The sequence below is a fragment of the Clostridium sp. KLE 1755 genome, assembly GCF_000466465.2.
Taxonomy (GTDB): Bacteria; Bacillota; Clostridia; order Lachnospirales; family Lachnospiraceae; genus Eisenbergiella; species Eisenbergiella porci.
The window spans coordinates 1-57,671 of the sequence record NZ_KE992667.1; the positions used below are offsets into that span (position 1 = coordinate 1).

Annotated in this window: 48 protein-coding genes (1 of these 48 running past the window's edge); 12 read left to right on the forward strand and 36 right to left on the reverse strand. The window is 49.8% G+C overall.

Annotated features, from left to right (window positions below; genetic code table 11):
• Positions 1–121: 121 nt before the first annotated feature.
• From thiI to HMPREF1548_RS04485, 7 genes are all read right to left on the reverse strand, one after another.
• Positions 122–1,312, reverse strand: a complete 1,191-nt coding sequence (thiI, locus tag HMPREF1548_RS04455; protein WP_021634592.1) for a tRNA uracil 4-sulfurtransferase ThiI — start codon at positions 1,310–1,312, stop codon at positions 122–124.
• Positions 1,313–1,414: 102 nt separating this feature from the next.
• The gene (locus tag HMPREF1548_RS04460; protein WP_021634593.1) at positions 1,415–2,575 is read right to left on the reverse strand and encodes a cysteine desulfurase family protein; all 1,161 of its coding nucleotides are present in this window, start codon (positions 2,573–2,575) and stop codon (positions 1,415–1,417) included.
• A 105-nt stretch (positions 2,576–2,680) separates the two neighbouring features.
• Complete coding sequence (locus HMPREF1548_RS04465) at positions 2,681–3,433, reverse strand: 16S rRNA (uracil(1498)-N(3))-methyltransferase (protein WP_021634594.1); 753 nt, start codon at positions 3,431–3,433, stop codon at positions 2,681–2,683.
• Between the two features lie 37 nt (positions 3,434–3,470).
• Complete coding sequence (prmA, locus tag HMPREF1548_RS04470; protein WP_021634595.1) at positions 3,471–4,460, reverse strand: 50S ribosomal protein L11 methyltransferase; 990 nt, start codon at positions 4,458–4,460, stop codon at positions 3,471–3,473.
• 39 nt (positions 4,461–4,499) lie between these two features.
• Entirely contained in the window at positions 4,500–4,688 is a 189-nt protein-coding gene (locus tag HMPREF1548_RS04475) for a hypothetical protein (protein WP_021634596.1), read from the reverse strand.
• A gap of 179 nt (positions 4,689–4,867) precedes the next feature.
• Positions 4,868–6,547: an AAA family ATPase gene (locus HMPREF1548_RS04480; protein ID WP_021634597.1), complete on the reverse strand. Its 1,680-nt coding sequence runs from the start codon at positions 6,545–6,547 to the stop codon at positions 4,868–4,870.
• 124 nt (positions 6,548–6,671) lie between these two features.
• Complete coding sequence (locus tag HMPREF1548_RS04485; RefSeq protein ID WP_021634598.1) at positions 6,672–7,304, reverse strand: NUDIX domain-containing protein; 633 nt, start codon at positions 7,302–7,304, stop codon at positions 6,672–6,674.
• A 505-nt stretch (positions 7,305–7,809) separates the two neighbouring features.
• Between HMPREF1548_RS04485 and HMPREF1548_RS04490 the strand changes: the two genes are divergently transcribed.
• The gene (locus HMPREF1548_RS04490) at positions 7,810–8,262 is read left to right on the forward strand and encodes a GNAT family N-acetyltransferase (protein WP_051358316.1); all 453 of its coding nucleotides are present in this window, start codon (positions 7,810–7,812) and stop codon (positions 8,260–8,262) included.
• A gap of 152 nt (positions 8,263–8,414) precedes the next feature.
• Here the strand turns inward: HMPREF1548_RS04490 and dnaJ are convergent, their stop codons facing one another.
• From dnaJ to HMPREF1548_RS04530, 8 genes are all read right to left on the reverse strand, one after another.
• Positions 8,415–9,590, reverse strand: coding sequence for a molecular chaperone DnaJ (gene dnaJ, locus HMPREF1548_RS04495; protein WP_021634601.1), 1,176 nt, complete (start codon positions 9,588–9,590; stop codon positions 8,415–8,417).
• A gap of 101 nt (positions 9,591–9,691) precedes the next feature.
• The gene (dnaK, locus tag HMPREF1548_RS04500; protein WP_021634602.1) at positions 9,692–11,563 is read right to left on the reverse strand and encodes a molecular chaperone DnaK; all 1,872 of its coding nucleotides are present in this window, start codon (positions 11,561–11,563) and stop codon (positions 9,692–9,694) included.
• A gap of 58 nt (positions 11,564–11,621) precedes the next feature.
• Positions 11,622–12,314 (reverse strand): nucleotide exchange factor GrpE, encoded by a 693-nt coding sequence (grpE, locus tag HMPREF1548_RS04505; protein ID WP_025488381.1) that lies wholly within the window; start codon positions 12,312–12,314, stop codon positions 11,622–11,624.
• Between the two features lie 35 nt (positions 12,315–12,349).
• Positions 12,350–13,384: a heat-inducible transcriptional repressor HrcA gene (gene hrcA, locus HMPREF1548_RS04510; RefSeq protein ID WP_021634604.1), complete on the reverse strand. Its 1,035-nt coding sequence runs from the start codon at positions 13,382–13,384 to the stop codon at positions 12,350–12,352.
• Positions 13,385–13,730: 346 nt separating this feature from the next.
• Complete coding sequence (locus HMPREF1548_RS04515; RefSeq protein ID WP_025488380.1) at positions 13,731–14,270, reverse strand: DUF6465 family protein; 540 nt, start codon at positions 14,268–14,270, stop codon at positions 13,731–13,733.
• A gap of 105 nt (positions 14,271–14,375) precedes the next feature.
• On the reverse strand, positions 14,376–15,779 hold the full coding sequence (locus HMPREF1548_RS04520; RefSeq protein WP_021634607.1) for a sensor histidine kinase: 1,404 nt from the start codon (positions 15,777–15,779) through the stop codon (positions 14,376–14,378).
• A 3-nt stretch (positions 15,780–15,782) separates the two neighbouring features.
• The gene (locus HMPREF1548_RS04525) at positions 15,783–16,499 is read right to left on the reverse strand and encodes a response regulator transcription factor (protein ID WP_025488379.1); all 717 of its coding nucleotides are present in this window, start codon (positions 16,497–16,499) and stop codon (positions 15,783–15,785) included.
• A 125-nt stretch (positions 16,500–16,624) separates the two neighbouring features.
• A complete protein-coding gene (locus HMPREF1548_RS04530) occupies positions 16,625–18,316 on the reverse strand; it encodes a Na/Pi cotransporter family protein (RefSeq protein ID WP_021634609.1) in 1,692 nt (563 codons plus the stop codon).
• Between the two features lie 497 nt (positions 18,317–18,813).
• Here HMPREF1548_RS04530 and HMPREF1548_RS04535 point away from each other — a divergent pair, with 497 nt between their 5' ends.
• From HMPREF1548_RS04535 to HMPREF1548_RS04545, 3 genes are read left to right on the forward strand one after another with little or no spacing between them, the layout of a single operon-like run.
• Positions 18,814–19,137 (forward strand): hypothetical protein, encoded by a 324-nt coding sequence (locus HMPREF1548_RS04535; RefSeq protein ID WP_035321038.1) that lies wholly within the window; start codon positions 18,814–18,816, stop codon positions 19,135–19,137.
• Positions 19,100–19,546: a LytTR family DNA-binding domain-containing protein gene (locus tag HMPREF1548_RS04540; protein ID WP_035321040.1), complete on the forward strand. Its 447-nt coding sequence runs from the start codon at positions 19,100–19,102 to the stop codon at positions 19,544–19,546. Before HMPREF1548_RS04535 ends, HMPREF1548_RS04540 begins: the two co-directional genes overlap by 38 nt.
• The gene (locus tag HMPREF1548_RS04545; protein WP_021634612.1) at positions 19,543–19,968 is read left to right on the forward strand and encodes a hypothetical protein; all 426 of its coding nucleotides are present in this window, start codon (positions 19,543–19,545) and stop codon (positions 19,966–19,968) included. The genes HMPREF1548_RS04540 and HMPREF1548_RS04545 overlap by 4 nt, the downstream gene beginning before the upstream one ends.
• 118 nt (positions 19,969–20,086) lie before the next feature.
• On the opposite strand, the gene HMPREF1548_RS04550 is transcribed toward HMPREF1548_RS04545, so the two are convergent.
• The 12 genes from HMPREF1548_RS04550 to HMPREF1548_RS04605 form a co-directional block, all read right to left on the reverse strand.
• Positions 20,087–21,019 (reverse strand): alpha/beta hydrolase, encoded by a 933-nt coding sequence (locus HMPREF1548_RS04550; protein ID WP_021634613.1) that lies wholly within the window; start codon positions 21,017–21,019, stop codon positions 20,087–20,089.
• Between the two features lie 268 nt (positions 21,020–21,287).
• Positions 21,288–21,818 carry an HAD family hydrolase gene (locus tag HMPREF1548_RS04555; protein ID WP_442876713.1) on the reverse strand — a complete coding sequence of 177 codons (531 nt, stop codon included), beginning with the start codon at positions 21,816–21,818 and terminating at the stop codon, positions 21,288–21,290.
• A 4-nt stretch (positions 21,819–21,822) separates the two neighbouring features.
• Positions 21,823–22,659: an undecaprenyl-diphosphate phosphatase gene (locus tag HMPREF1548_RS04560; protein ID WP_021634615.1), complete on the reverse strand. Its 837-nt coding sequence runs from the start codon at positions 22,657–22,659 to the stop codon at positions 21,823–21,825.
• A gap of 88 nt (positions 22,660–22,747) precedes the next feature.
• Positions 22,748–23,614 (reverse strand): patatin-like phospholipase family protein, encoded by an 867-nt coding sequence (locus tag HMPREF1548_RS04565; RefSeq protein WP_021634616.1) that lies wholly within the window; start codon positions 23,612–23,614, stop codon positions 22,748–22,750.
• A 52-nt stretch (positions 23,615–23,666) separates the two neighbouring features.
• Positions 23,667–24,863 carry a pyridoxal phosphate-dependent aminotransferase gene (locus tag HMPREF1548_RS04570; RefSeq protein WP_035321042.1) on the reverse strand — a complete coding sequence of 399 codons (1,197 nt, stop codon included), beginning with the start codon at positions 24,861–24,863 and terminating at the stop codon, positions 23,667–23,669.
• A 308-nt stretch (positions 24,864–25,171) separates the two neighbouring features.
• Positions 25,172–25,957, reverse strand: a complete 786-nt coding sequence (locus tag HMPREF1548_RS04575; protein ID WP_021634618.1) for an adenosylcobinamide-GDP ribazoletransferase — start codon at positions 25,955–25,957, stop codon at positions 25,172–25,174.
• 41 nt (positions 25,958–25,998) lie between these two features.
• Complete coding sequence (locus HMPREF1548_RS04580) at positions 25,999–27,192, reverse strand: DUF3048 domain-containing protein (RefSeq protein WP_051358317.1); 1,194 nt, start codon at positions 27,190–27,192, stop codon at positions 25,999–26,001.
• A gap of 223 nt (positions 27,193–27,415) precedes the next feature.
• Positions 27,416–29,047: a putative polysaccharide biosynthesis protein gene (locus tag HMPREF1548_RS04585; RefSeq protein WP_021634620.1), complete on the reverse strand. Its 1,632-nt coding sequence runs from the start codon at positions 29,045–29,047 to the stop codon at positions 27,416–27,418.
• A 26-nt stretch (positions 29,048–29,073) separates the two neighbouring features.
• Positions 29,074–30,174 carry an alginate O-acetyltransferase AlgX-related protein gene (locus HMPREF1548_RS04590; protein WP_021634621.1) on the reverse strand — a complete coding sequence of 367 codons (1,101 nt, stop codon included), beginning with the start codon at positions 30,172–30,174 and terminating at the stop codon, positions 29,074–29,076.
• Positions 30,175–30,318: 144 nt separating this feature from the next.
• A complete protein-coding gene (locus tag HMPREF1548_RS04595) occupies positions 30,319–31,731 on the reverse strand; it encodes an MBOAT family O-acyltransferase (RefSeq protein WP_035321046.1) in 1,413 nt (470 codons plus the stop codon).
• Between the two features lie 204 nt (positions 31,732–31,935).
• Positions 31,936–32,658: a tRNA threonylcarbamoyladenosine dehydratase gene (locus HMPREF1548_RS04600; RefSeq protein ID WP_021634623.1), complete on the reverse strand. Its 723-nt coding sequence runs from the start codon at positions 32,656–32,658 to the stop codon at positions 31,936–31,938.
• A 365-nt stretch (positions 32,659–33,023) separates the two neighbouring features.
• Positions 33,024–33,263: an HPr family phosphocarrier protein gene (locus HMPREF1548_RS04605; RefSeq protein ID WP_021634625.1), complete on the reverse strand. Its 240-nt coding sequence runs from the start codon at positions 33,261–33,263 to the stop codon at positions 33,024–33,026.
• A 362-nt stretch (positions 33,264–33,625) separates the two neighbouring features.
• Here HMPREF1548_RS04605 and HMPREF1548_RS04610 point away from each other — a divergent pair, with 362 nt between their 5' ends.
• Both HMPREF1548_RS04610 and HMPREF1548_RS04615 read left to right on the forward strand, forming a co-directional pair.
• Positions 33,626–34,525, forward strand: coding sequence for a helix-turn-helix domain-containing protein (locus tag HMPREF1548_RS04610; RefSeq protein ID WP_021634627.1), 900 nt, complete (start codon positions 33,626–33,628; stop codon positions 34,523–34,525).
• A gap of 92 nt (positions 34,526–34,617) precedes the next feature.
• On the forward strand, positions 34,618–35,781 hold the full coding sequence (locus HMPREF1548_RS04615) for a M28 family metallopeptidase (protein ID WP_021634628.1): 1,164 nt from the start codon (positions 34,618–34,620) through the stop codon (positions 35,779–35,781).
• Between the two features lie 164 nt (positions 35,782–35,945).
• Here the strand turns inward: HMPREF1548_RS04615 and HMPREF1548_RS04620 are convergent, their stop codons facing one another.
• The 4 genes from HMPREF1548_RS04620 to HMPREF1548_RS04635 all read right to left on the reverse strand — a co-directional run bounded on the left by HMPREF1548_RS04620 (position 35,946) and on the right by HMPREF1548_RS04635 (position 41,167).
• On the reverse strand, positions 35,946–36,545 hold the full coding sequence (locus HMPREF1548_RS04620; protein WP_021634629.1) for a cytidylate kinase-like family protein: 600 nt from the start codon (positions 36,543–36,545) through the stop codon (positions 35,946–35,948).
• Between the two features lie 72 nt (positions 36,546–36,617).
• Positions 36,618–38,456 carry an ABC transporter ATP-binding protein gene (locus tag HMPREF1548_RS04625; protein WP_021634630.1) on the reverse strand — a complete coding sequence of 613 codons (1,839 nt, stop codon included), beginning with the start codon at positions 38,454–38,456 and terminating at the stop codon, positions 36,618–36,620.
• Positions 38,453–40,603, reverse strand: coding sequence for an ABC transporter ATP-binding protein (locus HMPREF1548_RS04630; protein ID WP_021634631.1), 2,151 nt, complete (start codon positions 40,601–40,603; stop codon positions 38,453–38,455). The genes HMPREF1548_RS04625 and HMPREF1548_RS04630 overlap by 4 nt, the downstream gene beginning before the upstream one ends.
• A gap of 90 nt (positions 40,604–40,693) precedes the next feature.
• On the reverse strand, positions 40,694–41,167 hold the full coding sequence (locus tag HMPREF1548_RS04635) for a MarR family winged helix-turn-helix transcriptional regulator (protein ID WP_021634632.1): 474 nt from the start codon (positions 41,165–41,167) through the stop codon (positions 40,694–40,696).
• A gap of 262 nt (positions 41,168–41,429) precedes the next feature.
• Here HMPREF1548_RS04635 and HMPREF1548_RS04640 point away from each other — a divergent pair, with 262 nt between their 5' ends.
• The 3 genes from HMPREF1548_RS04640 to ilvN all read left to right on the forward strand — a co-directional run bounded on the left by HMPREF1548_RS04640 (position 41,430) and on the right by ilvN (position 44,601).
• The gene (locus HMPREF1548_RS04640) at positions 41,430–42,008 is read left to right on the forward strand and encodes a TetR/AcrR family transcriptional regulator (RefSeq protein ID WP_025488347.1); all 579 of its coding nucleotides are present in this window, start codon (positions 41,430–41,432) and stop codon (positions 42,006–42,008) included.
• Between the two features lie 360 nt (positions 42,009–42,368).
• Positions 42,369–44,138: a biosynthetic-type acetolactate synthase large subunit gene (gene ilvB, locus HMPREF1548_RS04645; RefSeq protein ID WP_021634634.1), complete on the forward strand. Its 1,770-nt coding sequence runs from the start codon at positions 42,369–42,371 to the stop codon at positions 44,136–44,138.
• On the forward strand, positions 44,101–44,601 hold the full coding sequence (gene ilvN / locus HMPREF1548_RS04650; protein WP_021634635.1) for an acetolactate synthase small subunit: 501 nt from the start codon (positions 44,101–44,103) through the stop codon (positions 44,599–44,601). The genes ilvB and ilvN overlap by 38 nt, the downstream gene beginning before the upstream one ends.
• Positions 44,602–44,695: 94 nt before the next feature.
• On the opposite strand, the gene HMPREF1548_RS04655 is transcribed toward ilvN, so the two are convergent.
• The 3 genes from HMPREF1548_RS04655 to HMPREF1548_RS04665 form a co-directional block, all read right to left on the reverse strand.
• Positions 44,696–45,478 carry an HAD family hydrolase gene (locus tag HMPREF1548_RS04655; RefSeq protein ID WP_021634636.1) on the reverse strand — a complete coding sequence of 261 codons (783 nt, stop codon included), beginning with the start codon at positions 45,476–45,478 and terminating at the stop codon, positions 44,696–44,698.
• Between the two features lie 66 nt (positions 45,479–45,544).
• Positions 45,545–47,491, reverse strand: coding sequence for an alpha-L-arabinofuranosidase family protein (locus HMPREF1548_RS04660; RefSeq protein WP_021634637.1), 1,947 nt, complete (start codon positions 47,489–47,491; stop codon positions 45,545–45,547).
• The gene (locus HMPREF1548_RS04665) at positions 47,469–48,836 is read right to left on the reverse strand and encodes a hemolysin family protein (protein ID WP_025488345.1); all 1,368 of its coding nucleotides are present in this window, start codon (positions 48,834–48,836) and stop codon (positions 47,469–47,471) included. The genes HMPREF1548_RS04660 and HMPREF1548_RS04665 overlap by 23 nt, the downstream gene beginning before the upstream one ends.
• A 651-nt stretch (positions 48,837–49,487) precedes the next feature.
• On the opposite strand from HMPREF1548_RS04665, the gene HMPREF1548_RS04670 reads away from it, so the two are divergent.
• On the forward strand, positions 49,488–51,947 hold the full coding sequence (locus HMPREF1548_RS04670) for a cation-translocating P-type ATPase (protein ID WP_021634642.1): 2,460 nt from the start codon (positions 49,488–49,490) through the stop codon (positions 51,945–51,947).
• Positions 51,948–52,145: 198 nt separating this feature from the next.
• The gene (locus tag HMPREF1548_RS04675; RefSeq protein WP_035321050.1) at positions 52,146–52,640 is read left to right on the forward strand and encodes an HD domain-containing protein; all 495 of its coding nucleotides are present in this window, start codon (positions 52,146–52,148) and stop codon (positions 52,638–52,640) included.
• A gap of 259 nt (positions 52,641–52,899) precedes the next feature.
• On the opposite strand, the gene HMPREF1548_RS04680 is transcribed toward HMPREF1548_RS04675, so the two are convergent.
• A complete protein-coding gene (locus HMPREF1548_RS04680; protein ID WP_021634645.1) occupies positions 52,900–55,440 on the reverse strand; it encodes a glycoside hydrolase family 95 protein in 2,541 nt (846 codons plus the stop codon).
• Between the two features lie 122 nt (positions 55,441–55,562).
• Positions 55,563–56,975, reverse strand: coding sequence for an MATE family efflux transporter (locus tag HMPREF1548_RS04685; protein ID WP_035321053.1), 1,413 nt, complete (start codon positions 56,973–56,975; stop codon positions 55,563–55,565).
• Positions 56,976–57,321: 346 nt separating this feature from the next.
• Between HMPREF1548_RS04685 and HMPREF1548_RS04690 the strand changes: the two genes are divergently transcribed.
• Positions 57,322–57,671, forward strand: partial view of a LysR family transcriptional regulator gene (locus tag HMPREF1548_RS04690; protein ID WP_021634648.1) — the start only. Its footprint extends 589 nt past the window's final position; the window shows 350 of its 939 coding nt (coding positions 1–350); the start codon lies at positions 57,322–57,324; its stop codon lies beyond the right edge, outside the window.

Sequence of the window (57,671 nt, forward strand, 5' to 3'; positions counted from 1 at the left end):
CTCCCTCTCCTCCCATAAGCGATGGGACCCCCGGTCCCGAGCCTACCTCCTCCCCCCATTAGCGATGGGGACAGCGCAGCGCCTCCCCGAGCCCGCCCCTCACTCCTCTCCCCAAACCATCTCAATCCTTCCCCACAACCACCAATTCCTTCGACTCCACAGCCGTCTTCACCAATTCATCGATCTTATCATCCAAAAACCTCTCATGCTTCCGGATCACATTCAAATTCGGCTTCGTCACCGGATGCTTTGCCACAAAGATCGTACAACAATCCTCAAACGGCAAAATCGACGTCTCATACGTCCCAATCCTCTCAGAAATATCAATAATCTCCTGCTTATCCATCCCAATCAGCGGCCTGTACACCGGCATCTCACACGCATCATCCGTAGCCGCCAGCGAATGCATCGTCTGAGAAGCCACCTGCCCGATACTCTCGCCCGTAATCAGCCCCAGACACTCCGTATCCCTTGCGATCATCTCCGCAATCCGCATCATATACCTTCTCATAATTATCGTCAGCTCATCATGCGGACACTTCTCATAAATATACAGCTGAATATCCGTAAAATTCACCACATGCAGGTAAATCGGCCCGCTGTACCTTGACACCAGCTTTGCCAGATCCACCACCTTCTGCTTCGCCCTCTCGCTCGTATACGGAGGCGCATGAAAATAAACCGCATCAATCTTCACACCGCGCTTTGCGATCATATACCCCGCCACAGGAGAATCAATCCCTCCCGAAAGCAGCAGCATCCCCTTACCATTCGTCCCCACCGGCATTCCTCCTGGCCCGGGAATCTCTATGGAATAAATATAAATCTTCTCCCGGATCTCAATATACAGCATCACATCCGGCTTATGCACATCCACCTTCATATCCGGGAACGCATCCAGCAGGACGCCGCCCACCTCTGAATTGATCGTCATAGAATCCAGCGGATAATTCTTCCTTGCCCTTCTCGCACTCACCTTGAACGTAATATGCTTGTCCGCATACACATCGTCCATATATTCCACAAGCGTACCGCACAGCTTGTCAAACCCTTCGTCCTCCACCTGCACCATCGGACAGATTTCCGCGATACCGAACACCCTCTGCAGATGCTCCACCGTCTCATCATAATCATACTCCTCAGACAGCACGTCCACATAGATCCTGCCCCGGGTACGATGAACCGCGAAATCTCCCTCACACCGCTTCAGCGCATACTTAATCTGCTGCACAAGCGCATCCTCGAAAATCCCCCGGTTCTTTCCCTTTACGCCGATTTCCGCGTACTTTATCAAAAACGCCTTAAAAACCATACATCCTCCTATCCTGCCCTGCCCGGCTGCTTTTCACATGCCGCCCGACAGCCCAACGACTCCTGCCGGTTTTCCGTCCGGCCAAAAGGCCGGACGCCGACTCTATCTTCTTGTAAACCTGCGCAGCATGGGCACCATCTCATACAACGCATTCAACGCATAACGGATCTCTTCCTCCGTGGTAAACACCGACAGGCTGAAACGAAGCGTAGAGCCCATCAGCTCCTTATCCAGACCAATCGCCCGCAGCGTAGCCGATGCCGCCGTTCCCGGCTTATTGGAAGAACAGGCGCTTCCCGAAGAAACATAAATTCCCCGCTCCTCCAGCGCATGCAGCAGAACCTCGCTCCGGATTCCCCGGAAAGATACACTGATAACATGAGGCGCGCTCTCACGCCCGGTCAGCCCGTTAATCTGCACGCCGTCCAGCTGTGTCACACCGTCAATAAACATCTGCTTCAAAGCATACAGCCTGTTCACATCCTCATCCAGATTTCCATACATCTCCTCGGCGGCCTTCGCCAGCCCTGCAATTGCCGGTACATTTTCCGTCCCGGAACGCATGCCGCGCTGCTGGCCCCCGCCGAAAATAATCGGCTGGATTTTTACCGCTTCATTGATATAAAGAAATCCCACGCCCTTGGGCCCGTGAATCTTGTGTCCGCTCACAGACAGCATATCGATTCCCATTTTTTTCGGCAGAATCCTGTATTTACCAAATCCCTGCACCGCATCCACATGAAAAAGCGTTCCCGGATTCATCTGTTTAATCAGCCTGCCCGCCTCAGCGACAGGCTGCAGGGAACCGAGCTCATTATTCGTATGCATAATGGATACCAGAATCGTATCCTGCCTCATTGCATACTCCAAATCCTCCAGCCGGATCCGCCCATAGCAGTCCACCGGCAGATAAGTCACTTCAAAGCCCTGTCCTTCCAGATACTGCATCGTCTGCAGGATTGCCGGGTGTTCAATAGAGGTTGTTATCAGATGCCTTCCTGCCCGGCAGTTTGCATAAGCGCTTCCGATGAGGGCAAGATTATCCGATTCCGTACCTCCCGAGGTGAAGAAAATCTCTTTTTCATTCACCTTCAGGATTCTTGCAATCACATCTTTGGCATAGCGCAGATACTGCTCTGCCTGCACTCCTTTCATGTGCATACTGGATGGATTGCCATAGTCCTGACACATGACCTGGGTCATGATAGCCGCTACGCTGTCAAAGCATTTTGTCGTAGCAGAGTTATCCAGATAGCATTCCATAATTTTTCCCAACTTTCTGTATTTGATTTGCCGGTAAAGAAGCGCGGACTCCCCAATCGGAATCCGCCTAACTTATTATATGTCTGCTTTCGACAATTGGTACTCCTAAACGCCCTGATCCGCCTCCAGCTGATACATAATCCAGGCAAGCACAGTAAAGCCTGCCGTTTCCGTCCGCAGAATGCGCCGCCCCAGTGTCACCGGCACGAAACCGCACTCCGAAGCAGCCTCCACCTCACCATCCTCAAAACCGCCCTCCGGTCCGATGAAAACCGCGATGGACTGGCCGGGGCGGATTCCTGCGATCAGCTCCTTTGTCTTTCCCATCCCTTCAGCCAGCTCGTAAGGAAAAAGCTTCACATCCATATCCTTTGCAAAATGCAGCGCCTCCTGCATGGACATCACCGGCATTACCTCCGGTACGATGCGGCGTTTGCTCTGCTTGGCCGCAGACTCGGCAATTCCCTGCCACCTTGCCAGCTTGCTCTTTTCCTTTTTCGCATCCAGCTTTACCACACAGCGCTTAGCCGCCACAGGCACCACCGCAAAGGCCCCCAGCTCCACCGCCTTCTGGATGACAAGCTCCATTTTATCCGCCTTGGGCAGACACTGGAACAGGTAAATCCTGGAAGGCAGCTCCAGCCCATCCTCTTTGATGAAACGAAGCGTGCAAACCACCTCGTCTTCCCGGATTTCCTCAATCCCGCATCTGTACTCCCGTCCATCGACGCCGTTGCTTACCGCGATTTCCTCTCCCGGCTTCATACGCAGTACATTCTTAATATGATTCACATCACTTCCCGTGATGATAACCGTCTTTCCCTGAATCTGCCCGGGCTCCACAAAAAACTGATACATTCCGATTCCCGCTTTCCTGTCAAACTGGCTGTTACTGTCACACTGGCTTTCTCGCCGTCACGCCAACCCATTCACCCTGATAATTGACCTCCAGAAGCTCCAGTCCGGCAGCCTTTACCGCATCTACCACCGTTGTTTCCTTATCATCTATAATTCCTGAGGTAATATAGATTCCTCCCGGCTTCAGCTGGCTGCAGATCACCGGCGTCAGATTTACCAGTACATCAGCCAGGATATTTGCCGCCACAATATCATAACAGCCATACCCCACCCGATCCTGAACTTCTTTTTCCGTAATGATATTGCCAATCATCATTTCGAATTTATCCGGGTCAATATGATTGGATTCCAGATTTTCACGTACCGCTTCCACTGCGCAGGGATCCAAATCAGTTCCCACCACGCTCCTTGCTCCGAACATCAGCGCAAGAATCCCCAGGATTCCGCTGCCGGTGCCCACATCCAGAAGCACGGTTTCCGGCGTCACAAACTTTTTCAGCTGCCTGATGCAAAGCTGTGTTGTCTCATGCATCCCCGTCCCGAAGGCCGTACCAGGATCAATATGAAGGACCATCTTGTCCTTATCCGTTTCCTCCACCTCTTCCCAGGAAGGGATAACAAGGAGATCATCAATATAAAACTGGTGAAAATACTGCTTCCAGTTATTGATCCAGTCGATATCCTCCGTCTCGTCCACGGAAATGCTTCCTTCTCCGATGTCGCAGAATACCCGCAGCTCCTCCAGCTCCCTGCGCACATTTTCCATGACGGACTCCTCGTCCGTCTCTTCGCCGTCTACCAGAAGATGCCCGTCCTCTGTTTCCTCCACGAAAAAGCTGAGCCACGCAATCCCGTCATCCTCCGGCCCATCGGGCAGGATGTCCACGAACATCTGCTCCTTTTCCGCGGCTGTCAGCGGCACCTTATCCTCGATCTGCGCCCCTTCCAGGCCAATATCATAAAGGGTGCTGATAATTATGTCCTCCGCATCCGTTATTGTTTTTATCCTGAATTTTTTCCATTTCATATTATATGCTCCTTACAGGTATTCTTTATCCATAATTTTTCACAGCCCGGAAATCAGCCTTACAGCTTCATCCATAATGATAATTCCCGTCTCCTCAATGACAGGAATTGCCTTTAACGATCCGCAGGACTCCGACATAAAATGAAGATAGCCAAAAGAAGCCGACGCCTCTTCTGGCCTTTCCCAAAAACCCAAATAAAATAAGGCTTTAATTTCGGCTCTTCCCAAAACGCTCCTTCCGCTCCTTTATGCAGGCAGGACAGATGCCTTTGTTTTATCCGGCCGAAAGGTATCTGCTGTAAAGATAAAACTCAAAGAAACCTTCTGTATTCCATCTTTTTTCAAGTTCATACTTCGGCATATTATACCATTAACCAACTGTTGTTTCAATAAGTTAAAACGCAAGATTAAATTTTTAGGACCATACATTCTTTTTTATAGAAACAGATTCCATATTTTATAATATCTTTATATCCCTCCATCTCTAATTCCATTGAATATTTTCGCGTCTCAATCTGGTTAAGCGCCTGGATACACCCTGCTTCCATTTCCGAAAAATCGTCTGCCACCTTTAGCTCCATAATAATTGCAAGCCCGCGAATACTTGCGGACTTCATAATAATATCCGGCCTTCCCAGTCCCGACTCCTGATTGGATATCACCCGGTATTTATTTTGTGTTTTCAGCAATCCTGTTAAAAATCCATGATAATAATTTTCCGCATAGTCATAAAAGCTTATCGTCTCCTGCAAACAGGCTGAGAGTTCTTCTTCCATATATCGCACATTTCCCCGCTCAATCGCAGTAAAAAACTTTCCCAGATCTTTCTTTTCAATTTCCTCAGTAAACCAGTTCCGTATGGTACCCTTAAAAATATGCTTAACCTCAATATTGGGAATGGCCATTAAGATATATTCCGTTTCAGCCTGCAGCCGTCTGTCCACCAGCTTCAGATATCCGGTAAAGAACAAAAAGTTCCATAGATTATCATCTGAACCGTATATACTGTCATAAGTTATATCTTCATGTACAGGTTTTTCAATCGCCCCGCCATCGATTAAATGCTCCAGTTCTCCCTTGACTGAGATATCCGCCCGCTCTACAAGGCTTTTAACAATATCATTCGAGCTTGTATTCGCCCAATATGGCATCGGCAAGGCTCCTGCATTTTCCCGAAGCGCATCAAGAAAATTAAGTACACTCCAGGGATTATAGACCTCGGCATTACCAAACCGATAGCCATTATACCATTCCTTCATTATTTCCATCTTATCTGCCCGATCGTATTCATCTAACAACGCCTCGGTTTCCTTTTGAGTAAAACCAAAGTACTCATCATATATATTGCTGAGGATGGATACCATTTTCAGATTATTCAACCCTGTAAAAATCGACTCTTTTGTTATTCTCAGGCATCCTGTGATCACTCCAAACTCAAGATAAGGGTTTGACTTTAAGGCAGATTCAAAAAGCGAACGGATAAAATCCGACATTTCTTCATAGAAACCATTGAAATAAGCATTTTCCAGCGGAACATCATATTCATCTATTAATATGATCGATTTTTGGCCTGTACTCTCCCAAAGTGCCTCGCTTAAAAACTGAAGGGCTCCTGAAAAATCATCTTCGGAAGCGGTTTCCTCCAGAATTTTTTGATATCTGACCGCTTTTTCTGGAGAAAGCCTCTCTTTTATTTTCCTATGCCTGTCGAATTCATTGGCCAGTTCTCTTCGCAGCTTATGATAGGCCGATTGATAAGTACGCTGTTTACCGGATTTCAAGGTCAGACAGATAACAGGATACCTTCCCATCTCCCCTCTATACCGTTCTCCTGCTTCCATGATGCCCAGACCATCAAACAGCTTTTTATTTTCCTCCAATTCGGGCTGAGAATCTTTCTTCTCAAAAAAATATCTCAGCATACTCATATTAAGTGTTTTCCCAAATCTCCTGGGCCTTGTAAATAAATTTACATCTCCTTTTTTATCTAACAGTTCCTTTATAAACAACGTTTTATCAACATAATAATATCCGCTTGTAATAAGCTTTTTAAAATCATCAACACCTATTGGTAATGGCTTTTTCATGCTTTACCTCCGTTGAGTTACAGCTTTACAATTCTATCAGCTTCCAGTCTATCATAGGCATGTCGGCTTAGCAAGGATTACCCGGGTTCAACAGCAGTTAAGTATAAACTGTCATTTACAGCCGTTACAAACGTTGCAGCCCCATACGGACCGCCTCGATATGATCGAAGGCCAGTCCCCGTTCCGCTTCCGCATCAAATATCGGCCTGCACCTCCGTTCGCCTTCACCCTTCGCTTCCTTTTCCACCGCATAGGCAAAACGAACTCCTGCTTCTGCTGATTCCAGGAAAATACATTCCCCGTTTTCCCCTTCCTCCTTCCAAACCCGGAACCAGACAGCTTCCGCTGCATCGTCCCCGGCCCAGACTGAAAGCTCTTCATCATCCACAACAGCCATATAGGCCACTGAAATTATCCGTGTACGGGGATCACGCTCCACCTCTCCAAATGTGTAAAGCTGCTCCAGACGCATTCCCTTTACGCCTGTTTCCTCCTCCAACTCCCTGGCGGCCGCCTCCCGCAGAGACTCCTTCATCTCCACAAAGCCTCCCGGCAGCGCCCAACAGCCCAAATACGGATGATTTTTCCGCTTTATCAACAGAAGCCTCTTGTTTTCGCCTGACTTATCCACAGCAAAAATGAGCATGTCCACCGTAACCGACGGACGTTCATAATCCCGGGGCTGATATTGGCTGAGAAACTCCTCCTCCGTCAGACCATTTTCATCCACAAGCTTTCCTTCTTCATTTTTCCGCATTCTGTTCCCTCCTTTCTTATTACATTTTTTATTTATAATTAATATACATTTGTTCTTCCATACATAATTTCTGCGGATTATATAGTATCCGCCTGCCTGTTTTTCTTTATTCTAACACATAGCACACCCCTACACCAGACATCCCGCATCGGGAGAAATCTGATTTTTATTACCCTGCTCAGTTATTCAGCCGACTGAAATGCTGCTTTTTGTCTGTTGCTTTTTATCTGTTGCTTCTTACTTATTGCTTCTTATCTGTTATTTCTGTCTGCCATTCATCAAATCATACTGCAATTACACCTGTCCTTTTGGTTTCCAGGCTGATATAATTAAGTCAATTATTTTTCCGCAGACACTTGAGCAACAGATAACGGTGCCAAAGACATACCGGAATGAGGTTTACTATCCTTAACCGCCGCGTCGGCTGCCGTCCGTATACGCGCGCACAGAATACCGGATGACACAGGTCCATGTGGGGAAAAAATCATTTTCAAGGAGGCCCTTTATGCAGATAATCGAATATTTTGAAGATGGGAAAAAAGAATGCTGGATAGAAAAAATCGGGAGCTGCGACTGGGGCGCAGCAAAATATCTGGCAGTGCTGCTCAGGGACGGCCGGTTTGAAACGGTGCTGGGAACAGGCGGCAAGCTGTTTCTTCTGTGCGATGAGGATGAACTTATTTCCTTTGTTACCCTGACACATCAGGACTGTATCGATGATATCCGGCTGTTTCCCTGGCTGGGGTTTGTATTTACAGCGCCTGAGTACCGGGGACACAGATACAGTGAGCAAATCATCAGTCATGCTTGTGAAGAAGCCAGGAGGCAGGGACATGAAAAAGTATATCTGGCTACGGATCATATTGGGTTCTATGAAAAATACGGATTTGTTTATATGGGAAACCGGCCGGATACGGGCGGTGAGGACAGCCGGATTTATTTTAAGCCGCTCTCCTGACAGCTGTACTCCATTCATACAGCGTTCTCTTATGCAAAGCGCTCCTAAGGCGCTCGCCTGTTATCTACCCGTTCCCTCCGAGGAAATGCCGCTATATGCAAAAGGCAGCCCCGCGGGCTGCCTTTTGTTATCTGTCAGGAATCCGGAAATCCCTATTTCCAGAATCCTTTTTTCTTCTTTTCTTTCCCTTCCGCAGCTCCGCCATCGCCCATTCTCTTCGCCGCATTCAGGCTGTCGCCGGAAACTTCGTCGAATTTTCTGAGCAGTTCCTTGGCTTCGCCAGAAAGCTTATCGGGTACCTGGACTACAAGAGTTACGTAGTGGTCACCGCGCACCTCTTTGTTCCGCAGGTTGGGAACGCCTTTTCCCTTCAGGCGGATTTTGGTGTCCGTCTGGGTTCCGGGCTTCACATCATAAATAACCTTGCCGTCCACCGTATCAATAACTACCTCGCCGCCAAGAGCCGCTACGGCAAAGGATACAGGGACCGTGGAATAGATATTGTAATCCTGGCGCTGGAATATGGGATGACGCCCTACAATGACTTCTACAAGCACATCTCCCCTGGGGCCGCCGTTGACGCCCGGCTCTCCCATGCCAGCCAGACGCTTGCACTGGCCGTTGTCGATTCCCGCAGGGATATCCACCTCAAACCGTTTCTTCATGGGTACATAACCGCTTCCATGGCAGTCAGTACATTTATCTTTAATTACCTTGCCGGTGCCGTTACAGTCCGGACAGGTCTGTACATTGCGGACCGTGCCGAAGAAGGACTGCTGGGTAAATACCACCTGGCCCTTACCGCCGCACTTGGGACAGGTAATGGGCTGTGTGCCCTCCTTGGCTCCCGTTCCGTGACAGGTCTTACATTCTTCCTTTACATTCAGTTCTATGGTCTTAGATGTACCGAATACCGCTTCTTCGAAGGTTATGTGCACACTGGTACGAAGATTGGCGCCCTTCATGGGTGCATTGCTCGCCCTGCCGCTTCTGCGGGATCCGCCGCCGAAGAAATCACCAAATATATCACCGAAAATATCGCCAAAATCTGCGCTGTTGAAATCAAAGCCGCCGAAGCCGCCGCCACCTGCGCCGTTGTCAAAGGCTGCATGGCCGAACTGGTCGTACTGGCGCCGTTTCTCAGGATCACTCAGTATCGCATATGCCTCCGATGCTTCCTTAAATTTCTTTTCCGCCTCCGCATCTCCCGGGTTCATATCAGGATGGTATTTTTTGGCGAGGACTCTGTATGCTTTCTTAATGGCTGCGTCGTCAGCATTCTTCTCAACGCCTAGGACCTCATAATAATCTCTCTTTTGTTCCGCCATAAATATGCCTCCCTTGGTTCTGCATTCACCGCAGAATCATCTTTTTCTGAACGCAACACTAAGGGACACGGCAGTGCCCCCTAGTGTTGTATTTTTTAAGCTTAAACCTCTCTGAAATCACCGTCAATTACATCATCATCCGGTGCGGAGCCTGCGTTTCCGGCTGCACCGCCCATGTCGGGGCCTGCGCCTGCTGCGCCGCCGGCTGCCTGCGCCTGCTCATAAACCTTGGAGAACAGGGTCTGTGCGCTCTGCATCAGTTTTTCCTGGGCAGCCTTCATATCTGCAACCTGGGATTCTGTCATTTCCTGATCCTTGGTCTGATCCAGCAGAGTCTTCAGAGCAGCCAGATCTGCCTGTACGCTTGCCTTGTCAGCTTCCGGAATCTTGTCACCTACATCTTCCAGCGCTTTTTCTGTCTGGAATACGAAGGAATCAGCTTCATTTCTTGTATCAATTGCTTCTTTTCTCTTCTTATCCTGAGCTTCGTACTCAGCAGCTTCCTTTACCGCTTTCTCGATATCACCTTCAGACATATTGGAGCCTGCGGTAATGGTGATGTGCTGTTCTTTTCCTGTGCCCAGATCCTTTGCGGATACATTTACGATACCGTTGGCATCAATATCAAAGGTAACTTCAATCTGAGGAACACCGCGTCTTGCCGGCGGGATACCATCCAGTCTGAACTGGCCGAGAGATTTGTTATCCTTTGCAAACTGTCTTTCACCCTGCAGTACGTTGATATCAACTGCAGTCTGGTTATCTGCCGCTGTGGAGAAAATCTGGCTCTTCTTTGTAGGAATGGTAGTATTTCTCTCAATCAGCCTTGTAGCAACACCGCCCATGGTTTCAATGGACAGGGACAGCGGAGTAACATCCAGAAGAAGGATATCGCCTGCGCCTGCGTCGCCTGCCAGCTTGCCGCCCTGGATGGAAGCGCCGATAGCAACACATTCATCCGGATTCAGGGTCTTGCTGGGCTCATGGCCTGTCATCAGTTTTACCTTATCCTGTACGGCAGGAATACGTGTGGAACCACCTACCAGCAGTACCTTGCCAAGCTCAGATGCTGTGATTCCCGCATCTCTCAGGGCGTTCTGCACGGGGATTGCTGTTCTTTCCACCAGGTCATGGGTAAGTTCGTCAAATTTGGCTCTTGTCAGATCCATATCAAAGTGCTTCGGTCCATCTGCAGTTGCTGTGATGAAAGGAAGGTTGATGTTGGTTGTTGTTGCGCTGGAAAGCTCTTTCTTGGCTTTTTCAGCAGCTTCTCTCAGTCTCTGCATAGCCATCTTGTCGCCGGAAAGGTCGATGCCTTCCTGCTTCTTGAATTCGCTTACCATCCAGTCGATTACTTTATTATCAAAATCATCACCGCCCAGACGTGTATCACCGTTGGTTGCAAGTACTTCGATTACGCCGTCACCGATTTCGATGATGGAAACATCGAAGGTACCGCCGCCCAGGTCGTATACCATGATTTTCTGTTCTTTTTCATTATCAAGGCCATAGGCAAGCGCTGCTGCCGTAGGCTCGTTGATGATACGCTTAACATCCAGGCCTGCGATCTTTCCTGCATCCTTGGTTGCCTGACGCTGTGCGTCATTGAAGTAAGCGGGAACTGTGATAACAGCTTCGTTTACTTTTTCTCCCAGATAGTTCTCCGCATCTGCTTTCAGCTTCTGCAGAATCATTGCGGAAATTTCCTGCGGGGAGTATTTCTTACTGTCAATGTCTACCTTGTAGTCGCTTCCCATATGTCTCTTGATGGAAGCAACTGTTCTGTCCGCGTTGGTTACTGCCTGACGCTTTGCAGGCTCTCCTACCAGTCTTTCCCCTGTCTTGGTGAATGCGACAACACTGGGTGTTGTTCTTGCGCCTTCCGCATTGGCGATAACGGTGGGCTTTCCACCTTCCATTACTGCCACACAGCTATTTGTTGTACCTAAGTCGATACCAATAATTTTGCTCATGATTCTCCTCCATTCTACCGCTTAATACGGCTATTTCATCAGGCCATGCCTGAAATACTTAATTTGCCACCTTAACCATACTGTGTCTTACCACAGCGTCATGATATGTGTAACCCTTCTGGAATTCCTCCACTACGATGTTCTCACCGTATTCCTCATCCTCCACATGCATCACTGCATTGTGGAAATTAGGATCGAATTCCTGACCTGCAGCTTCGATGGGCTTTACTCCCATGTTGTCCAGCTCGGTCATCAGCTGTTTATATACCTTGTTCATGCCTTCCACAAAAGCGGAATCCTTTTCATTCTCCGGTACGGCTGCCAGACCTCTTTCAAAGTTGTCAACCACCGGGAGGATTTTCTCTATCACACTTTTTGCTCCGGTTTCGAACATTGCTGCCTTTTCTTTGTCGGTACGTTTTCTGAAGTTTTCAAATTCGGCCATCTGACGTTTTACCCTGTCTTCCAGTTCGTCTATTTTCACTTTGAAGGCCTCTTCTTTTTTATCTTTCTTTTTCTTTTTGAAGAATCCCTCTTTTTCTACAGAGGAATTATCCTCCGCCTGTTCGGAATCCTCCTGGGTATCCTCCGATGCCCCGGCTTCACCGCCTTCTCCGTTTCCTTCGGAAGAATCAGTATCCGCATCTGCCGTTTCCTCTGTCCTGGGAGCTTCTGCTGTCTCTTCTCCGGCCTTCGCCTCAGAAGCAGTGTCCATCTCTTCTTCCAGATTACGGTTATCTTTATTTTCCATTTTCTGCTTCACTCCATTCTGTGTACCTGACACTTCTATTTTTTCTTATACAGCGTATCCAGCTGGCTCATGAGATTCTTCAGAATGCCCACGACTCTGTCGTAATCCATTCTCTTCGGTCCGATGATTCCCACCGTCCCTTTCATTCCTTCTCCCAGTTCATAGGTTGCTGTAACAATACTGCAGTCCTTCATTGTCTGTACCGGGGTCTCATCACCGATATATACCTGTATGCCTGTGCTGTTCTCATCAGCAAGTGTTTCCTGAACTATCTGGTTTAATGCCTGTTTTTCTTCAAATGTGGTAATAAGCTGTCCGGCCAGCTCCTTATCCGCCAGCTCCGGATATTTAAGGATGTTGTTGGTGCCGCTGGTATAAATCTCCAGGTCTTCATCCGCCTGAATGGCTTCCGCCACCGCATCGATAATTTCTCCCACCATGCTGCTGTGTATTCCTGCCTGCTGCTTCAGGTTGGCTATTGTCCCCAGATTGATCTCATCCATGGATTTGCCGTTTAAATGCGTATTCAGCAGGATGTTGAGCTTAAGCATGGTTTCTTGATCCGGCGCCTCGTCCACGTGGAGCATTGTGTTCTTAATCACATTGCCTTCCACAACGATAACCGCCAGCACCTGATGTTCATCCACTCTTGAAAGCTGAATGAACTTCAGCTTGTTTCCATGATAAAGCGGCGATGAAATCATTGCCGCATAATTGGTATTTACCGCAAGAACCTTCGCTACCTGCTGGAGAAGATGTTCCATCTTATCTTCCTTCTCCACGAGAAGCTCCTTCAAATCAGCGACTTCCCTGTCCTTCTCTTCCAGCATGCTGTCCACATAAAGACGGTAGCCTTTATCGGAAGGGATCCTGCCTGCCGAGGTATGAGGCTGAATGATATAGCCGAGCTCTTCCAGATCAGCCATCTCATTGCGGATGGTAGCTGAACTCAGGTTCAAATCCGTATATTTGGAAATTGTCCTGCTGCCCACCGGTTCTCCCGTCTCCAGATAGTTCCGGATGATAGCCTGCAGAATCTTCATTTTACGTTCATCCAGTTCGCTCTGCATTACCTCACCTCTTTTTTAAGTTGTTAGCACTCAACCCTTAGGAGTGCTAACACCTTCTGAACATACATTATCACTTCTCCCAAACGTTGTCAACTCGTTTTTTGAAATAAATTAGTGAAAAAAATATGAAAATCATGAACGTAAACTTAAGAAAAAATCAAATATCCCTGTATGAGGAAACATTTTCAAAAGAAACGCCGTATCCTTAAAGAGGCCGGAATCGGACGGATCAGACAAAAGATCCGCCGTTCCTGTCCGGATACGGCGTGTAAATGATGTGAAGTTATATGCAGCCTTATGCTGCGTCAGAACGGTTCTATGTAATACAGTCCTCTGTTCCCTGGGATCAGATGGCAAAGCTGCCGGTAACGTCTCCGTTGATTACATAATATACACTGCTCTCTTCCGGCTTTACATACAGTTCTACGGTTTTGAACTCTTCTTCGTTCCTGCCCAGGTCATATTTCCATACGTCCTTCGCAATTTTTACCAGATCCTCCGATGAGTAGGATTTTCCTGCAAACTGTACGGTTACTGTCTCTTTGATCTCTTCCCTGGCCGCTGCTTTTTTCGCAGGGGCTGCTGCGGGCTTCTCAGCCGCTTTTTTCACAGGGGCTTTCTTAACAGGCTCTTTCTTCACAGTTTCCTTCTTTACGGTTTCTTTCTTTACTGTCTCTTTCTTCACAGCTTCCTTTTTTACAGCTGTTTTCTTTGCAGGCGCCTTTTTGGCAGGTGCCTTTGCCTCTGCGGGCTCTTTTACGGCCGCTTTTACTGCTGGTGTTTTTTCGGGTTCTTTGGTTTCGATTTTGGGCGCATCAGCTTTTGCAGCGATTTTCTCAACAGGTTTTACAGTTTCCTTTGCTTCGGTTTTCTTCGTTTCTGCCATAATTTTTTCTCCTCCTTTAGACCCAGGTACTTTGTCCAAGCACAATACACATAGCAGTAATATACCTGAATATAGGACTAAGTTTACCGCAAAGCCGCGAAGTTGTCAACTTTTCGTCTGATTTCCCGGGATCGTCACCGTAAAACAGCTGCCTTTCCCCGGCTCGCTTTCCAGTTCAATATGACCGTTATAGTACTCCGCAATATGTTTTACAATGGACAGGCCAAGCCCTGTGCCGCCCATCTTTTTGCTGCGTCCTTTGTCCACGCGGTAGAAGCGTTCGAAGATCCTGTCCTGATCTTCCTTTCTGATGCCGCAGCCGTCGTCGCGGACACGAACGCACATATCCGTCCCCCTGGCGCTGATTTCAACCCATACATTACCGCCGGGATGGTTGTATTTGATGCCGTTGCTGACCAGATTCATAATCAGCTCCCGAAGCTGTTTGGCGCTGGCCTCTATGGAGACAGGCTCGCATTCCTTGTGAAGCGTTACCTGATATTCCGCGGCAATGGGTTCGACAGATTCAAAAATTTCCGTAAGCAGCGGCACCATTCGCACCGTGGAGTAGGTCACCTCCGCTTCCTTTGCTTCCAGCCTGGATATCATGAGGATATCATTGATCAGATTGGTCATATTGTCCGTTTCCTTCAGAATCCTGGCAATAAAATCCTTTTTGACGGCCTCATCCGTCACAAAGCCCTGATCCAGCAGCTCCGCATAGCCTCTCACCGATGTGATAGGGGTTTTAAGCTCATGGGAGGCATTGCTGAAAAATTCCTGGCGGATACGTTTTTCCTTTTCCAGACGGTCCATGTGCTCCCGGATTTCCTCCGCCATTTTCATGGTGGTTGCGGAAATCACGTTCAGTTCCTTATATTTATAGGTTTTAAAGGTAAAGCTGGGATTGTCGCTGCGCACCTTTTCCATCTCCCTGGAAATCTCATTTAAGGGCGTGGTAATCGTATTGGTAAAACGCACGGCGATGACGACGCTCATGGCAAAAGCAATCCCTGTGCCCAGAAGAAGCACCGGGAAAATCAGTATCATGTAATCCAGCATATTGGTATAAGGAACCGCCATGCGCACCACATAGGGTCCCTTCTTGGAATGAACCGCCACATACAGCATGTTCTCCCCCAGGCTTTCCGAATTCCTGGTAGCAAAACCGGAGCCGCTGCGCAGCGCCTCTTTCACCTCTTCCCTCTCCAAATGGTTTTCCAGGGAATCCACCTGTTCAATTTCGTTGTCCGCCACTACCGTGCCGTCTTCACCGATAATGGTGACGCGGGAATTTTCATCCATGGTCGCTTCATGCAGACGGCTGAGCTGTTCCTGCAGATCCCCGTCATAATTCAGGGAATAGTCCACCACATGAATGGTATTCAGCATGGATTCCCGATTGCTTTTCAGCATATTTTTGCCGATAAAATAGTAAGAAAAAACACTGCTGACCGCGAGGGCCAGCATGAGTATCGCTACGAACCGGAGTAATATCGCTCGTTTCATAATTTAATTATCCCTGTTTTCCGTCTCCTGCGGGAGCACAAAACGATAGCCCACGCTGCGGATAGTCTTGATATATCTGCTGCCTTCCTCGCCCAGCTTCTGGCGCAGGGTACGGATATGGATGTCCAGTGTGCGCGTTTCTATGTCTGCCGTATAATCCCAGAGTTTGTTAAGAAGCTCATCCCGCTCCACCACTCTGGCCCGGTTATCGATCAGATACATAAGAAGCTCATATTCCTTATAAGTCAGAACCACCGGCTCCCCGTTCATGGCCACTTCCCTGGCCGCCGTATCCACACATAAACCTCCCAGACGCACCTTTCCCTCGGACTGCACAGGCTGCTGCTCGGACGCCCTTCTAAGCAGCGAACGAATTCTCGCCGCCAGCTCCAAAACCCCGAAGGGCTTAGTCACATAATCATCCGCGCCGCCGTCCAGCCCCACCACCTTATCGTACTCCTTATCCTTAGCCGTAAGCACAATAATCGGCATACTCTTCAGCTCATCCTCCCGTCCCCTGATAATCCGAATCGCAGAAAGACCATCCATGCCGGGAAGCATCAAATCAAAAACCGCCAAATCCGGCTTCTCCCTCCCAACAATCTCCAACGCTTCCTCCGCAGTCTCAAAAGCCGCCACCTGATAGCCATAACCTTCCAAAGCAATTTTCACCAGATTCCGGATATTCTCATCATCCTCAATCACAAATATCTTCTGCATCCTACTCTCCATTCCGCCACATGCCATTAAATCCTAAACCTGTTTTCATAAAACCTGGTGCCCACATGCACGAAGCTGGACCAGAACTCTCGCCGCTTCCTACCGGGGTTTCTGACAACAGTATATCACTCTTCGTCCAGCGCAGGAAGTGGTTTGCGGGATTCGCTGACCACATATCCCGCAATGTTGGTGGCATGATCCGCGATTCTTTCCAGATTGCTGATCAGATCCAGGAATACCACGCCGCTTTCCGGCTCGCATTTCCCTTTGGAAAGACGCTGGATGTGTTTCTCCCGCAGCTCATCCTCCAGCTTATCCACATTCCTTTCATAATCCGCTTCCTGAATTGCATCCTGTGTGCTGGAAAGCTCCCTGGCCTTCAGCGCGCTTTCCAGCGCCAGTATGGTTTCACTGGAAATCAGCTTCAAATCCTTGAAGCCTTTCTTGGAAAAGGAGATCTCATCCTTGCGCATATTTTCGGCAAGCTCCGCGATATTTTCCGCGTGATCTCCCACCCTTTCCAGGTCACTGATGGTATAGAAAAGATTTTTTACCACCTTATGCTGCCCCTCGGTAAGGGAAAGATTATCCACCCTCACAAGGAAGGAGGTGAGAACCTTTTCCATTTCGTTTATGATTTTTTCCTTATCAAACACGGAGCGGATCAGTTCCTTGTTGCCTGTCTCCACGCCTTCCAGGGCCGCCTTCAGGTTTTCCAGGGCGGACTGGCCCATCACATTTACCTCTCCCATCACGGTATCCATGGCAAATGCAGGGTTTTCCAGAATACGTTCGTCCAGATGGCGGCGCATTTCCCCTGCCGGCGTTATTTCTGCGATCTCCGCTTCCTTATCATCCCTTATTATATAGGTAGAAAGCTTGACAAGCTTATTTGCAAAAGGAATCAGCATCAGGGTATTGAGTACGTTGAAAATTGTATGGAAAACAGAAATTTCCACGCTGTTAATGGCTGCCGCGCCCCATGCCGCATTAAAACGGAACAGGACAAACATGATAATGCCGAAAACCACAGCGCCGATGACATTGAACAGCAGGTGTATAACAGAGGCTCTTTTTGCATTTTTCCCGGCTCCCGCGCTGGAAATCAGGGCGGTCACACAGGTCCCGATATTCTGGCCCAGCGTAATGAATACAGCGGACTGCCAGTTTACCACACCGTTGAGCGCCAGTGTCTGCAGGATACCCACAGAAGCCGAGGAGCTCTGGATAATGGCGGTAACCACAGCGCCGGCCAGCACCGCGAGAACGGGATTCCTGCCAAGGACGGCAAAGGCCTGTGCAAATATGGGCGCTTCTCTGTATGGTTTAATCGCATCGGACATGAAGGAAAGGCCAATAAACAGGACGCTGAAGCCTACCAGAATCTCTCCGATTTTTTTCTTTTTTTCTGATTTTGTAAAAAGTACGAGGAACGCGCCGATCCCCAAAAGCAGCGGGGCAAAAAATTCCGGTTTCATTACGCTCCCCCATTCGCTCATGGAAACAATCCATGCCGTAATGGTAGTACCGATATTGGCGCCCATGATAACGCCCACTGCCTGGGCAAGCTCCAGCATACCTGCATTTACAAAGCCTACCACCATAACCGTGGTGGCTGAAGAGCTCTGTATGATAGCGGTGACTCCTGCGCCTACAAGAATAGCCATCAGCCTGTTTTTTGTCAGAAAGCCCATCAGCTTCTGCATTTTCCCTCCGGCTGATTTCTGAAGGCCGTCGGCCATGATATTCATCCCGTAAAGGAACATTCCCAGGCCGCCGATGAAAGAAAACAACATTCCTACATCATTAATAGACATCTCATCTCTCCTCTGCCCTCATCAACGGATATCGCTGTCTGAAACTTACTCGAAATCCTGACGTATCCCTCATTCCGCTTCGGGGCGGTATCTTTTTCCTATGTTTCCAATGAAAAACTGCTGTCCTCCGGATTCTGGCCGGACGACGGCATTTTCTCATTGTCCATCATTATTTTAACAGGTGAGTGTAAAGTACACGCTTAGGTTATGTAAAATCTATGTAAAATATCAGAAATCCAAACCTTACATAAGCCAAATGGCATCTTGTCGTGCACAAAGGTATCTTATCCTGCGACACATTGTATTTCCTCTGCTGTCCAGCTATAATAACCTCAATCCCAGAGGAAAGAAGGGCTGACCTATACTTTATATGACAAATATCATATTTATTCCCGCCGGGGAACGGGGACTGCGTTATAAAAATACTGTGTATGACAATATCATGTATTTTTCAGCGAGGAAGTGGATGCATCGGCGCAAAGGAGCCGCTGAAATCTATGGCAAACGAAACTGCACGCAGGGATAAAGTGACCTTTCTGATATCTTCCCACGATTTAAGCCTTTTCAGCAATCCGGCTGACAGCTGTCTGCTCCTGTTTCACGGGCGCATTATCTGTCGGACTGGGGAAAAATCGGAGGCGGAGGAAATCAGGAAAAGTATGAAGAATGCAGAATTCGCAGCTTATACGAAAAAGAAAGGCAGGCGGTTTTTCCGGGGCATTGAAAAAAAGAACAGATGTACGTTATTTTTAATACCTATTAACGCAATTGTGAGGAAGTTCCATGAAGCTGATAATACATCAGGATCGTCAGATTACTGAAACTGAAATTACCATCCGCTGTGCACGCATGGATTCCCGGTTGGAGCAGCTGGCCGGACATATCAGGCAATTTGGTTTTTCCCTGACGGGCTATCAGGAGGATAAGGAATTCCAGCTGCCGCTGGAGAAGATATTTTTTATGGATTCCGCAGATGGAAGAACCTATCTTTATCTGGAGAAAGAGGTGTACTACTGCCGGGAGACTCTGGCCTCCCTGGAGGCCCGCCTTTCCCGCACTTCCTTTACCAGGATCAGCAAAAGCTGTCTGGTCAACACCAGCTTCCTGCAAAGTGTGCGGCCGCTGTACAACCACCGGCTGGAGGCCACCCTGCAAAATGGAGAAAAGCTGGTAATTACGCGAAATTATATCGAACCTCTGAAGGAAAAGCTGAAAGGAGCAAATGTATGAAAAATTTTCTGACCGTACGGGTGCCGTCCACCTGTATCTGTTTTACCCTGCTGCTTCTTGCCAATGCCGCCCTGAATCTGCTGAGCGGTATTGATACCGAAGGGTATGATTTCACCGTCCTGGTCCTGTTTCTGATCATATTGCTGTGCCAGGGGGTGGATATTGCCCTGGATCATGTTGAATTCAGGACATGGAGGCAGTACTGCATTACAGAGTCCTTGATTTTGTATGTGGTAAACCTGGCAGTATTCCGAATCATTTTCTGGCATTCCTTATCAGCCAGGCAGCTTATTATTTTCACCCTGATTTTTTTAGTAATTGTAACCGCTGTATTTTCCTATTTCAGAAAGCTGCAGCGTATGCAGGCGGATGAAATCAATGCGCTTATTGCTAAAATGCAGTCAGATGCGCCGCGGCAATAAAAAAAGTCCGAAACTGCGCCCGGCTTCTAATAGAGGGCCGCAGTTTCCAGACTCAGTCAGGAAATATCTCTCGCTTTCAGTACATTTAATTCCCATTTCGCAACTTGCCGGGTATGGGTCAATTTCTGCTGCTAAAGCACTTTTTTAAGAATAAAATCCTTTTTTCTATATTATTCTGTGCAATTTGTGTCTTTATTGCCGAGTCATAACCGTGAATTGTGCCTTTTGTGTCGTTCAACTCAACTTTCGCCCCTGCTTCCATCAGCCTTTCAGCATACAAGACTCCTTCATCATGCAGGCAATCATATTCCGCTGTTTCAATGTACGTATCCGGAAGCTTATGAGGCAACACATTCTGCATGGGCGATGCGTTCCTGATGTTTTCTCCTGTTACGTTCTTTAAATAGAATTCCCACATTTTTTTGTTATTTTGGGAATTCCATAATGGAGTATCAGAGTACAATTTTATGGATTTCGTGGACATGGACGCATCTGTCACCGGATATATTAACATCTGTGCACAGGGAATGGGCAAAGCTTCTTTTTCATATGCATTGCAAATCGCAGCAGCAATTGCCCCGCCGGAACTATCTCCTGCGATTCCAATCAGTTCTCTGTCAATAAGCAGGCTTTCCGCATTCTTTAACAGCCATTTATATACGGACAATACATCCTGATATGCCGTTGGATATGGATGCTCCGGCAACAGATGATAATCCGGAAGGACCACCCTGCAGTTTGCTTCCAATGCATAGATACAGGCAAGCTTTTTATGATGGGCTGACGCCTTATAACTGAACGCGCCGCCATGGATATATAACAAACACGGAAGCTTATCCGCTGCTGAAGCAGGTTCATATATTGCAACCTTTAACGGTAACCTGCCGTTTTCCCGTATTATTATCCATTTGCAATTAATTTCCCTGGGAATTCCTGTTAATCTGAAAGCCAGCATCTGGTAGATATTTGCTGTCTTTATCAGGAACTTATTATACGGAACCCTCTTTGCTATGCTTTTTAATTCCGGGTCTATCAAATGTGTATAATTCATCTATGTGTTCTCCAAATACAAATTCGTCCGTCCTGGGCTATTAAAGCAACTCGCCAGCCTTCTACACTTCATTTTTCCCATAAATCCCATCGGTTATATCACACTTTTGTCCATCCGGAGGGGCAATTTACCCCCCTGCTTAAAGGTTGTTTTTTATTTTAGATTTAATATGTGCAAGTAAATTTGCACCAAAATAACAAATTTCTAATTTGCCGTTCAAATAATCAGGATATTATAATGAAACTTTTTTTATCTTCAACATTCCTTCTCATAAGTTTAATGTATCAATTATTCCACAAAGCTTATCGAGGGAGTCTATCGTATAGTTCTGGTTAAATGTCTTAACAGCATTGCTTCTATTAATCAACACTGAAACCGCCCCGACATTGTTTGCCCCAACTATATCTTTTTCTTCATCTCCCACATAAATCATTTCGTTTGGCAGTATATTAAAACACTCTGCCGTTTTCAAAAATCCTTCTTTACATGGTTTTCTGCAGCCTACATCTACAGAAGTCAGAATTAAATCAATATAACCAGTAAGCATTGCAAAGTCCTTTAAAGAGAACTCGTTATCCATTCCATAAGCAACATCGGTCAATATTCCTGTTTTTATTCCCCTGCTTTTCAATCCTTTTAATGTTTCAATTGCTTCAGGAAATGGATGGGCGTCTGCCTGAAAGAATGAATAAAACGCGGATTTCATGGCATGCAAATCCGCGTTTAAACAATCCCACGCTGACATAATTTCTTTAAAAATTATGTCAGACGTAATTTCAGTCTTAACCCAGGCCACCACAAATTTACGCAGCAATCACATAAAAATACAGCAGCACCAGAATACCCAGCACGATACGGTACCAGCCGAAAACCTTGAAGTCATGCTTTTTAATATATCCCATGAGGAAGGAAATCACACCCATGGACACTACAAAAGCCACCACCATGCCGATAATCAGAAGCGACGCTTCGGTCATGCTGAAGCCGAGCCCGAATTTCACCAGCTTCAGAAGGCTTGCGCCGAACATGACGGGAATCGCCAGGAAAAAGGTGAATTCCGCGGATACCACCCTGCTGACACCGATGAGCAGCGCGCCCACGATGGTTGCGCCGGAGCGGGAGGTGCCGGGGAACACCGCGGCGATAAGCTGAAACAGGCCGATAATCAGGGCATCCCGATAGGTCAGGGACGCCAGGCTTTTGATCCGGGGCTTCCTTCCCTTATTCCAGTTTTCAATTACAATAAAAGCCACGCCGAACAGAATCAGCATAATGGCCACCGTGGTGGCATTATACAGATACGGCTCCACCAGATCATCCAGGAGTATGCCGTAAATCATGGCAGGGATGCAGGCCACCAGAACCTTGAACCACATGACAAAAATATCCGTTTTGATAATACCGTTTTTCTTACGCCGCTTTGAAAAATCAAAGGGGAACAGCTTATTCCAGAACAAAACCACCACCGCCAGGATCGCCCCCAGCTGAATCACTACCAGGAATACTTCCCAGAATTCAGGAGATACATCCAGCGTAACAAATTCATTCAGCAGTATCATATGTCCCGTGCTGCTGATGGGCAGCCACTCCGTAATACCTTCCACAATTCCAAACAAAACCGCTTTTAAAATTTCGATCATATCATTCTCCAATTTTTATACTGCTGCTGTCCGCCGGACGTACCGGCCAAACAGACAGCCTGTTTTCATTTTCCGAAAACTCCGCCGCCTATCTTTGCACGCTGTCACCGTTTTCCAGATAACGCAGCATATCCTCAAAGCACTCCCGGGCATCTGCATAGCCTTCCTCATAAAGCAGACGCAGCTTCTCCTTATCCTTCTCTATTCTGCCAATACCGCTGGCCCTTTTCGGACGGATAACAAAAGCCTGGCCGTTTGCTGTCTGGGCATCCAGATAATCCAGCATCCGGTTATAGGCCACATGCCGGTTTGCCATCAGCTCGTAAACTTTGGGATACCTGGCATAACGCACCTTTACCAGTCCCAGATGGCCGGAAGGCTTCCTCCGGTAGCCGGTTTCCTTGGTGAGCACCACAATATTTTTACGGTTGCCGTCCACAATGGAATGCATGATAGGCACGCTGTCGGAGAGACCGCCGTCCAGATACAGCTTATCCCCGATTTTCACATTTCTCGATACCAGCGGAAGGGACGCGGAGGCCCGCACCGCGATGATATCTTTATGCATATCCTTCAGACGCAGGTATTCCGCCTGACCGGTTTCAATATTGGTAGCCACCGCATACGCTCTGCCCTGATAAGCATTAAAAGCATCATAATCATAAGGATTCAGAACGTTTGGGATAGCGTCATAACACATTTTTACCCCGAAAAGATCCCCTGTGGTCAGCACATTGCGCGCACTGCAGTAATGTGCGTCATCCAGATAATCCACGCTGATATCATAAGCCCTGCCCCGCTGGCGCGACAGATAGCTGCACAGATGGCATGCGCCTGCGGACACTCCATAACAGCTGGAAAACTCAATATTTTGATCCATGAAAAAATCCAGGACTCCGGCGGTATAAATTCCTTTCATCCCACCGCCTTCCAGAACCAGTCCGGCCTGATACATACTGTCTACCTCCAAGTCAAATTTGCTGCCGCTTTACGCAAATTATCCGATACTAACCGATGTTTCCGTACTCCGCCGCCACAAATTTTCTCAGGGCAGCCAGGGAACGCTCCACCTTTTCCGTTTCAATACAGTAAGCCATCCTGAAATATCCGGGACATCCAAAGGTATCCCCCGGAACCAGAATCAAATCGTATTTCAGCGCCTTTTCACAGAAAATTTTCGCATCCTCCTCCAGAGCCTTCGGGAATATGTAAAAGGTTCCGCCTGGCTTCACACAGGTAAAGCCCAGCCCGATCAGGCAATCATACAGAAGGTTCATGTTGGTCTCATAGACGGAAAGATCCGCCGTTTTATCCAGCACCTTAGCCACTGCAAGCTGGATGATGGAAGGAGGACAATTATGGCCGATCCCTCTGGAAATCTGCCCGCACATGTTCACAATCACTTCCGCATCAGGACAGGCAGGATTTACCGCCACATAGCCGATTCTCTCGCCGGGAAGGGAAAGAGACTTGGAATAAGAATAACAGGAGATGGTATTCGCGTAATAACGTGACACATAAGGCGCCTTAACGCCGGCAAACACGATCTCCCTGTAAGGCTCGTCGGATATAATAAAAATATCGTGCCCGTACTCCTGCTCTTTCTTTCTCAGTATATCCGCAAGCCGCAGGATAGTTTCCTCGGAATATACAATGCCTGAAGGATTATTGGGCGTATTGATAAGAACAGCCATTACCTTCTCACCCAGCATTTCTTCAAAGGCATCAAAATTTATCTGAAAACTCTCCGTATCCGGAGGCACCACCTTCAGCACAGCTCCGGTAAGATTCACATAAGGATTATATTCAGGGAAATAAGGAGCAAATGTCAGTATTTCATCGCCCGGCTTTGTTACCGCCCTGTAGGCATGGGCAAGCGCTCCTGCTGCACCGGAGGCCATAAAAATATGCTCCGGACCGTAATTCATACCGAATCTTTCGTTCAGGGAAGCGGCAATAGCCGCCCTCACAGACGGTATTCCCAGACTGGGACTGTAGCCATGCAGCGAACATGGATCGCTGTTTTTAAGCATCTCTATCATACACTCCGTAAACTCCTCCGGAACAGGAACGGACGGATTCCCCAGGCTATAATCAAATACATTGTCATATCCTATCTCTTCCCCACGCTTCGTCGCAAACTCCGACAAAATCCGAATCACAGATTTGCCGCCCAGCATGGCTCTATACTGTTCTGATACCATAATTTCCCTCCAAACCGCCTCTTGGCTTTTCATCCTGACCATTGTAACACATGCGGGGTATTTGTTACAACAGTTTGTAAGGTTAAAGTTCGCCCCCTTCCACAGCCCCTGCCCCCCGGAGAAGCCCGCGCCTTCCACCCCCAACTCTAACTGCAAAGTATATTAAAAAAGCCTGAACATGCTGAAAACATGACTCAGGCCTAAATTTAAATTTATTTTTATCAGAAAATCTCTTCTTCCCAAATAATAGCTAAAAATTATTTCGCTGTAACGTTATGGCAGCCGGTTGTTTCGTTGTCGATGAAAAATTACAGATAATTATTTAAATCCATCGGCATGCGGTAAATCAGCAGGGCTACCAAAGGGATCAGGATTTCGCATACCTGGACGAAAAAGCTTGCAATGTCTTCGGTGATGCCGCCGAAGTGTTTAAAGGCCACCCAGCAATAATAGAGGAATGCGATAAGAGCCCCTGCGAGGCAGCCGATGCCTACCACAAGATTCATCCGCAGCATAAAAAAAGCACAGGCAGCGATATAAAGGATCAGGACAGCCGCCACTATGAGCTTGGTTCTGCCTTCAGGTACATACAGCGTGCATTTGCTGGTCTGGGAATGACGGAACCAGATGATGGACAGGCCATAGAGAGAACGGGAAAGAATAAAGCCGAGAGAAACCACCGGCCATCCGTCTATGGGCATTTCACTCCAAAGTCCTACTATGATAAGGAAATAACTGACACAGGTGATGATGGCAAAATAGCCGCTGTGGGAATCCTGAAGGATTTCCAGTTTGCCTTTTCTGGGCTGATGGGAGGACAGGGCGTCCACAGTGCGGAAAAAGCCGTCCATATATGCGCCGCCGGAAAGAAGGAGCGGGATCATCACGCAGACAACAGACCGGAGGAACTCATAATCCAGCAAATAGGGGTGTACTATCCGCCATTCTGTGATCAGGAAAGCAATGATGGCTCCTACCCACGGTACAAAACACAAAATATATTTCATGTTATCCTTTGTTTTTTCCACCTGGCGCGCAGGCACCACGGAGTACATGGAAAAAGCGAGTCTGAAGCTGTTCCAAACCTGTTTCATGCTTTTTGGTCCTTTCTCTTTCGTGCAGTCTGTCACTCTGATTACTCTATTACAACATCATCCGCATACTGATCCCAAATCAGGCAAATCCAGGTTTTTCCCTGGCTGAGTACGATAGGATCACCATTTTCGTCCACATAATAGGCAGGATCCGTATCCGCGTAGCGGGACCAGGTGCCTTCCGTCATTTTCCCCTGGGTGAATACCTGAACCTTCATGCCGTTGTCACCGTGGCAGCCAAAGGCCAGATAATCATTTTCATCGCGCACCTCACCGTAGCAGTACTGGAAAATAACATTGTCAAAGGCAAGCTGTTCTCCGGTGCTTTCATCAATATGGGGGCCGCCGTACTGGTAGCGGTAATATTTTCCGTCTTCTTCATTATATTCAAACCAGGCCTGCACCTTGCTGTAGCCGTTGGGCTGGTCTTTTTCCTTTCCGCCCGGATACAACATTTCCGCAGTTTTTCCTTTGCTGTTGTCCGGCTTCTGCCCGTCTGCTGCAAAGGCAAATTTAGGCTTGTGCGCATCATGGTAGGTACGGCTGTATTTCATTTTATCAATGTCTTTCTGAAGGCCTTTAATGTCCAGATAGACATTGTGGGGCATTTTTCTTTCCGTTGTACGAAGAAAAGTATTGGGCGCAGGATGGTTAATCCCGGCAACGGGGCCGCTGATATTGTCCACCCGATCACTGTTGAGAAGCTCGCCCACATAAGGGGTTGCCTGTCCGAAGTGTGCATAAATGGCGTCAAATTCCAGGGCGCAGTATACAAAATAGTCCCGGCTGCTTCTGATATATCCTATTTTGTCCATGTCCCCATAATTTTCAAAAAGGCCCATCAGCCTTGTAATACGGCCCTCAACCGGAGCCTCATAGATAATGGAGGCTTTCGAAGTCCCTGTCTGGGGGCAGCCTTCCAGAATATTGTTAAGCATGACTGCAAGCGGCCTCTGCTTTACCTGTTCCGGATCCATTTTTTCTCCGGTAAGATAGCTGTGCTGTCCGTCATTTTCCACCAGGGCGGCCTGCTGGGTATTAGTCACAGCACCCGTTTCATTCGCTTTCGCCTGTTCGGTGGCGCTGACCGTCTCCTGTTTTGTCTGCGTTTCCGATTCCTGCGGAGGCTCCGTTTTCTTTCCGCAGCCTGTCAGAAGCGCCGCTCCCAATATCAGTGCGCTGAAAAAAACAGCGGTTTTATGCAACCTTTTTCCATCTGTCCGGAATTTTCTCATTCGTCTCTCCTGTAAAAAACAAAACTGACCGGCAGCCGCAACACTTTCCGCCGCCTGGCCTGCATCATCTGGCAAATACAAACAGAACCGGCGCAGCATTTATCTGCACCGCCCGGTTCCTGCAATTTCTGTAAATCAGGCATCGGCTGGAAACCGGAATGCCTGTAAAGTCTATGATATTGTACTCCGCGAGGTTGTGAAAGTCCAGTATTTTATGAAAATCTTAATGAATGAGACGGCATTTTTCCGCTGCCCTGACCAGAAGCGCTCCTTTGGGAAGGGCCAGAAGATCTTTTCTTCCAACAGCTCCCAGTTTGATGGTCAGCACAAAATATATCGGAACCGCCACAAGGATAGCCGCCGCCAGGCAGATCACGTTAATATGGATCAGCAAATACAGGCCATGATACACGCCGAAGGCCGCCGCCCCCATAATCACTGCGGACCAGCCGGGAAGCAGGAAGGTCTTTATTATCTCCTGCCTGTATTTCAGTTCCTTCCTTACGGAAAAGCCGTTGAGTATGCACATTAAAAGAGAATAAAGCACGGTGGCGATGACCAGGGAAAAAAGTCCCAGATCCGTCGCCAGCAGCAGCGGAACCAGAACCACAGTCTGGATTACCAGGGCAACCGCCGCATTGACTACGGGCAGATTCACCTTGCCGATCCCCTGGAGCACCGCATTGCTGATAGTGGAAAGGGCGTAGAACACCACGCTGATGCTCAGTGCCGCAAGCAGCCAGGATACCATATCCACAGAAGCCTTCTGGGGATATAAAAGCAGTGTGACCGGCTTGGCCAGCACCGCAAGGCCTACGGCAGAGGGAATGGAAAGAAACATGGTTGTTTTTATCGCCGTCCCGATCCGTCTGTTGGTTCCCGCGATGTCCCCCTGGGCAAAGCTTCCTGAAATGCCCGGTATCATTGCCGAGGACATGGCGGAGGCGATGGCGATGGGGATGTTGGCGATCTGTTTTGCCTTACCGCTGAACAGGCCGTACTGGGTATAGGCCTCCACCTCGCTGAAACCCTTTACATGCTCCATAATCCTGGTGTAAATGGTCAGGTTTAAGGAAGTGTTGCAGTTATAGATAAAGGTGCTCAGTATTACCGGCGTCACCATGGTGATGATGATTTTATACACCTCCCCTGTGGTGAGCAGCTGGGAGCTACGATCCCTTTTTGTTTTCTGATTGATATATTCTCTGTTGAGAAGGAATATCCCAAACATGAACAGCAGCGCGATAAGTACGCCTGCCCCGGTACCTATGGCGCTTCCCGAAGCGCCGAATACAGCCTGCGTGGTGGTATCCTTCCCGGCAACCGCCTTAATCAGAAGAAATGCCGCAAGTATGCTGACCACCGCATTCAGTATCTGTTCCACAATCTGGGAAAATGAGGTGGGCACCATGGTTCCGTGTGCCTGGAAATAACCTCTCAGCACGCCAAGAAGCCCGGAGAAAAATATGGTGGGCGCAAAAATACGAAGCACCGGCACGGAATTGCCGCCCACCAGGATTCCCGCGCCAAAGAAGGTAAACAGGCTGGCCAGGCCGCCCACGACTACCACATAGCCTATGGCACAGCGGAAAATTTTCTGGGCGTTCCTGTATTCCCTCAGCGCCAGCCTCTGGGCAATCACCTTGGAAATGGCCGAGGGGATACTGTAGGAGGATACTAGGAGTATGATGGTATAAATCTCATAAGCGGAAGAATAATAACCATTTCCTTCATCCCCGATAACGGCAGCCAGCGGGCTTCTGTATAAAATTCCAATGACCTTGCAGATGATTCCGGCAGCCGCCAGGATCCCTGCCTGCATGACAAAGCTGTTGCTTTTTTTATTATTACCCATAAATTAATCACCTGACCAGAATGCATTTACTCCGAAAGCCTGAAGGTAAGCAGCGCATCCAGCCTTCTTTCCACAACCTCATATACGAATATATCCGGCTGCTGCTCATCGATCATTGACTGTTCAAAGCATCCGTTCCAATGGGGCATATAGCTGTAGGAAAAATTGGATGCCAGCACAGGGGCCATAGCGCCTGCAAAGGAGTCCCTCACCAGGAAAAGCCGCCTTGGATCCGGCGCCTCCGACTGGTAAATCAGCTCCGTGGCGTCGATGGCCTGGATCACCGACAGATTGTTGGTGGCGTAGCCCGTCACATCATAGCTTACTTCCGCGGGCTTGTTCTTTTTATAATAGTTCTTCAGATTCATCATATTCGCAAGGTCGTAGCCTGAGAAGTCATTTTGCGAGATCGTCAGATCCTCAACGTCCGCAATTTCCACACCCAGCTCACGAAGCAGCGCTTTTGCGCCGATATAGCCGCCCAGATAATTCCAGTGGGTATCATAATGCCAGTAAAGATCGTACTGATCCTTATAAGCCATCAAATCCTCTCTGGGATAAACGATGCGCACGCCCGTTTCCTCACGCAGATAATTAATCACCTGCTCCGCCCTGGTCAGTTCCCCCCGTTTCCTGATATAATCCGGCAGCTGGGCGGAATAAATGTCTTCCTTATTGGAGGGGATCATGAGAATAAACTCTATGCCTCTGGCTTCCAGATAAGCTTTGGTGCTCAGGATGTTGTCCTTTATCACATCCAGCTGTTCCTGGGTGTACAGGTTCGTTCCCTTATAATCCTCAATACTTCCCTCATCTGTAAAAAATAACCAGTCATTTTTTCCCAACACCACACTGGCGGAGGAGGAATCGCCGAACAGCTTCATGTTCAGGATGCTGTTGGCTTCTATCATCTGGCTCCGGAAAGCCAGGTGGTCGTTATAGTAGCTGTTGTACTGGGATGCATAGTTGTGCAGATTGTCTCTGGTCAGCGCCGGCTTCTCGGCAAGCTGCCTGTTTTCCGTATTTTCTTCGGATATATGAGGCTCTGCAAAATAGTAGACAACCCTGGGGCCTATAATCATCAGGGCAAACAGGATTATCCACACCGCCGCCTTCTTTTTCGTCATGTAGCCATTCCTCCATTTTCAGCAAAAACCGCTGTCAGAAACTGCTGTCACACAGACTGACGCTAATAATCGCAATCATACGGGCCGCCACTAAAATTGCACTCATATGGGCTGCCATTAAAAATTGCAATGTACGGACTGCAGTTAAAAATTCATGTAAATAAATGCGCTGTAGGTGCTGCTGACCATGAGCATAACGCTGTAGGCAAGAAGCAGCATGCAGAAAATCAGCTCTGCCGTACTGTTTTTAAATTTCTCCGCCCGGGGGCTGATTTTCACCGCGCACTTCTGCAGTACGCCGCAGCCCAGGATACCGCAGGCCGCCAGGAAAAAGGCCCTGTTAGTTACCAGCTCCTGCACCGCAAAACCGGACGCCGTATACATCCAGGGAAGGAACATGCGCTTCAGATACTGCAGCGTAAGCCCCACGTCTCCCACCCGGAAGAAGGTCCAGCCCACACAGAGCACCAGTATCGTGTAAACATGCTTGATTACTTTTGTTTTCTCCAGAAGCTTTCCCAGCCCCAGGCGCTCCAGCACCATGAAAAAGCCATGGAAAACACCCCAGCAGATAAAGTCCCAGCTGGCTCCATGCCACAGTCCCGTGGCCACGAAAATAATGGAGATATTAATGTAGGTGCGCAACTTGCCCTTCCGGTTGCCGCCCAATGGGAAATACAGGTATTCCCTGAACCAGGAGGTGAGGGAAATATGCCATCTGCGCCAGAAATCCGTAATCGTGGAGGCAATGTAAGGGTAGTTGAAGTTCTCCACCAGGGTAAAGCCGAACATCTTCCCAAGTCCCACCGCCATATCGGAATATCCGGAAAAATCATAATAAAGCTGAAGGGAATAAAAAATAATGGCAATCCATGCCAGCACGCCGTTCACATTTGCCAGATCCAGACCATAAATCCGGTCCACGCAGGATCCCAGCGCATCCGCAATAATCACCTTTTTCGCCAGACCGTATACAAAACGGCGGATACCCTCTCCCATCAGGGACAGGCTCTGCTTTCTTTCGGTGAGCTGTTTTTCAAAATCCCTGTATTTTTCAATAGGGCCCTGGGTAATCTTGGGGAAAAACGCAAAATACAGAGCCATATTCAGGATGTTTTTCTGGGCGCCGTATTTTTTCTTATATAGATCGATCAGATAGGACATGGCCTGGAAGGTAAAAAAGGACACGCCCAAAGGCAGGGCGATATCCTTCATGGACAGCAGCTCCCTGCCTGCAACCTTGTTCAGCGTATTGATGAAAAAGTTAAAATACTTATAATATCCCAGGATTCCCAGGTTTGCCAGGATTCCCAAAATAAGGGCGGTGCGCCTTGCTCCCACCGTCTGCGTCTTATCCATCACCAGCCCCAGCACATAATTGGCCAGTATGGAAACCAGAAGCAGCCACATATATCTGGGCTCTCCCCAGGCATAGAATACCAGGCTGGCCGCGAGTAATATCAGGTTCTGTAGCTTCCTGCTCTTCCCCGCGATTTTATCCAGTATAAACACGATGGGCAGAAATGCCCACAAAAATATCATTGAACTGAATACCATTATTTATTCTCCATCGGTAACTTTCCAGCTTCTCCGCAGCTCCGGGGAAAAAAACAGTCCGCCTCCGGTAATGGCTGTCCACTTTGCGCCGCTGCTTTATTTGAAAAGATACCTTTCTCTTCTTTTGTATTGCCCGTATTTTCTGAAACTTTTCACTGTCCTGTAATACTATCTTTTCTTATTATATACGGTGAGGGAGTTTTTTCAAAGTCTTTTTGTCAGATCCTTAATAACTTCCCCTGCCGCAATCAGCCCGGCCACGCTGGGAACAAAGGCCGTGCTGCCGGGAATGGAACGCCTTACGGAGGCTTTGTCCTCCTCCAGAGGGCTTTTGGCAGGCGTGCGGGGTTCTTCCCTGGAGTATACCACCTTCAGTTCCTTAATGCCCCTGTTCTTAAGTTCACGCCGCATGACCCGGGCAAGAGGGCAGACGCTTGTCTGATAAATATCCGCCACTTCGAACCGGGTGGGATCCAGCTTATTCCCGGCTCCCATGCTGCTGATAACCGGCACGCCTGCTTTTTTCGCCCTGACAACAAGCTCCAGCTTGGCCGCCACGGTGTCCACCGCGTCCACCACATAGTCAAAGGATGAAAAATCAAACTCCTCCGCATTTTCCGGCAGGAAAAAGCATTCCCTTGTCTCCACCTCGGCCTCGGGATTGATGGACAGGATGCGTTCCTTCATCACCTGCGTCTTGTATCTGCCCACGGTGTCCAGGGTGGCGATGATCTGGCGGTTCAGGTTGGAAAGCGCCACCTTATCGTTGTCAACCAGCAAAAAATGGCCTACACCGCTTCTTGCAAGCGCTTCCACGGTATATCCCCCCACGCCTCCGATGCCGAATATGGCAACGCGGGATCGGTTTAATTTATGAATTCCTTCCTCTCCCAGAAGAAGGGCGGTTCTTGTGAATTGTTCCTGCATGGCATTTCCTCCGCAGTTCGGACTCCGCATGCGCCGGAAGCTTACTGAACAACGGGGCAAAAGATATCCGGCATATGCGAAGACTTAATTTAAAATATATAATAAGGCATTTTATTATAACATTCTCTCTGGAAATCTGTCTATGAATACATAAAAAGTGAGTGGAAGGGGTAAATGCGGATAAAAGACATGAAAACTGCCAGCAGGGTAATTCTGCTGGCAATTGGCTTTTTTATTTTATTTTTACTTTCCGTCCGCTATATTTTCCAGCATTTCAAGTTTCTTATGATAAGTCAGTATTCTTTCTGCGATCTTCTCCCTATGTAGCCGTCCCCAAGCCCCACACCCGGAACCTGCCGGCTAGTCTATTTACTCACCAGGTATTCATGCAGCGCCGTCAGAAGCTGCTGTTCTTCTCCTTTGGGGTTCACCAGCTTTAAATCCAGCGCTTTTCCCGTTCCCAGCGCACAGACGCCCAGAATGGATTTGGCATCTACCGTATAGCTGCCTGCCGCCAGATCATATTCCCCGTTAAATCTTCTGATGGTATTTACAAATTTCCAAACTTCATCCGCATTTCCAAAACGAATTTTTATTGATTCCATGCTGAATTCCTTTCTTTCTTCATTCCATGCCGTTTCCGGCGCCGGAATGCCCTTCAGGTATTGTAGCTAAAGTTTTCCCCTGTGCTTTCAAAATTATACACGAATTGGAAAAAATTTCTTATTCCCGTAATTCTGGGCGGTGTGGCCATTTCCGCTTCAGCCCCCGACTCTCCTCCGTCGGCATCCGCATTTTAAAAACATATATCTCCTGGTCCTAAAGTGTCCAGCCGCCATTTTGGCAAACAGCGTCAAGACAAACATAAATGCAAATGATAAATTAAATAAAACAGCGAAAACTCTAAACAGTTACATTTTCATAACACAACCATGCCCTTTATAACGGGAAACAGGAGGAAAACCACATGGAAAGCCGGGAACAGATTAATGCGGTTTGGCAGATGCAAAACTATATCGAAGGACATCTGGATGAACCGATTACGCTGCATGCGCTTGCAAAGAGCGCAGGCTATTCTCCCTGGCACTGCGCCAGGATTTTCAAAGAGCTTACCGGCAAGGCGCCGTTTGAATATATCCGTATGTACCGTCTCTCCAAAGCGGCCATGGAGCTGAGGGACAATGATATTAAGGTGGTTGACGTTGCGATGGATTTTTTGTTTGACAGCCATGAGGGCTTTACCAGGGCCTTCCGCAGGCAGTTCGGCATGAGTCCGAATGAATATAAGAAAAATACGCCGCCGATTTATCTTTTTCATCCCTGGTCCATACGGGAATATTATTATTGGCTCAGGGATATGCAGGAGGATGCACCGCCGCTTTCCGGGGACTTTTTTGTACAGGTGCGCAATTTTCCCAAAAGAAAGCTGCTGTTAAAACGCGGCGTGTCGGCGGATGACTATTTTTCCTACAGTAATGAAAATGGCTGCGATGTATGGGGCCTGCTATGCAGCGTCAAGGAGGCGCTGTATGAACCAGTCGGCCTGTGGCTTCCTGACACGCTGCGTCCACCCGGTACCTCACGCTATGCACAGGGCGTTGAATTACCGGAGGACTACGGAGGAACGATCCCGGAGGGCTTTGATCTCATTGATCTGCCCGAATGTAAAATGATGATGTTTCAAAACGCTCCTTATGATGATCTTCACTTTGAGGAAGCGATATTAAATTTGTCGCAGATCATCGACACCTATGACCCCACCCGGTCCGGCTATGAATGGGCGGATGAAGCCGCGCCGCGTTTCCAGCTGGATCCACAGGGATGGCGGGGCTATATTGAAGCAAGGCCGGTAAGAGAGCTTCCCTGAAAATATCACAAGGAAAGTCAAGTACCCTCCCATTCCTTCTGCTATGCTTATTCCAGAAACGAAAAAAGCCCGCAATAAAGGAGGAAAAAGACATGGAAACACGAGAAAATATCGAAAGGCATTTGAACGTACTTTGTAATGAAATCGGTGCAAGGCCCACTGGATCAGAGGCAAACCATACGGCGGTTGAGTATGCGTGCAGGGAATTTGAGCGCGCCGGCCTGGACGTCCTGCGGCAGGAATTTGACTGCATGGACTGGGTGGACAACGGCGGCATACTCACTGTCGGCGGCAAGGCCGTCCCCATGGCAGCCGCACCTTATTCGCTTCCCTGCAGCGTGCAGGGAGAGCTTCTCTGCGTCAGTTCACGGGAAGAGCTGCGGTGCGCGCCTGTCGCCGGGAAAATCGTTTTGCTTTGCGGTGAGCTGGCGTCGGAACCGCTGATGCCCAAAGGCTTTGTCTTCTGGAATCCGGAGGAACACAGGGAAATCATCTCCTTGCTGGAAAACGGCGGCGTTAAGGCGGTGCTTACCGTCAGTCTTTCTCCGGAACGCTTTGTACCGGTCATTGAGGACGGGGACTTTGAAGTACCTTGCGCCGTGGTTCTTCCGGAAAGCCTGCCCCGGCTATGCAGCGGGCTTCCCGCAGCCCTTACGCTGAACGCGGAACGTCGCCCTGCAAAGGCCGCCAATGTAATTGCCGTCTATGGCAGCGGAAAACATAAGGTATGTTTTTCAGCGCATATTGACACCAAACCGGGAACCCCTGGCGCTTTGGACAATGCCTCCGGCGTAGCCGTTTTACTCGCGCTGGCAGAGGAGCTGTCGGGCAGGGAACTGCCCTACCGCATTGAATTTGTCCTCTTTAACGGTGAGGACCATTATTCTAATCCGGGAGAAATGGCATATCTTGCCGCTTATCTTTCATCACCCTCGGAATACGTCTGCGCGTTTAATATTGACGGGGCGGGCGTAAAGGGACAGGATTTTGCGTACTCATTTTATGAATGCCCGGAACAGCTGACAAGCAGTATTTCCGGTTTCGCAAAGAAGGCGGAAGGCTTTAAACAGACAGAACCGTGGCCGCAGGGAGACCATACCTTGTTTTCTTTTTCCGGCGTTCCTGCAATCTCCATTACCTCCGCCGGAATATTTGCGCTGGCGGACAGCGTGCTCCACACAGAAAACGACACCCTGGAGCTGATTGATTCAAAAAGGCTGGAAACGCTGGTTAAGTTCCTGCTTTATTCTGTTTAAAGAAAAATATAAAGGAGTGGTTTACGGGCAGGTACTTGACCGAAACTCCCTGTCCGCAGAAATAAAACCAGCGGCAGCCGCCTCCCCCATCCCAAGGATGATTCCGGATGGAAGGAAGGCGGCATGCCGCTGGTTCTGGTTCCCCTATGGAAAAACAAGTCTTTTTACAATGTCCTTTCAATCAGCTCCACGCATCTGTCATATCCCAGCGTTGTGCTGTTCAGGCACAGATCATAGTTCATGGGATCTCCCCATTCCCTGTCCGTATACTGTTTATAATAATCCCTGCGCTGTCTGTCCTTCATACGGATGTAATCCTCCGTTTCCACCATGGCGATATTGTCAATCTGGTTGGCACGTTCTTTGCGCTCCGCCATAGAGGAGGCATAAATAAACACATTCAGGCTTCTGCATTTTCCCCGCAGCACCTCGCCCGCGCAGCGGCCGATAAAAATGCAGGGCCCTTCCATGCTAAGGCGACGTATTGTTTCCGCCTGGGCCTGGTAAATCCGGTAAGGCATCATGCCTCTTTCATTTCCCCGGAAATTTTCCACGGCGGACGCCACGGTATATAGAAGGCTTTTATTTACCTTTTCATCGTTTGCCTTGACCACGCTGGGGTTCAGGCCGTATTTTTCAGCCGCCAGCATGAGAAGCTGCCCATCATAAAAAGGGATGCCCAGCCTCTCCGACAGCCGCTTCCCGATTTCACGGCCGCCGCTGGCATATTGTCTTTCAATTGTAATTGTTCTCAGATGAGCCATTTTTTCCGTCTCCTTTTCTGCTGCCGCAAGGCTGCTGTACTGTCCTGTAACTGTGATTTGCAGCCTCTTGCATTACGCAGTGGCATCTACGAACTGCGAATTGTAAAGCTCCGCGTAAAAACCGTTCTTTGCAAGGAGTTCTTCATGATTGCCCTGTTCTATAATATCGCCATCCTTCATCACCAGTATGAGATCCGCATCACGGATGGTGGAAAGCCTGTGGGCGATGACAAAGCTGGTTCTGCCTTCCATCAGATGATTCATAGCCTTCTGGATCTGCTGTTCCGTCCTGGTATCCACGGAGCTGGTTGCTTCGTCCAGAATCATGATTTTATTGTCCGCCAGAATAGCGCGGGCAATGGTGAGAAGCTGCTTCTGGCCCTGGGATACGTTGCTGGCATCCTCATTCAGCTCCATCTGGTAGCCGCCGGGAAGCGTCTGGATAAACCGGTGCGCATGAGCCGCCTTGGCCGCCGCAATAACCTCTTCGTCCGTGGCATCCAGCCGTCCATACCGGATATTTTCCATAATAGTGCCCTTAAACAGCCAGGTATCCTGAAGCACCATGCCGAAAATCTCACGCAGCTCGCTCCGGTTGAATTCCTTTACATTGTGGCCGTCCACCAGGATAGCGCCGCTGTTCACATCGTAGAAACGCATCAGCAGCTTCACCATGGTCGTTTTCCCGGCGCCGGTGGGGCCTACGATAGCCACGGTCTGGCCGGGCTTCACGGAGCAGTTGAAGTTATGGATGATCACCTTATCCGGGTTGTAGCCGAATACCACATTCTGGAAATCCACCCTGCCTTTGGGGAATTCCAGGTGAACCGGATTCTGTGCAAGCTGTTCCTCCTCCTCTTCCTCAAGGAATTCAAAAACACGCTCCGCCGCGGCCGCTGTGGACTGCAGCATGTTGGATACCTGCGCCAGCTGGGTAATAGGCTGGGTAAAGTTTCTTACGTACTGGATAAACGCCTGGATATCACCTACCGTAATGGTTCCCCTCACGGCCAGGATGCTTCCCAGAACCGCCACGGATACGTAGCCCAGATTTCCCACAAAGGTCATGATGGGCTGCATCAGGCCGGAAAGGAACTGGGATTTCCATGCGGACTGGAACAAAATATCATTGGTATCATGGAAGGTCTTTTCCACATCCTCTTCCTTGTTATACGCTTTCACGATATTGTGGCCGCTGTAAACCTCTTCCACCTGGCCGTTGATTTCGCCCAGATATCTTTGCTGCGCCACGAAGAACTTCTGCGATTTTTTTACCACAATCCCAATCAGGCCTGCGGAAATGGGCAGGATGACTATGGCAATCAGAGTCATCAGGGGGCTGATGCTCAGCATCATGATCAGGACGCCGATCATGGTTGTGATAGAGGTAATCAGCTGGGTGATGCTCTGGTTCAGGCTCTGCCCCAGCGTATCCACATCGTTGGTAATACGGGAAAGGACCTCGCCTACCGTTCTGCTCTCAAAATATTTCATGGGCATACGGTTGATTTTTTCACAGATTTCCTGCCGGAAGCGGTAGGCCAGCTTCTGGGAGATACCTGTCATAATCAGCCCCTGTACAAAGGAGAGCACCGCGCTGAGCACGTACAGTCCCAGCAGGAGCAGGAGAATATGCCCTATCCGTTCGAAATTAATGCTGCCGGTGCCGGAAACCTTGGCAACCAGGCCGTTGAAAAGCTCTGTGGTGGCTTTCCCCGAAATCTTGGGGCCGATGATGCCGAATATGGTGCTGCCCACCGCAAAAATAAGCACTGCCACAAAGGCAGGCCAGTAACGGCCCATATATTTCACCAGTTTTTTTATGGTGCCTTTAAAATCCTTGGCCTTTTCACCGCCCATCCGGGCGCCCGGGCCATGCATTCTGGGGGGTCTTCTCTGTGTTTCACTCATGATGCGCTTCCTCCTTTCAGCTCCGCCTCAGACAGCTGGGAACGGGCGATTTCCTGATACGCCCCGCAGGTTGCCAGCAGTTCCTCATGGGTGCCGATGCCGGCGACTTTGCCGTCATCCAGAACGATAATCTGATTGGCATGAAGGATGGTGCTGATTCTCTGCGCCACAATGATGATGGTAGCGTCCTCAATTTTTTCATGCAGCGCTTTTCTCAGAACCATATCCGTCTTGTAGTCCAGCGCGGAAAAGCTGTCGTCAAACAGGAATATCTTGGGATCCTTGGCGATGGCCCTGGCGATGGACAGACGCTGCTTCTGCCCGCCCGATACATTGCTTCCGCCCTGGGCAATGGGACTTTCATAGCCTTCGGGCTTGCTGTCGATAAATTCCGTGGCCTGGGCGATTTCCGCCGCTTCTATCATTTTTTCATCTGAAATATGGGAACCGCCGTATTTGATGTTGGAGGCGATATCCCCGGAGAACAGATTTCCCTTCTGGGGTACAAAGCCCAACAGGCTGCGCAGCTTATGCTGGGAAATTTCCCGGATATCCACGCCGTCAATCAATATCCGGCCCGCCGTCACATCGTAAAATCTGGGAATCAGGTGGATCAGCGTGGATTTGCCGCAGCCGGTGCTTCCGATAATCGCCGTTGTTTCTCCCGGCTTTGCCGTAAAGCTGATATGCTCCAGCGCATCCTCCGCCGCCCCTTCATAACGGAAAGACACATCCTCAAAGGTAAGCTCGCCCTTCGCTTTTTCCAGCTCACCGTCCCTGGAGGCGGAAGGATCATGGATGCTGGGCCGGGTGTCCAGCACCTCCTGAATACGTTCCGCCGCCACGCCGGCACGGGGCAGCATGACGGAAATCATGGTAATCATCAGGAATGCCATGACAATCTGCATGGTATAAGTAATAAACGCCATCATATCGCCCACCTGGAGGTTTCCCGCATCGATCCCCTTTCCGCCGAACCAGATAATCATAACGGTAATGCAGTTCATGATCATCATCATCAGGGGCATCATGAAGGTCATAACCCGGTTGGTGAACAGCTGGGTCCTCATCAGATCCTTATTGGCTGTTTCAAATCTTTTTTCTTCAAATTTCTCACGGCTGAAGGCGCGGATAACGGGCACGCCGGTGAGTATTTCCCTGGATACCAGGTTCAGCCGGTCAACCAGGGACTGCATTTTTTTAAACTTCGGCATGGCTATCTGCATCAGGATCAAAACCACCACGGAAATTGCCGCAACCGCTACGCCGATGATCCAGCCCAGCCCGGTTCTGGTACTGGCTACCTTAACTATGCCGCCGATACCGATGATAGGCGCATAAAGCACCATACGCAGCAGCATGACCTCCACCATCTGTACCTGCTGGATATCATTGGTGCTCCTTGTTATCAGGGAAGCGATGGAGAATTTATTCAGTTCATTGCTGGAAAAGGAAACCACCTTGGTGAAAACCTTTCCTCTCAGATCCATACCTATTTTTGCCGCCGTCCTGGAGGACAGAAGGCCTGCCAGTATGGCCGCCGCCATCATAAGAAGCGTCAGGCCCAGCATTTTGGCGCCGGTAGAAAGCAGGTAGTTCATCTGCACATCATTCAGGTCCATTCCCATGGCTTCATATTCAGCCTTAATAAAAAGAATGGCTTTCTGGGTGATGATGGAATCGCTCATATCTCCCATTTCCTCAGCTGCCTGTTTTTTCATTTCCTGCAGCTTTGTATCGTCAATTCCCTTTGCCGCCATCATTTCCTTCAGGCCGGCCATGTCCGTCTGCCCGGACTCCTGAATGGAACTGAGTATTACCATAGGCATTCCGAAATCCTTGTTGAGGCGGTCAATCGTTTCCTTATCCGAGGTATTCCGTTCGTAAATGCCGTCCTTCAGATCATAAGCCTGAAGGGCCTCGTTTTTTTCGTCCTCCGTCATAAACAGGGACAGGCTGTCAAAGGTTTCCTCTCTCATTCTTTCAGGGACGGCATTTTCAATACCTCCCTGCTGTATTCCCACGTCCACAATATCCGAGGTGTAGGAAGGCAGCGCCAGGTCGCAATACGCCTGGCCTACCAAAAGAAGAATGATTAAAAGGACGGCAGCCTTATGCTCGCCCAGGTGTTTAAACAATTTCCACATTCTTTCCTATTTCTCCTTTCTGCTGTTCCTTCTGTGCCATTCCTTCAAAAACGTCCCTGAAATTACTTTTCCATAATTCCGGGGCACGCTCTAAGAAGGATTCTCCGAAACCATTCCGATGTTTTTCTCCATGATGTCTACCAGCTCCTTCCACAAGGCAAGGAACGCATCCATTTTTTCTTCCCCCATCTCCTCCATCACCCGGTTGATATACTCAGTGGATACCTCCCAGGCGTACTGCCGGGCCTGTTCTCCGGCCTGCGTTAAACGGACATAGGTTTTCCTCCTGTTTTTACTGTCAATCATCCGCTCTGCAAGCCCTTTTTCTTCGATGGACTTCAATGTCCTTGACATGGCGGGCGGCGACATAAAGGAACAGCGGGCAAGCTCGGATACACCGATTCCGCTGGCGTCAGGATTCCTCTTCATATAGATATGAACCATCTGAAGAGCCGTGAATTCTCCATGGGTAATGTTTCCAAGCCTTATTCCCATATTCACCCGTCCGTACCGAAATGTTGTTCTCAGCAAATCAATACGCATCTCATCCGTCGTCATTTCCATTCCTTTCCGCGACTGTTTGCAGCTGCAATATTTAACATTGTTAATAGTTGCTTTGGTTAAAGATTATAGTCTCTCCCTGCCTGAAATACAATTCTTTTTTTAGAAAAAAAGTATAAAAAAACTATAAAGAAACCGTCAATCCGCACAAAAAACTCCGGTAAGCCTTCTGCTGTTTCCCGATAAGCTCCTGCTGTTACTTATTGACATAATCGGATTTATCAGGTAAAATCAAATGAAAGCATGTACTTGCATGGAGGAATGGATGGACGAAACAAGTCAGAAAATAATTGATGCGACAATGACCCTGATTCGGGATAAGGGCTATGTGGCCACCACTACAAAGGATATTGCAAAGCTGGCCGGTGTGAACGAATGTACCCTCTTCCGGAAATTCGGCAGCAAAAAGGATATCGCCCTGACCGGCATTGGGCAGGAGAAATGGCGGGGGAATATTTCCCGGGATATTTTCCAGGATGTGGTATGGGAGCTGCAACCCGATCTGGAAATGTTCATGAGGGCTTATATGGAACGGATTACGCCGGACTTCGTCAATCTTTCCATCGGCCTGCGCGCGCCGCAGCTTTATGAAGAGGCGGCCCCTTATATTATGAAGGTCCCACAGGCCTTTTTATCCGCCCTGACCGAATATTTCCAGGAAATGCACAGGAAAGGAAAGCTTCCTTCCCTGGACTTTCCCAGCCTGGCCATGACAATTTTTTCCGCCACCTTTGGTTTTACTTTTTTAAAGGCATCCTTTGAGCAGAAGCTGTCGCCGGAGGATAAGGACGGATTCATACGCAAAAGCGTGGAATTGTTTATCAGCGGAATTCCCCGTTGTTAAACAAAACAGATGGGAAAGAGATTTTTATATCTGGATGACAGGACAGTCAAACGCCACACCGCAAGCAACGGGGTATCAAATTTGAAACGCCGTAAACGGCAGGGTATTTGATCTACGCTCCGCTTCGGTCGGTGCAAAACATATGCCGCTGGCGCATAGCACCCCTCGCGGCTGTCCCTAATTGGAAAGTGCATCCGTTCGGCTCGTCGCCCGCGGAAATAATTAGTACCCGCAGTCCCCGGACTGCGGCTGTTACCGAAAAAAATCAGCGCTGCCTGTATGCAGGCGGCGCACTTTTATCAACGTTATGCAAGCGAGCGCATGCATTCATGTAAATTTATATAAAGGAGGCTGAAAATAATGCAGATAACCGGAGCCCAACTATTTGTAAAAGCACTGCAGGCGGAGCAGGTGGACACCCTGTTTGCCTATCCCGGCGGCCAGGCAATCGATTTATTCGATGCGCTGTATGGAGCCGCTGTACCCAAGGTTATCCTGCCCCGCCATGAACAGGGGCTGGTACACGCTGCGGACGGCTATGCGCGTTCTACCGGGAAAACAGGAGTATGTCTGGTAACCAGCGGGCCGGGAGCCACCAATCTTGTAACGGGAATCGCCACCGCCAACTATGACAGTGTCCCTCTCGTATGCTTTACCGGGCAGGTTCCCACCGGGCTGATAGGAAACGATTCCTTTCAGGAGGTGGATATTGTGGGTATTACAAGGAGCATTACAAAATATGCCGTAACGGTACGCAGACGCGAAGAGCTTGGCAGCATCATCAAAAAGGCCTTTTACATTGCCGCCACAGGAAAACCGGGCGTTGTATTGGTAGATATCCCCAAGGATATCCAGAAGGCGCTGGGCAGTGACAGCTATCCCGACACCGTGGAAATCCGCGGATACCGGCCGAAGCCTTCTGTACACATCGGTCAGCTGCGCAAAGCGCTGGAGCTTCTGAACCGCTCCGCCCGCCCCCTGTTCCTGGTGGGCGGCGGCGTCAATATCGCGCGGGCCGGCAGGGAAATGACCCGGCTTGCCGAACTGACAGGGGTTCCCGTCGTTTCCACCATCATGGGAAAGGGCGCCGTTCCCTCCGGTCACCGCCTGTATGTGGGAAATATCGGCATACACGGAAGCTTTGCCGCTAATCTGGCCGTAAGCAAATGTGATTTGCTTTTCTCCATCGGAACCCGGTTCAACGACCGCATTACCGGAAGGACCGAAACTTTTGCCAGAGAAGCTTCCATTGTCCACATCGATATTGACGCCGCTTCCATTTCCAGGAACATTTCCGTAGATATCCCTGTTGTGGCTGATGCAAAAAGCGCAATCTCCGCCCTGCTGGAAAAGGCAGAGCCGCTTCCTACCGGGGAATGGCTGGCGCAGCTTGAGCGCTGGAAGCAGCAGCATCCCCTGCGCATGAAGCCCTCCGCCCTTTCTCCCCAGGCCATTCTGCAGGCGGTCAATCACTGCTTTGAGGACGCCATTATCGCTACGGATGTGGGACAGAACCAGCTTTGGGCAACGCAGTTCCTTGCGCTTGATGAGCACCGCAGGCTTCTGACCTCCGGTGGGCTGGGCACCATGGGCTATGGACTTCCGGCGGCCATTGGGGCCAGCCTGGGAAATCCCCGCACAGATGTCCTTGTGATCACAGGCGACGGCGGCATGCAGATGAATCTGCAGGAACTGGCAACTGCGGTTGTTTATGAGCTTCCTGTTATCATCTGTATTTTTAACAACAGCTGCCTGGGGAATGTACGGCAGTGGCAGGAGATGTTTTATCAGAGACGCTATTCCTCCACCTGCCTGCGGTACCGGAAAAGCTGCCCTGTCCCCTGCACCGGCCCCGGAGAAAACTGTCCTGAATATACGCCGGATTTCATCAGGCTTGCGGAAAGCTATGGCGCCAGGGGCATCCGGGTAACCACTCCTGAGGACATAGAACCGGCGCTGCTGGAAGCCAGGAACAGGAAAAACGGCCCCACGGTCATTGAATTTATGATTGAAAGAGAAGAAAATGTCATGCCCATAGTCCCGGCAGGGAATTCTCTGGGCGATATGATTCTGGGAGAGGAGGATAATGTATATGGAAAAAAGATGGATCAGCCTGCTGGCAGAGAATGAGGTAGGGGTTCTGGCAGGCATTACAGGCCTGTTTTCCGGGAAATCCTATAACCTGAACAGTCTTACCGCAGGCCCCTCGGAGGACCCTTCCATCTACCGGGTTACCATCGGGCTGACCGGTGACGACCGCACCTTTGAACAGATTAAAAAGCAGCTGAACCGGAGCGTTGAGGTAATCAAGGTAATGGATTTTACCAGAATTCCCGTACATTTAAAGGAGCTCATGTTCCTCCGGGTCAGCGGCTGCAGTCAACAGGATATGACGGAGCTGTTCAGACTGTCCCAGGTTCTGGGTACCCTGGTGATTGACTATGGTCCGTCTGCCGCGCTGCTGCAAAGTGTACAGACAGAGCGGAAAAATGACGATCTGGTATCCCTGTTTCAGTCCCTGTTCCCCGGACGGATCGAAATTGTGCGCGGCGGGAGCGTGGGGACGGAGGCGATCAGCCTTCGCGGAGAATAAGGTTTCTGGCGCTGAAGACAAAAAGGAACGGAGGAAGCAGCTGCTTCCTCCGACTTTTATTTTTTCCTTCGTTTTCTATAACAGCCCCGGATTCCTATAGCAGCCCCAGATAATGAAATGCATTCTTCAGGCCATCCTCGCTGATATCCGAAGTCACATAATCCGCGGCCTCCTTCAAAGCCGGTATGCCATTGCCCATGGCAATTCCGATCCCGGCGGCCTGAATCATTTCAAAGTCATTCATGCTGTCGCCGATTGCCGCCGATTCCTCCCGGCGTATGCCCCAATGCTCCAGAAGAAGCTCCAGCCCATAAGCTTTGGAGAGATGTGCCGGGATGACATCCGCGCCTCCTGTAATTTCGCTCATTATGGGAGTTCGCAGGGCCGGGAAGGTCTGTTCCACCAGCCTGGCCGCTTCCACAGAGTCATCCAGATAGAGCGCGTGCATGGGGATTTCATAAAGCTCCCTGGCATCGTACATTTCCCGGAGGAACAGGTGCTCCTTGCCCTTCCACCGGGCCGCCTGCTTTTCCGGGTTGGTGGTATACCATTTTCCCTCATGCTGGCCGCCCAGGCATAAATCATTGGCGTAGGCAAAGTCCAGCACCTCCTTCTGCAGCTTCGGATCCAGGTAGGTTTCCTTCAGCACGGTTCCCTCCGCTTCCACCAGGGAGCCGTTGGAATGGATGATGCCGTCAGGCTTTACCAGCTCTTTAATAGGCGCGTTCCACGCATCGTTGAAAAAACGCCCGCTGGCAAGCACCAGCCTGCACTTTCCCCTCACGGCCTCCAGCGCCTCCCTGGCGCTTTCCGGGATGTTACCGAGGCGGTGGTCAAACACCGTATTATCATAATCCAGACAAAGTACTTTTATCATTCCAGCTCCAGTCCCCAGGCGCCAACCGGTGTTTTGTCCACAGCCCGCAGCAGCACCTGACTTTCCTTATTCTGCGGCAATCCGCAGTACGGTTACGGAGTACGGCTTTATTTCCGTGCTCACTTCATTTCCTGCAAAGCTTTCCCAGGTCTGCCGATCTGTAATCCTGTCCGGGGCAGCAATGGAATTCACCTGCTGCAGGCTGTCCGCACACAGCTCGATCCGTGTAAGCTTACCCGAACAGCTCCATTCCTCCAGCCCAAGGCTCACCGTTTCCGCTTTCTCTCCGGCATTTATCAGCTTTACAATCACTTCACCCTGTTCCCGATCATAGCTGACCGCCGTATACAGCCCTTCTCCCAGCGCAGGTTTAATTTCCAGTTCCTCCTGCCCCGTATGTACACTGTAAAGCTTCTGCACATAATAGCTGGGCGTTCCATAGGCATGGACATCGTCAAACCAAATCAGATCCGGCGACCACTGGGTATACCCGATTCTCGCAAATAACGGCGCATAACAGGCCAGCACCACTACATCCGCATTCCGTTCGATTCCTGTAAGCAGAGCCGCCTCCGCAAGCGCCGCCTCCATATTATTGCGCAGGGCGATGTCTTCTATACCCTGGGGATGCGCCGCATATTCCCCTGCAAACACCTTTACATTGCGGGGATAATTGTCATAAAAGCCCGTGTTGTCGAAGCACCACTTCGGCGGCACATAATAATGCTCATCCACCGCATAGACAAAATTTTCTTTTTTCTCTGCCGCCGGACGGATCCAGTTCCAGGCCGCTTCATATTCTTTGGAATTCACATTGGGCCCGGCGGAACCAAGCAGCCGGATTTCCGGATATTTTTCATGAATCGCCTGTTCGAACAGCTCATATCTATGGAAGAAATCCACCTCTTCGGTTTCCCACTGCTCGTTCCCGATGCCCAGCATACGAAGCCCGAAAGGCTCCGGATGTCCGCAGGCAGCGCGCAGCGCCCCCCATTTTGTGGAAACATCCCCATTTGCAAATTCAATCAGATCCAGGGCGTCCTGTACAAACTCCTTAAATTCCACACTGTCCGAGGCCACCTTCTGGGTGGACTGATACTGGCAGGCCAGGCCCACATTCATCACGGGAACCGGTGAGGCCCCCAGATATTCGCACAGGATAAAATATTCATAATATCCCAGGCCCAGCGTCTGGTTATAATGGGAAAAAGGCGTTTTATAGCCGCACTCTTCCTTGGTGTCATGGACGGACCAGCGGCTCCAGTTCACCCGGCGCTCTTCCATGGGCCCCACGCTTTCCTTCCAGCGGTACCGGTTGTCCAGCGTATTGCCTTCCACGATACAGCCGCCGGGGAAACGCAGGAATCCCGGCTGCAGTTCCTTTAACAGCTCCGCCAGATCACGGCGGAACAGGCCGCACACCGCGTTTTCCGGCATCATGGAAATCATGTCAAAATCCACACTGCCGGCCTCAGACAGGCAGATGACAAAGGAAGCGCTTCTCACCTGCGCGGCCGCCGTCAGCGTAAGCTCATATTTTTTCCACTCCCCGGTCAGTCCGGCGATCTCTGCCTGATCTGTATAAAGCTGACCGTCCTTTTCCACATGTACCAGTACCTTGCCGCCGAAGGCAGATGTTCTGGCCCAGAAGCTGACGCGGTAATTCTCCCCTTTGTTCAGGCAGATGCCGTCGTATGCCTTATTTGTAAAACCGTCCCCGGCTGCCATCGCCGTAAAATGCAGATAATGCGGGTTTACTTCGTTTTGCGGCTTCTGCGTATCCAGTGCCAGCTTTCCCTGGCCGCGGCAGGCGCTCCAGCCATACAGCCCGTCGAAATCCTGGCTGTAATGATCATAGTACCCCCTGGATTCCTGAAATTCAAAATTCCGGTTTTCCAGCATTTCCGCATACAGCCCGCCGTCGGCCGCATAATTGATATCCTCAAAAAACAGGCCGAACATCCCCGGCTGTATGGGCGTTTTCACATTTTTACTGATTTTTACCTGATTCATTCTGTTTCCCCTTTTCTTCCGTTGTACTTTCCGGCATGATTTTACTGATTATCGCTGTTTCCACCCGCTGGTCCTCCAGCAGCTCCACATGGACGGCCAGGCCGTTTACCTGCACGTCAAACTGGCTTCCATCCGCGGGGATAGAGCGCAGGCAGCTGAAAATCATGCCTCCAACAGTATCATAATCCGTATCCTCCGGCAGGTCAATATCCAGCTCCTGTGCCAGATCCTCTATGTCCACGCTGCCGGAAACCCGCCAAAGGTTATCCTCCAGCCGGACCATTTCCGGAGGAAGGGCGGGATCGAACTCATCATAAATATTTCCCACGATTTCCTCCAGAAGATCCTCCATGGTTATGATTCCCGCTGTCTGGCCGTACTCGTCGATAACAATTGCGATATGGATTTTATTTTTCTGCATATCACGGAACAGATCGTCTGCATGAATGGTATCCGGTACAAAATAAGGCTCACGCAGCAGCTCCTGCAGCCCGGCGGAGCTGTTGCCGTTTCTACTGAGCAGATAATCCCTGGCATTTAAAATCCCGACGACATCATTAATATCCTCTTCATACACAGGATAACGGGACAGGCCGCTTTCCCGGATGGTGTTCAGGATATTTTCTTCGGTTTCCTTCAGGGAAAAGGCAACCACGTCCGGCTCCCTGGTCATGGCGTCCCGTACGGATATATCATCAAAACGGAACACGTTCTGTATCCATTCCTGTTCCTCCTGGTCAATGGTGCCTTTTTCACCGCCCAAATCCACCATCATGCGGATTTCCTCCTCCGTAACGGATTCCTCCTCCGCCTCCGTTTTCATATGAAGTATCCGCAGCACAGTATTGGTGGAAAAGGACAGGAACCATATCACAGGCCTCATAACCACCGCAACGCCGGAAATAACGCCGCTGCTGAATTTTGCCACCTCCATGGACTTCTGCATGGCGATCCGTTTGGGCACCAGCTCGCCGAATATCAGTGTAAAATAAGACAGGATGATGGTAATGATAATAACCGATATGGTATCCAGCGCTTTCTCCGTCAGTCCCCTGAAACCAATATCATCATAAATCCATCTCACCAGATACTCGGAAAAATTATCCGCCGCAAAGGCGCTTCCCAGGAATCCGGCCAGGGTAATGCCCACCTGTATGGTGGACAGGAAGGAGGCCGGTTCCTCCACCAGCTTCAGAAGCTTTCCCGCTTTTTTATCCCCTTCCTCCTCCTGCCTGCGCAGCTTCGTTGTGTTCAGGGAAACCACCGCAATCTCCGCCGCCGCAAAAAAGGCGTTCAATAAAATCAAAATAATCTGCAACAATAACTGTCTTGGTATGGAACTCAAAGTAAATCTCTCCTTTTCTTTTTGTAATGCCGGCATCCTTGCCGCCGGAGGGCAGTGTTTTTGTTACTGTTCACTCCGCAGCCAGTAACATGTTTTTTCGTCTAAAAAACACAAAAAGACACAGCCTGTCAAGCTGATGCTAACAGGCCATGCCCTTTAAAAGTTTTCGTTGTCTATAAAGGTTCGTTTCCCCGTCAGGGTCCGCGTCGTCCATCGAATTCTTTTCCTTTCTTCCGGTAAGTTGATAGGAACATTATAAAGAATCCGGGCGGAGGATGTCAAGATGGTTTTGAGGGGCGGAGGCCTCTCTCTGCTGTTCCGCGAGCCTGCGCCCGGCTTTTTCTGCCTTCCCGGCGGGGTGGTGGGGAGGGCTGATATGACAGTTATTGTTCCGGATGGTAATGATTCACAGACCGGATTATAAAACAATTCTTAATCATTCCTTAAATTACCATAAATTTAGACAAATGTGGCAAAATGAGTATAGGAACAGGCGTTGTGGAGGGTTATAATAACATAACATATGTTGGGGGCTGTATGAAAAACCGGTTGGATCCGGCCCGGAAGGGTGTGGATACGTTATAGCAGAGCAGGTAACTGTAAAGCAATTGAACAATTGTACAGTTATCAATGCAGAAGGAATGATTGCTTATGAATTGGAAGAAAAACAGCAAAAGCCTGGAAAACCAGGAAGCAGGGAAAGGAAATGTGGACACAGAGGAACGCAGGGAAATCGCGGTTTTGGAGGCGGATCCCGGATGCGGGCTGGGTGCTGAGGAGGTGCGGCTGCGGGTAGAAAACGGGTATGTCAACCGCAGTGATTCTTCTCCTACGAAAAGTGTGGGGGATATCATTAAGTCTAATACGTTTACTTTTTTCAACCTGGTATTTGTTGTGCTGGGGGGCTGCCTGATTGCAGTGGGGTCTTATACCAACCTGCTTTTTCTTGTGATTGCCGCTGCAAATACGTTTATCGGGATTTTTCAGGAGGTCCGTTCCAAAAGGGCTGTGGACAGGCTCACGCTTCTGGCGGAGCAAAAAATACATTGTATCCGGGACGGGGAATGGGAGGAAATTCCTTCTTCAGAGCTGGTGCGGGACGATATTGTGGAATTTGATAACGGGAGCCAGATTTGTGCGGATGCCGTGATTTGCTCCGGGCAGGTAACTGTGAATGAGTCGCTGCTTACGGGGGAAACCGACGCTATTTTGAAGCAGGCCGGGGACGAGCTGAAGTCGGGCAGCTTTGTAAACGGCGGGCGGTGTGTTGCCAGGCTTTCGCACGTTGGCAGTGATTCTTATGCTTCCCGTCTTGCAAGAGAGGCGAAAAGCGACGTAAAGCTGGCAAAATCCGAGATGATGCGTTCTTTGGACAGGTTGATCCGGGTGATAGGTATTTTGCTCGTTCCCGTAGGGATCTGTCTTTTCATCAATCAGCATCAGATGCTGGGGCTTCCGGTGAAGGGTGCTGTGGAGGCGACGGTTGCCGCGCTTATCGGGATGATCCCGGAGGGGCTGTATCTTCTGACAAGCATCGCCATCGCCGTAGGGGTTCTGCGTCTTTCCAGGCGGAAGGTTCTTGTGCGGGATATGAACTGTGTGGAAATCCTTGCCCGTGTGGACACGCTTTGTGTGGATAAGACCGGCACCATCACTGAGCCGGGGATGGACGTGGAGCGTTTTATTCTGCTGGATGAGGAAAATTTTCCTGAGGAAGCGGTAACGGAAATGCTGGCCGCATTTTATGACAATATGGATGCGGATAATGATACGGGACGCGCTATGGCGGAGCGTTTCCGGCAGGATTCGGACTGGGAGGCCGCTGATATCGTTCCCTTTACCTCAGATACCAAATGGAGCGGCATCACCTTTGAGGAGCATGGCAGTTTTCTTATCGGCGCTCCGGAATTTATTATGGGGTCCCGTCTGAAGGAGCTTAAGAAAAAAATCCGTCCCTGGGCGGAGCAGGGCATGCGTGTCCTTCTTGCCGCCGCTTACGATGGCAATCTGAAGGAAGACGGGCTGCAGGAGGCGTGTATCCGTCCCATGGCTCTCATTCTCATCACCAACCGGCTTCGGGGCGAGGCCGCGGAAACCTTCCGGTATTTTAAGGAGCAGGGTGTTTCCGTCCGGGTTATTTCCGGCGATAATCCTTCCACCGTATCCGAGGTGGCAAGGCAGGCGGGCATTGAAGGCGCCGAGCTTTATGTGGATGCTTCCACGCTGAAAACGGAAAGCAGCCTGGAGGCGGCGGCTGAAAAATACCGTGTTTTCGGGCGCGTCACTCCCGAGCAGAAATGCAGGCTGGTGAAGGCGCTGCAGAAAAACGGGCATACGGTGGCCATGACGGGAGACGGCGTCAACGATGTGCTTGCCCTGAAAGAGGCAGACTGCGGCATCGCCATGGCCTCCGGCAGCCAGGCAGCCTGCCAGATAGCCCAACTTGTGCTGCTGAATTCGGATTTCCAGTCCATGCCCGCCATCGTTGGCGAGGGACGGCGTGTTATCAATAATATCCAGCGGGCGGCATCGCTTTTTCTTGTTAAAAATATTTTTTCCTTCCTGCTGTCTTTAGTAAGCCTGTTTGCCGGCTTCCCTTATCCGCTCCTGCCGCTGCAGCTGTCCCTGATCGGATCCCTGACCATAGGCATTCCCTCCTTCTTCCTGGCGCTGGAGCCGAACAGCAGCCGTGTGGAGGGGCATTTTATGAGCAATGTCTTTTACAAAGCGCTTCCCGGCGGCCTGACAAACCTGTTTCTTGTTTTGGGAATCGAGCTGTTTACCTACGCCTTTGATTTCCCGGTGGAACAGCTTTATAGCATTTCCGCCGTAACCGTCCTCTTCGTGGGGCTGCTTGTCCTTTATCAGGTATGCAGGCCCTTTGACTGGAAGAGGCGCACGGTCTGGGGCGTCATGACCGTTGCCGCCCTGGTCTGTGTTGTCTTTTTCGGAGAGCTTTTCAGCATACGGCCCCTGACGCTGCAGACCGCGCTGGTTCTGGCAGTATTCCTTCTCCTCGCCCAGCCCGCCATGCATCTGGCCCTGTGGCTGTTTGAGCAGGGTAACCATCTGTACCGCCGCCTGAAGAAATACAGAACGGAAAACGATTAGCCAAAATCCGTCGCGGCAGATAATCCGGAATGTTTCCGGGCAGTAACTGTGAGGGGTACTGAACAGTTACAAAAAAATCTTATATCTTTCTTAAATCCATTGATTCACTGGCAAAAACGCGCCATAATCATAGTATAAAGAGTAACGTTTCAGACCGGAATGTTGCGGCCGTTTCAAAATGGAAAGGACGTGTTGCCGATGGACATTACATTGTCGGAGGATATTGACGCAGAGTATCTTGAGGATGTTGCCGACATCCTCACAAATAAAGAATTTCTGGCCCTGAACAGCTACAGACACCATGTGGCCACGACAAGGCTGATGCACAGTATTAATGTTTCCTATATCTCGTGGCTTACGGCAAAGAAGCTGGGATGCGATACCCAGGCAGCCGCCAGGGCGGGGCTGCTTCATGATTTCTTTCTGTATGACCCCAGAGAGAGCAGGCCCTCCAGGGAGCTGCAGGCCTTCTGCCATCCCAAGGTGGCTGCCAGGACCAGCGGGGAAACCTTTGAAATTTCCGAAAAAGAAAGGGACGCCATACTGTCCCATATGTTCCCGCTGGGACCCCTTCCCAAATCCCGGGAAGCATGGATTATATCCGGCGCGGACAAAATATGCGCCTGTGCGGAAGTATTCCATATTACGATTGCACTGGCAAGAGACGGACGCGTGGCAGTCAGCCCGGCGTAAGGATGAAGGTTTTCTTTCCAACTGCATAAAGAGGGCCGGAGAGGACGCTTTTCAAGGCGCTGTTTCCCTCACGGCAGTACAAAGGACCGGCCGGGTTTATCCCGCGCCGATCCTTTGCTTTTTTGTCCTCCTATAGTAAAGCGGCCTCCGCTGCCTGCCAGGCCTGAAGCCTGCTGCCCGCCTCATTGTCATGCAGTCCGTCAGGCTCACATCTGGCAGCCTCACATCCACCTGTTAAATTACGGTATTCCCTTATCCGTTAAATATAGTACTCCCTGCCTGCGATTTCCTCTGCGTCAAATCCCAGCGCATAAGAAACCCCTTTTTCCGCAGTGAAGCTAACCATGCCGTCCTGCGCCCTGACGTTTACGCCGGGACCGCTTACTCCGGCCAGCCCTTTTGCCTTCACACAGCAGGGACCGCCGATAAGGGCTTTGATTTCTCCGGTCCGAAGCTTTCCCCTGTCCCAGGAAGCCGATACCTCAAAACCGCCTCTGGCGCGCATTCCCCGGAAATGACCGTCAGCCCAGTCCACCGGCACCGCAGGAAGGAGCTCAATGAAGCCCTGGTGACTCTGCAGAAGCATTTCCGCGATTCCGGCTCCCAGACCGAATATGGCGTCAATCTGCTGGTTCACATTGGTCATCATTCCCGCTCCCAGACCCTCTCCCGTGCTCTTTAAAAGATGGCCACATTCCAGTGGATTCTTGAACCGGGCCATCAGGCAAATCTTCCAGGATCCGGGCCAGCCGCCCTGTTTTCTGGCATGAAGAAGCCTTCTTTCCAAGCTGCGCCTGGCCGCTTCAAATAACTCCGGTGTTCTGGTTTCCGTAATCAGTTCTCCCGGATAGACCGGGTACATATGGGAGGTGTGGGACATTCCCGGCGTACACTCCTCGTAATCCTCATACCATTCCAGCAGCTGTCCGAAGCGTCCGGTACGAAGAGGTGGGAATTTTTTCATGGCTTCCTGAGCCTGTGCAGGGACAGGATCGTCCTCCAGCTTGAGAATATCGGCAGCCTGCGCCACATTGGAAAACAGCTCACGCAAAATACTCATATCCATCGTGGATCCGATTGTCACCGCGCTGATCCTGGGGTGATTGGGCGAACATCTGCTTTCTCTGGATACCTCGTCGATAAGCTCAATTACCGTATCCTCCCCATCCGTGATGAATTTGTTTTCCGGGGAAAGGGAAGGCGCCGTCACCAGATAGCCTTCCTTATTTTCCACAAGGAAATCCAGCATAAATACCGCGGCCTCCCTGAGCACCGGATACATTTTCTGCAGGAATGCCTCATCCCGGGTAAATTCATAATGCGTCCAGATATGCTGGCACATCCATGCGCCTCCGAAGGGCCACCAGCTCCAGGAAGCATCCTCACAGCTTGGCTCCGTAGAACGCCACAGATCCGCATTATGGTGGGTTACCCAGCCCCTGCTATGATAATAGCCTTCGGCTGTCTGTTTCCCGCTTTCGGAAAGCTCCGTCAGCAGATCCATCATGGGCAGATGGCATTCGGGAAGCCCCAGCGCCTCACAGGGCCAGTAATTCATTTCCACATTAATGTTATTGGTATAATTGCTGGACCAGGGAGGCGCGGGCGTATCATTCCAGATGCCTTGCAGGTTCAGCGCCTGTGTGCCCGGCCGGGAACCGGCAATGGTCAGATATCTGGAATACTGCAGCAGCAAGGCGGCCAGGGACGGATCGTCCACACCCTCGGCGCAGTAGGCCAGCCGCTGTGTTGTGGGCAGGTTCCCGCTAAGCTCCCGTCCCAAATCCAGATCCAGCCGGTTATAAAGAGACTGGTAATCCAAAATATGCCTGTTTTTTATGGAAGCATAGCTTATAGACTTTGCGGCAGCCCCGACTGTGCTCCCGTACGCTGCCTCAAGGCTGTCCAGATCTTGCCGGATCTGTTCCAGAAGCTTTCCTGCATCCCTGTCACGCTCTTTACGGAAACCTGCATAATTCGTTTTTGCCTGTACGGCAATCAGCGCATAGCCTGCATGGTTCACATATACCCTGGCCCCATCGGAAAAAACCTTCCCGTCACAGGATACCACTCTGGCGCAGCAGGCAAAACGTATGGCATCCGATTCCTCCGGCGCCTTGTAGATGAAGCGGGGCGTAACCGCCGTATAATTGGGTTCCGCATGATCAGGGGCAATCCCTGTCAGATAAGCCTCCCCGTCCTGTGTCCCGTTAACATAATGCAGCGAGGAGTCCAGGCCAAAAGCGAAATCCAGCAGTTTTTCTCCCTCCGCTCCGCCTTCTTCCCTTTCTGCGGTACAGTAAATAAACGCTTTATTATCAGGAAAGCTGACAAAATATTCCCTGGTATAACGGATGTTATCCCTCACCCAGGAAACAGTCTCCACTGCAGTTCCAAGCTGCAGCTGCCTTCTGTAATCGCTGATATCATCCTTTTGCGGCTCTATCACCATCTTCAGCGGCATATTCCGTCTGTTATTTGCCTGCCCCACAGTTAAATGCAGGCTTGCCAAAGGCAGATACGCTTCAAACCAGCGCCCTTCCATATCATTATTAATGATATTGTTGGCTTCCTTCACCTTTCCTTCCAGGGAAAGCCTTCTTGCCTCTTCAAATTTGTCATAATGCTGAGGATTCAGATAGAATTCCTCGCTGCCCGACCAGAGAGTGTCGTCGTTGATGTAGACCTCTTCCAGCGGCGCGCCTCCCATCACTGACATGCCAAGCCTGCCATTGCCCAGATAATGGGCGTCACAGAATTTTTCCGCAGGCTTATCTTCCCAAAGCAGATAATCCTTCATTCCCTTGTTTCCCCTTTCCCCGCTGCCCGGTTAATTCTTTTTATGTGCGGCAGCCTATCTTCTTTGTACCACATTCGGGGAAAAATGGAAAGGAACATTTCTTCACATCCGGTTACAATATTTCAGGCGTTTTCCTCTTCCATGAACATAAGCGCTCCTTCTGTCTCCAGCTCCGGAGCCTCCTCCATATTCTCTGCGCTGTCCGTAAGCGCACTGCTCTTCCAGACACCTTTTTTATAGAAGGAAAGGGAAAGCACCATGGCAACCATCCAGCCAATCGGCCAGGACAGCCAGATTCCAAGCGTCCCGAAGGGGCCTGCCAGAATAAATGCCAGGATAACGCGAAGCAGCAGATCCGAAAATGTAGCTATCATAAAAGACTTCATTGCACCGGCGCCGCGCAGTACACCATCCGCCATCAGCTTCAGGGAAATCACGAAATAGAAGGGCGATACAATTTTTAAAAATTCCATGCCCGTTTCCATTGCTACCGTGCTGCTTTCATTCATAAACAGGGACAGCATGACGTGGCTGCCGAAGAAAAAAGCCACAAAAAAGGGCACCGTAATAATCAACGCCAGCTTCACAGCTGCGCCAAAGCCCGCTTTCACTCTCCCCTGCTTTCCCGCGCCCAGATTCTGTGCCGTAAAGCTGCTCGTTCCGTTCCCCAGCGTGGTCAGGCTGGTGATGGCGAAGGTATTCAGCTTAATCGCTGCAGAGTAACCGGCGATAACAGAAGAACCAAAGGAATTTATCAGGCCCTGGATGAAAATATTTCCGATAGAGATAAAGGACTGCTGCAAAATACTGGGCACTGCGATCCTGCTGATTTTCCCAAGCATATTCCAGGAAAACAGCGCTGCCTTACCAGTCGTTTCAACAGAGGCCAGCCTTCTTTTCAGGGTAACGAGCGCAAGCACGCAGGCGACGCCCTGAGCAAGGAAGGTAGCCCAGGCCACACCGGCCACGCCCCAGTGGAAAACCGCCACAAATAGCGTATCCAGTAAAATATTTCCGATGGAGGAACCAATCAGAAAATACAGCGGCGTTTTGGAATCCCCCAGGGAGGTAAAAATTCCTGTTGCCACATTATATAGGAAAAGGAATACAAATCCGCCGATGTAAATCCGCAGATACAGATCCCCGTCCGCAAAAATATTATCCGGTGTGTTGATCATCACCATCAGGCCTCTGCTGCCCAGAAGCCCTGCGACAGTAAGCACAAGGGAAAGAGCCAGGGAAGCGATCAGCGTGGTGGACACCGCCGTTTTCATTCTGTCATACCACTTCGCGCCGAAATACTGAGAAATCACTACGGAGCAGCCAATATTGCTTCCCACGGCAATCGCCATAAAAATCATGGTAATGGGATAAGAAGCCCCTACCGCAGCCAGCGCGTCCTCTCCTGCAAATTTCCCCGCAATCACGCTGTCCGCAATATTATACATCTGCTGGAAAATCACGCTTACAAACATAGGAATCGAAAATTTCCACAGTACGCTCTGCGGGTCTCCTACCGTCAGGTCCTTATTCATCACTCTTACCTCTCTCATTCTGCCGTCATGCCGGCCATTTCTGTTCTGTTTCGGCTTCCTGGCCGCCGGCGGGTTACTATGCGGCCTGCAGCCACTCTGTAATTACAACCACCCTGTAACTGCATCCATATTGTAACACCGGCGGACAAAACCTCCGCATAACATTTGCCTTTCAAACCGTCCTGTATTATACTACTTCTAAAAAGATAAATAAAATCAATCATTTCTATGTATTACATAGATTTTATCTATAATTGTATCTTTTCATGATATAAACCGGGATAAATGCTGACGAGGGCAGCGTTGGAAAAAGCAGAAATATATCTGCCTATGAGAGGAATACCGAATGAGCGTGAGCTTTGATTCTTACAAAACTTTTTATTATGTTGCCAGGCTGGGAAGCTTTACGGAGGCCGCAAAGGCGCTTTACGTGACCCAGCCCACAGTCACCCACGCCATACAGATGCTGGAACAGGAGCTGGACTGCGTGCTGTTCCAGCGCTCCCGCAAGGGTGTTTCCCTGACCCCCGAGGCCGCCATGCTCTATGAGCACGTCAGGGCCGCCTGCGAGCACATTTTTGAAGCGGAAAGCGCGCTGAAGGCAAAAAAGAAACTGCTGGAGGGCCAGGTGAGAATCGGCGCCAGCGAAACCACCCTGCACTTTTTCCTGCTGCCCTTCCTCAAGGAATTTAAAAC

Bases quoted from the DNA above. Each gene is read 5' to 3' on its own strand.
- thiI (WP_021634592.1), bottom strand. From the start codon at position 1,312: ATGGTTTTTAAGGCGTTTTTGATAAAGTACGCGGAAATCGGCGTAAAG.
- HMPREF1548_RS04460 (WP_021634593.1), bottom strand. From the start codon at position 2,575: ATGGAATGCTATCTGGATAACTCTGCTACGACAAAATGCTTTGACAGC.
- HMPREF1548_RS04465 (WP_021634594.1), bottom strand. From the start codon at position 3,433: ATGTATCAGTTTTTTGTGGAGCCCGGGCAGATTCAGGGAAAGACGGTT.
- prmA (WP_021634595.1), bottom strand. From the start codon at position 4,460: ATGAAATGGAAAAAATTCAGGATAAAAACAATAACGGATGCGGAGGAC.
- HMPREF1548_RS04480 (WP_021634597.1), bottom strand. From the start codon at position 6,547: ATGAAAAAGCCATTACCAATAGGTGTTGATGATTTTAAAAAGCTTATT.
- HMPREF1548_RS04485 (WP_021634598.1), bottom strand. From the start codon at position 7,304: ATGCGGAAAAATGAAGAAGGAAAGCTTGTGGATGAAAATGGTCTGACG.
- HMPREF1548_RS04490 (WP_051358316.1), top strand. From the start codon at position 7,810: ATGCAGATAATCGAATATTTTGAAGATGGGAAAAAAGAATGCTGGATA.
- dnaJ (WP_021634601.1), bottom strand. From the start codon at position 9,590: ATGGCGGAACAAAAGAGAGATTATTATGAGGTCCTAGGCGTTGAGAAG.
- dnaK (WP_021634602.1), bottom strand. From the start codon at position 11,563: ATGAGCAAAATTATTGGTATCGACTTAGGTACAACAAATAGCTGTGTG.
- grpE (WP_025488381.1), bottom strand. From the start codon at position 12,314: ATGGAAAATAAAGATAACCGTAATCTGGAAGAAGAGATGGACACTGCT.
- hrcA (WP_021634604.1), bottom strand. From the start codon at position 13,384: ATGCAGAGCGAACTGGATGAACGTAAAATGAAGATTCTGCAGGCTATC.
- HMPREF1548_RS04515 (WP_025488380.1), bottom strand. From the start codon at position 14,270: ATGGCAGAAACGAAGAAAACCGAAGCAAAGGAAACTGTAAAACCTGTT.
- HMPREF1548_RS04520 (WP_021634607.1), bottom strand. From the start codon at position 15,779: ATGAAACGAGCGATATTACTCCGGTTCGTAGCGATACTCATGCTGGCC.
- HMPREF1548_RS04525 (WP_025488379.1), bottom strand. From the start codon at position 16,499: ATGCAGAAGATATTTGTGATTGAGGATGATGAGAATATCCGGAATCTG.
- HMPREF1548_RS04530 (WP_021634609.1), bottom strand. From the start codon at position 18,316: ATGTCTATTAATGATGTAGGAATGTTGTTTTCTTTCATCGGCGGCCTG.
- HMPREF1548_RS04535 (WP_035321038.1), top strand. From the start codon at position 18,814: ATGGCAAACGAAACTGCACGCAGGGATAAAGTGACCTTTCTGATATCT.
- HMPREF1548_RS04540 (WP_035321040.1), top strand. From the start codon at position 19,100: ATGAAGCTGATAATACATCAGGATCGTCAGATTACTGAAACTGAAATT.
- HMPREF1548_RS04545 (WP_021634612.1), top strand. From the start codon at position 19,543: ATGAAAAATTTTCTGACCGTACGGGTGCCGTCCACCTGTATCTGTTTT.
- HMPREF1548_RS04550 (WP_021634613.1), bottom strand. From the start codon at position 21,019: ATGAATTATACACATTTGATAGACCCGGAATTAAAAAGCATAGCAAAG.
- HMPREF1548_RS04560 (WP_021634615.1), bottom strand. From the start codon at position 22,659: ATGATCGAAATTTTAAAAGCGGTTTTGTTTGGAATTGTGGAAGGTATT.
- HMPREF1548_RS04565 (WP_021634616.1), bottom strand. From the start codon at position 23,614: ATGTATCAGGCCGGACTGGTTCTGGAAGGCGGTGGGATGAAAGGAATT.
- HMPREF1548_RS04570 (WP_035321042.1), bottom strand. From the start codon at position 24,863: ATGGTATCAGAACAGTATAGAGCCATGCTGGGCGGCAAATCTGTGATT.
- HMPREF1548_RS04575 (WP_021634618.1), bottom strand. From the start codon at position 25,957: ATGAAACAGGTTTGGAACAGCTTCAGACTCGCTTTTTCCATGTACTCC.
- HMPREF1548_RS04580 (WP_051358317.1), bottom strand. From the start codon at position 27,192: ATGAGAAAATTCCGGACAGATGGAAAAAGGTTGCATAAAACCGCTGTT.
- HMPREF1548_RS04585 (WP_021634620.1), bottom strand. From the start codon at position 29,047: ATGGGTAATAATAAAAAAAGCAACAGCTTTGTCATGCAGGCAGGGATC.
- HMPREF1548_RS04590 (WP_021634621.1), bottom strand. From the start codon at position 30,174: ATGACGAAAAAGAAGGCGGCGGTGTGGATAATCCTGTTTGCCCTGATG.
- HMPREF1548_RS04595 (WP_035321046.1), bottom strand. From the start codon at position 31,731: ATGGTATTCAGTTCAATGATATTTTTGTGGGCATTTCTGCCCATCGTG.
- HMPREF1548_RS04600 (WP_021634623.1), bottom strand. From the start codon at position 32,658: ATGCAGGAACAATTCACAAGAACCGCCCTTCTTCTGGGAGAGGAAGGA.
- HMPREF1548_RS04605 (WP_021634625.1), bottom strand. From the start codon at position 33,263: ATGGAATCAATAAAAATTCGTTTTGGAAATGCGGATGAAGTTTGGAAA.
- HMPREF1548_RS04610 (WP_021634627.1), top strand. From the start codon at position 33,626: ATGGAAAGCCGGGAACAGATTAATGCGGTTTGGCAGATGCAAAACTAT.
- HMPREF1548_RS04615 (WP_021634628.1), top strand. From the start codon at position 34,618: ATGGAAACACGAGAAAATATCGAAAGGCATTTGAACGTACTTTGTAAT.
- HMPREF1548_RS04620 (WP_021634629.1), bottom strand. From the start codon at position 36,545: ATGGCTCATCTGAGAACAATTACAATTGAAAGACAATATGCCAGCGGC.
- HMPREF1548_RS04625 (WP_021634630.1), bottom strand. From the start codon at position 38,456: ATGAGTGAAACACAGAGAAGACCCCCCAGAATGCATGGCCCGGGCGCC.
- HMPREF1548_RS04630 (WP_021634631.1), bottom strand. From the start codon at position 40,603: ATGTGGAAATTGTTTAAACACCTGGGCGAGCATAAGGCTGCCGTCCTT.
- HMPREF1548_RS04635 (WP_021634632.1), bottom strand. From the start codon at position 41,167: ATGGAAATGACGACGGATGAGATGCGTATTGATTTGCTGAGAACAACA.
- HMPREF1548_RS04640 (WP_025488347.1), top strand. From the start codon at position 41,430: ATGGACGAAACAAGTCAGAAAATAATTGATGCGACAATGACCCTGATT.
- ilvB (WP_021634634.1), top strand. From the start codon at position 42,369: ATGCAGATAACCGGAGCCCAACTATTTGTAAAAGCACTGCAGGCGGAG.
- ilvN (WP_021634635.1), top strand. From the start codon at position 44,101: ATGGAAAAAAGATGGATCAGCCTGCTGGCAGAGAATGAGGTAGGGGTT.
- HMPREF1548_RS04655 (WP_021634636.1), bottom strand. From the start codon at position 45,478: ATGATAAAAGTACTTTGTCTGGATTATGATAATACGGTGTTTGACCAC.
- HMPREF1548_RS04660 (WP_021634637.1), bottom strand. From the start codon at position 47,491: ATGAATCAGGTAAAAATCAGTAAAAATGTGAAAACGCCCATACAGCCG.
- HMPREF1548_RS04670 (WP_021634642.1), top strand. From the start codon at position 49,488: ATGAATTGGAAGAAAAACAGCAAAAGCCTGGAAAACCAGGAAGCAGGG.
- HMPREF1548_RS04675 (WP_035321050.1), top strand. From the start codon at position 52,146: ATGGACATTACATTGTCGGAGGATATTGACGCAGAGTATCTTGAGGAT.
- HMPREF1548_RS04680 (WP_021634645.1), bottom strand. From the start codon at position 55,440: ATGAAGGATTATCTGCTTTGGGAAGATAAGCCTGCGGAAAAATTCTGT.
- HMPREF1548_RS04685 (WP_035321053.1), bottom strand. From the start codon at position 56,975: ATGAATAAGGACCTGACGGTAGGAGACCCGCAGAGCGTACTGTGGAAA.